Below are 57,671 nucleotides of genomic sequence, written 5' to 3' on the forward strand. Positions count from 1 at the left end.
GGGACCAGACTCGAACTAGTGACCTTCGGGTTATGAGCCCGACGAGCTACCAACTGCTCCACCCCGCAATGTATTTTTAAATAAAATTGCTTTTTTCTGTTGAAAAAACAAGATTATGATCCTTCCGAATTGGAGTACAAAGATATATTTTGTTTCTTTGTAATCCTAATAAAATTTAGAAAAATGTCACATAAAGCAGGATTCGTAAGTATCATCGGAAAGCCAAATGCTGGTAAGTCCACCCTAATGAACGCTTTAGTGGGTGAAAAAATGTCCATCATCACCCCAAAAGCGCAAACGACCAGACACCGCATTATCGGTATTGTAAACGATGAGGATCATCAAATTGTGTTTTCAGACACACCTGGGGTGATCAAACCAAACTATTCTCTCCAAGAATCGATGATGAATTTTGTTCAAGGATCACTAATTGATGCTGACATTATTTTATTTGTGACGGATATCCATGAAAAATACGATGAGAATGACGTTTTAGAGAAATTACGTAAAACCAATTCTCCAGTAGCTGTCCTGATTAACAAAATCGACAAATCTTCCGAAGAAGAAGTAAAAGCCAAAATCGAATTTTGGCAAGAAAAATTAAATCCAGACAGCATTTTTGCAATTTCTGCAAAATTGAGCCATAATGTAGAAGCTGTCATGCAATACATCAAGGACAAGTTACCTATCCATGAGGCTTACTACGAAAAGGATGAACTGACGGACAAATCGATGCGTTTCTTTGTATCAGAAATGATCCGTGAAAAAGTCTTTAAACTTTATGACAAGGAAATCCCCTACAGTACGGAAGTTATTGTCACTTCCTACAAAGAAGAAGCTAATATTACACGCATTGCAGCTGAGATTATTGTCGAACGGGATTCACAGAAAAATATCATCATCGGTAAGGCCGGTGCCATGATCAAGAAAGTAGGCACTTATGCGCGCCAGGATATCGAAGAATTTATCAATGGCAAAGTATTCCTGGAATTATTTGTTAAGGTAATCCCTGATTGGAGAAGCAAAAAGAACTACCTTAAACGTTTTGGATACGACGATTAATTAGTACTGAGTAGATCGTATTGAATATTTAGATTTTGGTTGTACAAACCTTTGGCTTAGTTACTTTAGTTTTTATACCAGGCAGTCTATTTTTCTTTATCCATTTTTAATAGCGCGAAAATGAATAAAGAAGACCGTAATGTCAGAAAAGTCAGCTCTAGCTTGATAAGTTCCTTTCACTAAAATATGCACGAAGTGCTTTGATCTGTTTCAGGTTAAGCACTTTTTTTAGGTCTTCGTCAGAGGCCTCTCTTACTTTTTTGACCGATTTAAATTCAGTCAGCACTCTTTCCACTGTCGTCTTTCCAATACCGGGGATATTCTCCAGTTCAGAAACGAAGGTTTTTCGGCTACGCTGATTACGGTGGAAGGTAATTCCAAACCGGTGGGCTTCATCACGAAGATGCTGGATAACTTTTAATGTCTCCGATTTTTTATCTAAATAGAGTGGATATTGATCACCAGGATAGAAAAGCTCTTCCAGCCTTTTGGCAATACCAATCACTGTCACCTGCCGTTCAATCCCAAGTAGCCGCAAGCTTTTCAAAGCTGCCCCCAACTGCCCTTTGCCGCCATCTATAATGATCAATTGTGGCAAGGACTGATCTTCATCCAGCAAGCGCCTATAGCGTCTGAAAACAGCTTCTTCCATCGTAGCGAAGTCATTGGGCCCTTCCACGGTCTTCACATTAAAATGCCGGTAGTCCTTTTTGGAGGGTTTGGCATCTTTAAATACGACAATGGCCGACACCGGATAATTTCCCTGAATATTGGAGTTGTCGAAACATTCGATATGCTGTGGCAGCACATTCATACGAAGGTCTTTCTGCATCTGTTTTAGGATACGCTCGGTACGGATGTCGGGATTAAGTTTTTCATATTGCAGCAGCCGTTCTTTCCTGAAAAAAGCCACATTTTTCTGGGACAGTTCCAATAGTTTTTTCTTCTCCCCCAATTTGGGGATGGTAAACCGAATCCGTTCGTTTTCTTCGATATCCAGTTCAAATGGAACGATAATTTCCCGTGAGAGACTTTTGAAACGTTCCCTTATTTCTGGAATGGCCAATGACAGTAGTTCTTGTTCAGTTTCATCCAGTCGTCGCTTCATTTCCAGGGTCTGTGTTTGAATGATCACGCCATTCATGACTTTGAGATAATTCACAAAAGCATAGCCATCGTCGGAAGCAATACTGAACACATCCACATTGGTGATCGAAGAATTAACTACCGTTGACTTACTTTGATAGTTATCGAGCTTATCCAGCTTAGCCTTGAGCAATTGCGCTCTTTCAAAGTCCAAAGCAGCAGCTGCCGTCGCAATACTTTCCTTTAACCTGTTGGTTACCACTGAAATCTTTCCATTCAGGATATCCTTAATATCACTCAGGTTCTGATCATAATCTTCCATGGACTGGTAGCCTTCACATGGTCCCTTACAGTTGCCGATCTGGTACTCAAGGCAGATCTTAAACTTTCCTTTTCGAATATTCTCTGCTGTGAGGGCCAAGTTGCATGTCCGTAGTGGAAACAGTTCACGGATCAGGTCCAATACAATGTGCATCATCCCCACCGAAGGATATGGTCCATAATAACGGGAACCATCTTTGATATACTGTCGTGTCCAAAAGACTCTTGGGAAAGGTTCATTTTTGATCACGATCCATGGGTATGTCTTATCATCTTTGAGCAGCACATTATACTTGGGCTTGTGCTTTTTGATCAATGAGTTTTCGAGAAGCCAGGCGTCAATCTCGGTATCCACTATAGTAAAAGAAATACGATTGATCTTTTGCACCAGGACCCGGGTCTTACCATTCAGCTGGTTTTCGTTGACAAAATATGATCCGACGCGGTTACGAAGGTCCTTCGCTTTACCGATATAAATCAAGGTATCACTTTTATCAAAATATTGATAGACTCCAGGCCTGTGGGGTATTTTCTTTAATTCTTCTCTATAGTCAAAAACGTTCATTATATACGATATAAAAATAAGATCAATGATGGCCTTCGCACATCAAAATAGGATGAAAAAAAAACCAGATAACAAATCTCGAAAAAATTTATTATCTGGCCCAATGATGTTATTTAAAAAGCTTAAAAACCCAAACGGTCATCCTTCAGCTTAGGATCTTTGGCACTCGAATCAGTCGACCCGTCCTGCACATCAGATCCGCCACCACCCCAATATTGATTACAGTCAATCACACGGCTGAGACCGCCCTGAGGTTGTTCAAAATCGCCTTTGGTATACTTTAAGTTCGAATCTTTATAAACTTTTTGCATATAAAAGGCAAATACTGGCATTGCCGCGGCTGCACCTTGGCCATATTCCATCCGATCGAAACTGATTTCACGATCTTCCGCTCCGGTCCAAACACCTGTTACCAATTCTGGAGTTATGCCAATAAACCAAGCATCTGCGTTGCCATTTGTTGTACCGGTTTTACCGCCGATAGGATTGGTAAGCTTATATTTCCACTGAATACGTCGGGCTGTACCCTGAGAAACAACCTTTTTCAACATATCCACAATAATATAGGCTGATTCACTGTTCAACGCTTTTACGACCTTAGGAGCCTTATCGTAGATTGGCGTACCATTTTTATCCTCAATCCGCATGATGGCAGTAGGTTCTATCCAAGTTCCATGATTGACAAAAGCCGAATAAGCACCCACCATATCAAATACAGAGGCTTCATAAGCGCCCAGGGAGATAGAAGGATAATTAGGAACATTGCTTGTAATTCCCATACGCTTGGTCAGAGCTGCCACTTCTGCTGCACCTACCTCATGCACCAGGTAGGCCGTAGCAAAGTTTTGAGAGTACGCTAAGGCTTTAGCCAACGTGATGGGGTTTCCACCTTGTGAATTTCCTCTTGGTGTCCACCCATTGTAGGTTTGTTGGTAATTCGGAATACTATAACAGGGTGAATATCCATTGTCTATCGCTACGGCGTAAGTAAATGGTTTTGCCGTGGAGCCCACTTGTCGTGTTCCCATTTTAACCTGATCATATTTAAAATGGTCAAAATCAATTCCACCAACCCATGCTTTGATCTGTCCTGTTTTAGGTTCCATGGACATCATGGCATTGCGCAGCATCAACTTATTGTATTTAATGGAATCCATCGGTGTCATGGTCGTATCAACACTGCCTTTCCAGGTAAAGATGTTCATTGGAACCTTCACATTGAACGCCTTTTTGATTGCATCTTCACTAAGTCCTTCCTCTTTCAAGATACGGTAGCGATCCGAACGTTTCATGCCACTGGTCAACAGCTTCGCCTTCTCCCCTTTAAAAGGATCTCTGCTCTTCCATTGTGCAGCAAATTTGGACTGCAACTGCTTCATCCATTCCCGCTGTGCATCTTCTGCATATTGCTGCATGGACATATTGATCGTGGTATAGATTTTTAATCCATCACGGTCCAAATCATAAGGCGTGCCATCTGGTTTTGTAATGGACAGTTTGGCAAACTCTTTTTTGATCTCGTCTTTTAGGACAGCCCTGAAATAAGGGGCCAACCCTTCGCCATAGTTTGCAATCTTTAACTCCAGTCCCAGCGGTTTTTCTTTTGCCGTCGCAGCTTCTTCCGCTGAAATAAAATTGGAGGCCACCATATTATTCAGCACTGTATTACGGCGTTTGGTGGCATTCTTCGGATAACGTACTGGAGAGTAGATTCCCGGGCCTTTTAACATACCGACTAAGAGTGCGGCCTGTTCTGCTGTTAGCTTATCAGGTGTGGTATTAAAATAAGTACGGGCAGCCGATTTGATTCCAAAGGTGTTATAGGCTCCGAAATCCACGGTATTAAAATACATCGTAATGATTTCGTCCTTCGTGTAATTTCGCTCCAGTCTCACTGCAGTGATCCATTCCTGAAATTTTTGAATGATACGCTTTAAAAAATTCTTCTGACGACCCTCCGAAAACAGGTTTAGTGCCAATTGCTGTGTAATCGTACTTCCACCTTGTTTATTCCCTGTCAAGGTATGAAAAACGACGGTAATCGTACGGGAATAATCTATCCCCGAATGGCTATAAAACCGCTTGTCTTCGGTTGATATTAGCGCTTTGACCAAATACGGCGATAACTCACTGTATTTTACATTTGAGCGATTTTGCACATAATATGTTCCGAGCACCTTATGATCCTCTGTAATCACCTCGGATGCCAGGTTACTTTTTGGATTTTCCAGGTCGTTAAATGAAGGTAACTTACCGAATAACCCAATCCGTATACTTAAGATAAATAGAAAACATACGGCAACAATACCAATGATAATCTTCCAAAAATTGAATGTATATCGCTTTATATCGCCTTCAGTAAGTTGATTTTTTTTTGATACTCGCTTCATCTATTTACTAAATTTCAGATGTAAATATTATTCATTTGTGTATTTAAATTGCGTTCATGAGCTCACTATGACGATTTGCCTTTAGAATGAGCAGATGAAACAGCCCTTATCTTAATTTCCACTCTATCAGATAGTGTGCCAAAGAATAACTTTACAAGAGCAAAGGTATTATAATTAAATCAAAAGTCAACATGTTTGAATGCCATGATTTACCCCAGGCTTCCATGATCTTGATTTGATAAAGATAAGCAGGTCCCTTTTAAACTTTCTCAATCAGACAGACAGCATAAGCCACTACTCCTTCTTTTCGTCCGATAAAGCCCATAGTTTCATTGGTGGTTGCCTTAATGGAAATATCATCGGTATCCAAGCCGGTCACTTCTGCTAATTTGATCTTCATTTGCGGGATATAGGGTTTAATCTTCGGCGCCTCCAGGCAAAGCATCGCATCAATATTACCCAATTGATATCCTTTGGCCTGTATTAGCGCCATGCACTCTTTCAATAGAATCAAGCTGCTCACCCCTTTCCAGCGCATATCCGTGTTCGGAAAATGATAGCCAATATCTTCTAGATTGGCGGCTCCCAAAATCGCATCACAAATAGCATGGACCAACACATCTGCATCTGAATGACCAAAAGCTCCCGCATGATGGTCCAATTGCACACCACCAACAATAAATGGATGTCCTTCTTTTATCTGATGGACATCGAATCCAAATCCTACCTTAATTTTCATGATTGTAATTTAATATTTAATAGCATGCATCTATCACGACGCCGCTATTTATTTTCCTGGCTCAACGACAACACTGTTGGTTTTACCGACACGAAGATAACATTTTCATGTTGACATTCAGAAATCGGATGGGGGAAACAATAAAGGCTATTCCCTTGGAAATAGCCTTTAGTAAATATTTATTGTCTGTTTGTTTTACCTAGTTCATCTTCGCATTAGTTATGCTTCAACTTCCTCTGGGGCAAACTGGTCGTACACTTCCCCAAAGGCATCATAGTCTTGATCACCATTGGGTTCAAACACCTGAATATCTTTGGATTTTGCAAAGTCCACGATCGCAGGATTGACATTTTCATCCGCAACAACGACCATATCGGTAAAATGCAAAGCTCCTTTATAAATAGCTTCATAGCTACCGTCACCATATACCTGTGCATCTTCAGCTTTGAAAGTTCCCTCTACGGCCATTTCGGCATATTTAGGGCCCAAGCTGCCTTTAAACTCTTCATTAAACAAAGAATACATCACCTTTGCATCTTTAAACGTTGGATCATCCTTATAGGTTGTCTTCACGTAAGCCGGTACCAAAGCAGAAAACCAGCCATGGCAATGCACCACATCTGGCGACCAGCCTAATTTTTTCACAGTTTCTAACGCTCCTTTACAGAAGAACACCGAACGCTCATTATTGTCTGCAAAGAATTCGCCATGCTCATCACTAAAAACTTTTTTACGCTGAAAGTAGTCCTCGTTATCCAAGAAGTATACCTGCATCCGAGCTGCAGGCAATGAAGCTACTTTAATAATTAGCGGATTATCATTATTATCCACAACAATGTTCAAGCCTGAAAGACGAATCACCTCATGCAGTCTATTTCTACGCTCATTGATATTCCCAAAACGCGGCATCAGGATCCGGATTTCAAATCCTTTCTCCTGCATCGCTTGAGGCAGTTGACGTGTAATTTCAGAAATTTTGGTTAATTCGAGGAAAGGCGACATCTCGTGGGTAATAAACAATATCTTCGTTTTTGCCATCTCCAGTTATTTTTATTTATTATTTTCGAACAGTAAAATCGGTCTACAAAGGTACAAAAAAAATACTTACTATGCAATTTACTATTAATCATCGTTTTATATTCCCAAAATAATACGCAACTTTGCGGACAAAAAAACTATTTAGTAAAGTGGAAATTTTCAAAACGAAAGCATCGCTTCAAACCCATCTGCAAAAAGCACGATCTGCCGGCAAAAAGATTGCTTTAATACCGACCATGGGCGCTCTTCATGAAGGTCATTTATCGCTGTTGGAATACGCCAAACCCATTAGTGATCTGCGCGTCTGCAGCATCTTTGTCAATCCTACCCAGTTCAATGACCCGAAGGATCTGGAGAAATATCCACGCCCCATTGAAAACGACATCAACCTTCTGGAATCCGTAGGCTGTGATGTTCTTTTCTTGCCCAGCGTGGAAGAAATGTACCCGGATAAAAATGAACATTGGCATATTGATCTCGGGGAACTGGACCAAATCTGGGAAGGTGAAAAACGCCCGGGCCACTTCCAAGGTGTTACACAAGTCGTTTATAAACTGTTTACACTTGTTCAACCTCATATCGCCTGCTTCGGACAAAAAGATTTTCAACAGGTCATGGTCATCAAACGGATGATAGAAATCAAGGATCTTCCGATTGAATTGGCCATCTGCCCAATCATCAGAGATAAAGATGGCCTGGCCTTAAGTTCACGAAACATGCGGCTGAGCGATGATGGTAAAACAAAGGCCTTGGCACTTTCCCGCTCATTGCGCTATGTGAAGGATCATATTCATGACCAGGTGGACCTGAAAGAAATAAAAAATGATGCTTTGAAACTGTTAACAGCTACAGCAGGAATCACGGTCGAGTATTTTGCCATTTGTGAAAGTTCCTCCCTAAAAGAGGTCAACCAAATCGATTTCGACAAACAGCATGTCGTCCTTGTAACCGCATGGGTTGAAGGTGTCCGCCTCATTGACAATATGATTATAACGTAGATCATAAAATCACATCAGTCCGGTACAGACAGCTGTGTAGTCACAAAGTAAAAAAAACAACAAAAACCATCGTTTTACTTCATTAAGGCCGCTACACACCATGATCTGTACCAAATACTAGCTATTAAATACTAAAAAAAGCCCTACCTTTGCGCCATGACAATAGAAGTAATGAAATCCAAAATTCACCGTGTGAAGGTCACCCAAGCGGAATTGAATTATGTGGGCAGTATCACAATAGATGAAGATTTGATGGATGCAGCAAATATCATCGCTAACGAAAAGGTTCAAATCGTAAACAATAACAATGGTGCTCGTCTGGAAACTTATGTCATTCCAGGACAACGTGGCACAGGTATCATCTGCCTCAATGGAGCCGCTGCCCGCCTGGTTCAAGTCGGTGATATTGTCATTATTATCTCCTATGCGACCATGGATTTTGAGGAAGCCAAACAGTTTAAACCATCTGTTATATTCCCAGATGATAATAATCATTTGATTCAATAGTATTGAGATTTTACTTGGATAAGCCTTTGGCTTACACGAGTTCCTCTTTTTTACTTTTGACTTTTAAATTTTTACTTTATATCGTATTTTTGAAGCGTTGCTTAACGAGTAACGCTTTTTTTATGCATTCAAGGACAACTAAAAATTTCCGTCATCTCATCGCATCATTCCAATTGGTATTGATGTCACTGATTATTATTTCGGGGGTTGTCTTTATGCACAAAGAGGTGAAATCAACGGGTGAAATTGTCATGCACACGCACCCCTATGATTTTACAAAAAAAGAAAAACCGCAAGAAACCGATGATCAGATTGACTACCTGAATGTCATCTATCAGAACACTTACGTTCAGACTGAATTTACCGTACTGGAGCTTCCTGCCCCATTAGAAATTCAGCATACAAACTATAATACGATTTGTCCAGAGGTACCTACCGCAACGATAGATCATGCTTACCTTCGAGGTCCCCCCTGCTTAGCATAAACAACAACTCATTTTTCTGAAAGTGTCCGTTTATTGATTGATAAGTATCTTTTTATTAAGCCATCAATGCGATCACTACGCTCGGTTATTGGCCAGAAAGAACCTTCTTTGGCTCTTAGGACTGTTGGTACTTACGAAAATAAGAAGGCTTTCTATTAAAATCTGACACACAGGCTGCGAAATATCGTACGGAAATGCTGTTGGCATTCGTCTGTAAGGCTGTTTCCAGGATCTCAAAAGTCAAAATGAGACCGTTTGTAAACCACAAGTTTGCACAGAGAACAAATCTCAATTCGAAGTACTAAATACTATAAAAATGCTAAAGCAATACACACTCCTGGCCATTTTATTGGCTGGCACATCCACTATATATGCACAATCACCACTCGAAGGTTACCTATTCAACAAAAACCAGGAGGCAATTGCTTCGGGTACATTGACCATCAAGAACAGTAAGGCTGCCACATCATCCGATGCGAATGGCTACTTTATGATTAAGTCCGTTTCGGCTCCAAAAGTCACCCTGAACATATCCGCTGTTGGCTATCGTTCCATGACCAAGGTTATCGCCATGGATACCCTAAAATCACCACTTCACATCCAATTGGAGGAAGATAACCTTAACCTGGATGAAGTGGTCGTCTCGGCTACACGATATGGTGTAAAACGAAAAGACGCACCTGTCGTCGTCAATGTGATCGGTCCAAAACTATTCAATGCGACCCAGTCCGTGGCTATGTCTGAGACTTTAAATTACCAGCCCGGTGTCCGGGTAGAAAATAACTGTCAGAATTGTGGTTTTTCACAGGTCAGGCTCAACGGGCTTGAAGGTCCTTATTCACAAATATTGATTAACAGCAGGGCTGTATTTTCAGCATTAAACAGCGTCTATGGACTGGACCAGATCCCAACCAGTATGATTGACCGTATCGAAGTGGTTCGCAGCGGCGGTTCAGCACTATTTGGTGCCAATGCCATTGCTGGAACGATTAATATCATCACCAAAGATCCGGTTGAAAACGACTGGCAGGTCAAGTCTACCAATTCGCTGATTGGAGGAAAAAGCTGTGACAATACCGTTGACTTCAACACTTCCCTTGTTGCGGAAGATCTAAAAACAGGCGCAACATTTTATGGAATGCACCGCAACAGGCAAGCATACGATGCGAATGGCGATGGTTTCTCCGAAATCACCAAACTGCGCAACACCACTTTTGGCACAAAAGTGTTCTACAAACCAAGTGATCTGGATAAGATTACAGTTGATTTCAGCACGGTCAATGAATTTCGGCGCGGTGGGGACCAATTGGATAAAGCACCGCACTTGACGCAGATCACAGAGCAACTGGAAACCAGTTCCATTGTTGGTGGTATTACTTATGACCATTATTCTGCCGATTATAAGCATAAGGTTTCTGCTTATGGGTCTGTACAGAAAACCGTCCGTGACAGTTATTACGGTGGTCTTGGTGGAGGCACCACATATGCAGATAGCACCCTGGCATCAAATTCCTATGGTAAAACCGACGACATTGCGCTCGTTGTCGGGGGACAGTACACCTACAATTTTGAACGTGATGTATTTACCGCTGGTGCCGAATTTTCCTATAACAATACGCAGGATGAAATACCGGGTTACAAGCGGATCATTGATCAGCAAAACAAAGGGTTCGGAAGTTATGCGCAATACGAATGGAAACCTTTTGCAACCTTCAAAACACTGATTGGTGCACGATACGACTATACCTATGTGGACGGAAAATACAGCCTGGCAGGACTCAACCGCAATTCGGACCAACGATTTGGCACATTCAGTCCTCGTCTGACCATCCTATATGATTTGACCAAGGATCTCCAATTCAGGGGCGGCTATGCACGTGGGTTCCGGGCACCACAGGCCTTCAACGAAGATATGCATGTCACCTCCATTGGCGGCAATCAAGTTTTTGTGCTGATTGGTGAAGACCTAAAGACAGAATACTCCAATGCGTATACTGGCTCGTTCAGCTACAACAAAAATTTTGGTTCAGTACAGACAAGCTTTTTAGTGGAAGGTTTTTATACAGATCTGAACAATCAATTTGTCAATGTCATGGCATCAGAAAAAGATGGGTTGATTATTCAGGAGATGCAGAATGGCGCGGGAGCGCGCGTATATGGGTCCAATATTGAGATTAACGTGGCCCCATCCTCCTGGCTTTCCTTCCAGACCGGCGGAACCATCCAGCGCTCACAGTACAAGAGTCTACAGCTGATCTATGAAGGAAAGGATGAAACACATGATGTCTGGACAAAGAAATATGTACGCACACCGAATATCTACGGTTATCTAAACAGTAATCTGAAGGCAAGCAGGCGCTTTGCCATCGACTTAACCGGTGTCTACACAGGAAAAATGATCGTCCCTCATATCCAGGAAGATATAATGACGCTCAAAAATGCCCGTGATTTTGTGGAACTGAATCTTCGTTTAGGTTATACCATCCCTGTTCACAAAGATTTCAGCATTGAACTTTTTGGTGGTGTGCAGAATATGTTCAACGCTTTTCAAAAGGACTTTGATAAAGGTGCCTTACGTGATTCAGATTATATCTATGGACCAACCCGTCCACGTACATTTACCTTCGGACTCCGTGTGGGGCACTTCCATTAAGATCAAATGCATGATGATTTCATGGACCAAACAACAGACAAATGAAATATCTCAAAAAAATAAGTATGCTTTGGATGTTATTCCTTTATCCGCTTCTCCAGTTTGGGCAGGAGCGGATAAATTGGGTCAGTTTCGAGCAGCTTGATTCTTTACTTGCTGTTGAACCACGGGAGACACTGCTTTTTATCCATACCGATTGGTGTGGTTATTGCCGGAAAATGGAACAGGAAATTTTCACCAACAAAGAGATCGTCAGACGCATCAACACAAAGTATTATGCGGTCAGCTTCGATGCAGAGTCGGTAGAAGATATTGTTTTCGATCAAAGTATCTGGAAATCCAAAGGCAGCAAAAAGAGAACCGGTCAATTTCATCCCCTGGCAAGACTGTTATTAGGCGACAGACAGCTGGTTTTCCCTAGTATCCTTCGTTATGACAATACATTCCATCTCAAGAATATCCAACAAAAATACCTGAATTCAAAAGAGTTAGCTGTATTTTTAAAATAATTTAACATTTTTGTGTAGCGAAACGAATCAATGAAGCGTTTTGAGTTTTATAATTAATACACACTTTAAGAAATTATGAAAAATATCACGAAATTTTTAATGGCATTTTTGTGTCTGGGGATGATCTTTGCATCTTGTAATAAAGATAATACGGATTGGGATGAATTAAATAGACAACAGATCGAAGCCGCTAAAAAGGAAAAAGCGCGTAGAGACTCTCTATTAAGAATACAAGCACCTATATTAGAACAATACGCCAAAACCAAATGGAAAGAAGAGGCTAGATTCTCGGATTCTACAGGTATTTGGTATAAAGTTGAGCTTGCTTCGGGCAGCGAAACTCCTTACACCTATACAGGAAGCATTGGTTATTATGGCCCACAATTAAGTGCCTGGTCCGCAACACTTAATTTCCAGGGTGAATTGATGGATGGAACTGTATTTGACAAAAATACAGATGGGGTTCCTAAAGTTTACAATAATATTAGTAAAGCTATTGAAGTTTATGGCCAAGCTTGGGTACAGGCATTCGCGCCAACGATTGTTAATATAAATGGACAAGACCAGAGATTTGAAGGTTTATTGCCAAAAGGTTTGCAAAAAGGCGATAAGATCAGTTTTATCTCTCCTTCTTACTATACTTTTGACCAAACAGAATATACTGCTGGTAGTGAGAAAGTAACAGTACCTAAAAATACACCTGTAGTATATACCATCGATCTAAAGGCTATCGGTGCTGCCAACTAAGAAAAATAATTTATATTTGTTAAGCCATTTTCAAAACGAAAATGGCTTTTTTTTGAAAAAACACCAACAACACCATGAAAAAACTATTATCGCCGCTATTGATGACAATCGCTCTGGTCAGCCTCTTTTTTGCAAGTTGTATGAAAGACGATGACAGCCCCGTTTTTGATGAATATGCTCAATATAAAGCCGACTCCATTGCCCTGCGTGGTTATGTGGCAAAAAATTTTCCAGAAGCAGTTTATCACAACGAAACAGGCATTTGGTATGAAATTCTTACCGAAGGACAAGGAGATTATGAATATAAAATAGTGGATACCTTGAATGGAAAATTCCTTAAATTTTTCCCTGCGGTAAAATATGTTGGTAAACTGCTGAACGGTACTATCTTTGACCAGACCGATGCTGGAAAAATCGACACCTTTGAAATCAGAACCAATACAGCTTACCAATATCCATTTGCCAGCTCGATTATTCCGGCCTGGACATTCGCCTTTGCTCCTGAAAAAATCGGTGAAGTTAAGTTAGGTGGTTTAACAGAAAAAGGATTACAAAAAGGATCTAAGGTTCATATTATGGCTCCATCAAGATATGGTTACGGAAACCGCGCAGTTGGACCTATTCCAGCCAATTCTCCACTGGATTTTGTCATTGAAGTCGTTGACATCAAATAATATTCTGCACACAGCAGTCTACCTTTATAAAATTCCAGCCCCACCTAAAGTTACTGAACTCCAGGTGGGGCTGTTTATGACTTTACCCCGATCAACCAACAAATCCTAGAAACTTCGGAAAGAAAAGACTAACCACAAAGCACAGGTAAAAGCAGGTTCCAGTATACATACAGTATGGATTAAGTATGCATCAAGTAGCACTATGGTATCTATATGATGATAAGATGACTATCCTATAGCAGTGGTTCTAGCCTCTGATAAACCTCAATGACAAATGAAACGAGCAAATAAGAAAAGCTTTTAAACAATAAAAGCTCGAAGTGGGGAACTCCGAGCTTTACCTAACCAATTATTAACCTAAATTATGAAAAGTTCTTTATATAATATTTTGTATATATCTTTCTGTTTTGATATATCAAAGGTACTATAGATTCGCTTTCGTGTCAAGAAATTTAACAGCATTTAACGTTGTTAAAATTATGTTAAAACAATTTAGCAGTTTACTCCCACCGTGCTTATATTGACCATATCTTGATGCAGCTGTTCGATGAAGCCAGCGTCTTCCAATTGAATGTCCGGCCAATAAAAAAAGAACTTGATCATATCGCCCAGCTTGTTCAAAAAACAAAGAAGAATAGATTAGAAAAAGCTAACACTTTAAATAAAAAGGAATAAATTTGTGAATAGATGCCGCATGGGATTTTGGTATATGATTTTAATTAAGACAGGTAAATAGAACATGAAAATAGCTTTAGCACAACTGAATTACCACATTGGCAATTTTGAAGCAAATACTGAAAAAATAATCAGCGCAATTGATCAGGCCAAAGAAGCTTCTGCAGACCTTATCGTATTTTCCGAGCTGGCCATTGGGGGTTACCCAGCCAAAGATCTGTTGCGGACCAAGGTATTTAAACAACACTGTGACGAGGCTATTCAACAAATTGCCACGCATTGTCAAGATATCGCCTGTATCGTCGGAGCACCGGTCAAAAATAGTGACCCTGAGGGTAAAGAGCTTTACAATACAGCTGTATTTATTGAACATGGCGCCGTCAGGAATATTGTCAAGAAAGGCCTGTTACCGGACTATGATGTATTTGATGAATACCGCTACTTTGAACCGAACAAACGCTTCGATTGCATTGAGCTCAATGGAGTTAAAATTGCGCTGACCATCTGCGAGGACCTCTGGGATGACGATGAGAATGGCAATTCCTATGTTGGCGACCCGATGGAAGAATTGAGGAAAGAAAAACCTGACCTTCTGATCAATATCGCAGCATCTCCATTTTCCTATGCTCATTTTGACAAGCGTGTCAAGATTCTCAGCCAACAAGTCAGAAAGTCCGGCTGTCCTCTAGTTTATGTCAATCAGATCGGGGCTCATATGGACATTATTTTTGATGGCCGGTCGCTAGCTTTCAATAATGAGGGAACAAAGATTGCGGAACTGAAAAGATTTGAAGAAGACTTGGCATTTGTTACCTATCACCAACAAAACATTACTTCAACTACCGCCTCTGTCAAAGAACCTGCCACGGAGATTGCATTGATCCATGATGCCCTGATTTTAGGGCTTCGCGACTATTTTCAAAAATCGGGTTTCAAAAAGGCAGTCTTGGGCCTATCCGGTGGACTGGATTCAGCGCTGGTGGCTGCCCTGGCCTGTGAAGCCCTTGGAGCAGACAATGTGCTTGCTATCCTAATGCCTTCGGTTTATTCCTCCGATCATTCCATTTCCGATGCGATGGATTTGGTAACAAATACAGGATGTAAACATCACATCGTCCCCATTAAGGATATCGCTTCCGCATATGAAAATACACTTGCACCTCTTTTTGAGGGCTTAAAGCCCGACACAACCGAGGAAAATATACAGGCCCGGGCACGTGCTGTGATCTTAATGGCAGTTTCCAACAAATTTGGAAACATCCTCTTAAACACTTCCAATAAAAGTGAGGCTGCTGTCGGTTATGGAACCTTATATGGTGATATGGCCGGATCAATATCCGTCATCGGTGATGTATACAAATCCAAAGCCTATGACCTTGCGCGTTATATCAATCGTGAACGGGAAATCATACCTGTCAATACCATTGAAAAAGCTCCTTCAGCAGAGTTACGCCCTGATCAGAAGGACTCTGATTCTTTGCCCGAATACGATTTATTGGACAGCATATTATTTGAGCTCATTGAAAATGAGAAGACAGGTTCGGAAGTTGTAGCGATGGGTTTTGAAAAAGCGTTAGTAGAAAGAGTAAGTAAACTGGTTAACAATGCTGAATTTAAACGCTTTCAGGCACCACCGATCCTGCGCATCAGTCCCAAAGCTTTTGGCTCTGGGCGACAGATTCCACTGGTAGCAAAATATTGCTATTAATTTTACAATTTGGTTAAACCATATGTTTAGTTTTTTGTCTAATATTAGTAAATTAAAAAAATAAGTTCCATATAGGCCATGAAACCATCATGAGTATGCCGCTAAAAAGCAAGAACAAGCGGCTCATGATAGATTCATCACAGTTAATAAACAAATTACTACGATGAAAAAGATTATATTATTTTTGGTGCTCTGCATCGCACTGGCATCATGCTCGTCTTATCAATACAATACCACTCGGGTAGAAAAGATGGATTTTACCCCTTTTAAGACATATGCCTGGTTACCACCGGTAGACTCCCTTTCGAAATCCTATTTTGACAATGATATCGCCAAAACTAATATTTTGGATGCGGCCAATACGGCATTAGAGGCAAAGGGACTGAGCTATTCAAAAGATAACCCCGATCTGTTGTTCCGATATATCACTATTGTCAATAATAAAAGCCGCTTAGTTTATGGTGGTGGTGGATATTATGGCTGGGGAGGCCCTTGGGGCTGGTACAGACCTTGGTTCTCGCCTTACTATTATGGTGGAGGCTATTACCCGGTGGCCAAAGAACGTTACCGTTATGGTCATTTGATCATCGAAGCCATCGACCGCAAAACAAATGCGGTGATCTGGCAAGCCCGTGGTTCGGGTGATGTGGACAATCCGGAGAAAGCAATCAACAACATCAGTAAGGTTGCTAAAGGTGTCATCGACCTGTTCCCCGTAAAAACATTGAAGAAATAAGACCGAAAACATATACGAGGTGCCGCTTTATGGGCATCTCAGCTTAAAATAAAAGAGACTGATTTAATACAAAATCAGTCTCTTTTATTTTAACTTAAATAGCGGTTGGTTAAATTGATGGCCTTAATTTTAAATAGAACGGCACCTCCACCCGCTCCTTGGATTTATTCATAATTAATTCCGCGGCCATCCTGCCCATCATCTCAAAATCCGTGGATATCGTCGTAATACCATTGAGAATAAACTTCTTTAAAGGGGTTTCATTATAAGAAATGATCCCTACGTCCTTTCCGATGACCAATTTCTTTTGAATAACCTTATTGAGCAACTTGACAAGATCATCTTCAATAATATTGATATAGCAAGTCCCCTTCTCAACCTTCTCTTCATCAATATCGGATACCAGTTCATGCTCAAAAGCATATTGCTGGCAAAACTTATAAAATCCCTTGATGATGGCTTTTGGAAAATCACTATAGTCTGGAAATACCAATTTCAAACTTTTATATTTACTCAGTACCGCATTGGCTTCTTCCAGTGCGGAATAGATATCATGTTCATAGTTTTCGTAAACTGCTGGAAAATCGCCAGGCACATCTTCTATAAACTTCCCTAGCAACATCAATTTCTCCGTAGGAATCTTTCGGATAATATCCGGCGCTTTATCTCTTCCTTCTTTAAAATGTGGAAAGAGGACATAATGATCATAGGTTTTGGTAAGACTCCCAAGAAGTGTATTCAGATACGATAAGTCTGAATTATAGACAAATAAATCTAAGTTGGCATAATCACTGAGTTCCTTTGCAAAGGAATCATATACAATTTTTTTATGTGCGCTCAATTTATTGAGGAAAAGCGCAATCTTAAGTTTTGATTGAACATCAGTTTTATTGACATAATACCCTTTCCCTGGATTGGATGCTATGATCTCATTTTTCTTTAAGTAACGATATGCTTTTTCGACAGTATCACGTGATATTTCTAGGTACGCGCTGAGCTCATTGATGGAAGGCAACATATCATCTCTGACCAATGTTTCATTTTTAACAGCATCAATAATCGTATTCGCCAATTGCAAATACTTGGGCGTGGCAGAAAAATCACTAATTTCTAAAGTTTTTAAAAATTGATTTACGGAACTGGTCATTGTTAGATTTTAAGAACTATAAAATTAACGATTTGTTTATAAATATTTTAAAAAAACCTTAAAAACTAGCTCATTCAAAATCCCGCTTCCAAGCAGCCCATGATAAAAGGCCCGGTTGCCTTTGTATCGTTTTCACGGATCCGTTCGCCTACATAATAATCATAACTACCATCCCGATAAGGATTGCCTCCTAAACCGGCGACTGCATTGCACTGTATCAATGTCCACACCCCATCTTTTTTCTTTAACAGACGGCTTTGAATTCCCTGATATAATCTATGAATCAGACCTCGGTAACTTTCAGCAAGGTATTTTTTATTGATCCCTTTTGAATAAGCGTATAAAAACATGCTATTGACTGAAGCTTCCTGGTAATTTTTTTCTCTTCCCGCCTGGTCTATTACCTGCCACCACAAACCTTCATCATCCTGGTAGTTGCTAAGGTCTTTGGCCAGGGACTGAACCAACTGGATCAATTTGTCTCTTCGAGGATAATCCACAGGTAATTCATCCAAAACATCGATGACCGCCATAAAATACCAACCGATACTCCGTCCCCAAAAATTAGGCGACTGCCCTGTTTGCGGATTCGCCCAAGCCTGCTTTTTACTCTCGTCCCAAGCGTGGTAGTAAAGTCCTGTTTTAGCATCAACTGTATGTTTAGCTGTAATCAAAATTTCGTCGATAGCCTTATCGTAATACCGGTCATCCTTACTTAGTTTAGCATATTTTGCGAGAAAAGGCCCTGTCATGTAAACCCCATCCAACCAGATTTGATGGGGATAAATCAGTTTGTGCCAATATCCTCCTTCAAGTGTTGTAGGTTGATATTTTAATTGATGAACCAACGTTTCAATAGCCAGACGATACTTTTCTTTTTTTGTTTTTTCGTAGAGTTCAAAGAGTATTTTTCCAGCATTGATAAAATCCACATTATAGGTACTAAGCTCATATAGATGAATCTCGCCCTTTTCATTGATTAAAGTATCCGCCCACTTTTCTACGTAGTCGAAGTATTTTTTATCGCCTGTTTTTTCAGCTACTCTTAACATCGCAAGACATCCTAGGCCTTGGGAATACCCAAAATACAGTCGTTTGCCATGATCCAATTGCCATGCTTTTGGAAACCGTTTCATTTCCGAATCCGCAAATTGTTGATACATCGGTTGTGCCGTCAAAGTAAATACACTGATAAAAAGATAGCCTATTAGCATTATTTTTCGAATTGTCATAACTGTAGTTTCAAGGAAAATAAACCCTGTTATCTTTTTAATCTTAAAGATGTCAAAAAAATAACAGGGGAATAATATAATATATTAATAAAGTGGATGTTGCTGTCCTGTGAGTCCTGGATTATTATCTATTGTTGTTGTACTTAATGGAACAATCTCTACTTTGTTTTTTTCTAGCCCCCTATAAATATTGCTCACCCAAGTCGCTGTAGGCGTCAAGGCGTTTGAAAAAAAGATAGATTGATTGCTGTACATATCCAATAGGGTATATCCCTGGTTACTTAATGCTGTCTTTTCCATCGCATCTGGTTCTTCCTTAAACGAAATAAATTCTTGCACGACCAAAGGGTCATTAAATGTATTGGCCGGTGTCATTTTATACGCACGGAATAAATCCACATTTGCGTACTTGCCTTTATGTCCAGCAAGATCCAATAAATCTTGCTTAGTTTGCGTCAGCTTTTCGAACAGTATCCCCCAACGGATCAAATCGGTTCGCCGCCACCCCTCAAATCCCAGTTCCAGTTTACGCTCTTGGATAATAGCATCCCGAAATCCTTGATAAGACGTTGGTGTCACCCCTATTTTAGCTCTATCATTTTTAAATGCGCGCAAACGCACTTGCTCATATAGATCTTTTGCGATTGCAGTGGGTCCCTGGTTAATTTCATTTTCGGCTTCAGCATACATCAATAAGATATCTGCATACCGTAATTCAATCCAATTAATATCTCTTTGATTCACAGCAATTCCTTTCTCCGCTTTCCAATTGACCCTAAATTTGCCTATGGTATTGCTTGCATAGGTATTCATTTGGTGCCTACTATCTGCTGTGATGGAATACGTTGCAATGGCGACATCACGACGGCTATCTCCCTCCTCAAATTCAAAATAGTAGGTTGGAAAGGCTGCCATTGCTGGCTGTGCTTTACCATAGAAGGAATTGGTGTGCGAAAAGAATCCATTGGTATAACCTATCCTTGTATCGTTACGATCAGCCCCTTTCTGTCCATATTCCAGCATGGATTCATTATCATATTTTCCATTGATGAGGTTTCTAAATATTGTTTCATAATCTATCAGACTATTTTCACCTCGATCCACAACGGCTTTGCATGCATCTCTAGCGATTTGATATAATTGTTGAATTCTGGCCTGATCCGGACGTTTACTCAGCTTTACACTACTTGCCGAATAGGAGTTTAAATCCCAACGCAAGGAATATCCTGCCGCATATAAAGCTGTCCTAGCCAATAGTCCGTAAGCCGCATTTTTTGAAATACGTTCTACGGATAATCCCGACTCGCCTTTCCACGGTAATAAACTAATTGCTTTTTGTAAATCTTCAACACAGCCATCCAAGATGGTATCACGACTGACGCGGGATGAAGAGAAACTTCCAGCATCGACTACTGGAATACGCGGAAAGGGGACATCGCCAAAATAGCGTACTACATTTAACATATTCTTGGCACGTATCGCCAGTGACTCTCCGAGTAGCATGTCAAGTCTTTTCTTTTCCGCTTCCGTTCCAGCTTGCATCAACGGAATATTCTTGATCAACACGTTGACCTGCTCAACCCCCGAGTACATGGCTGTATAGGTCGAGGATGGACTTGTTGCCGGCGTATATATATAATTGGAAACTTGATTTTTTGAATTGGTCTCCCCTTCAGTAGAAAAGCATTCGTCTGTTCCCATACCGAATTGATAATATAATTCGGTCTTAAAAACACTTGTATAAGCACCTAATAAAGCCATTTCAACACGATCTGCATTTTCAAAAATATTACTGCTATCATAATCGCTTTGGGAAGGAAGATCCAAAAATTTCTTACATGATCCTGTTATCAATAAACAGGTTATACTTAATATTGTTACCATTCTTTTCATTGGAATATCTTGTTTTTTCCTTTATGACTGCTAGCGCCAATTTGTTGATCAGGCTGTTCTCAGTTACATTCAGGTTATTTTTTATAATATGATTTGTCAAATCGTGATCAATACATGATCGCATGGGCTACATATGTTCTCCATACTGGTAAATCCGCTTAGAAAGTCAGATTAAGCCCAAGAACAAAACTTTTGGTTCTTGGATAAGCGGCGTTATCTACCCCTCTCGTTAATATGGAAGATGTTGATGCCACTTCTGGGTCATATCCTGAAAACTTAGTAAACGTATGGATATTGTTCAACGTTAAGTAAATTCGCATTCTTCGGATAAATGCACGTTTTGACAATTCCTGAGGCATCGTATAACCCAGCGTAATATTATTGATTCTTAAAAACGAAGCGTCTTCTAGATAGTAGTCCAATGCATCACTTATCGCGATATTATTCGTCGAGTTTAGGCTCCATACTTGATCTTCCTGATGTTGGTTTGGGTTCAGTTCAGCCAGCCGCTTGAGGTCTTTGGTCTCACTCCCCGTATTAGGGTCGATAAGTGTAAACCGTTCGGCCATTCTTTCCATGGAGTTCTGATTCGGTAAGTACGGTCCCATGAAGCGCTGTGTGTTCATATTGAATGCTTTATTACCATAGGCAAAATTGAGAAATACATTTAGATCAAAATTTTTATAAGAGAAATAATTTCCTATTCCTCCAAAGAACTTCGGTTCTGGATTTCCGATTACTGTACGGTCATTGGTGGACCATACCGGATTTCCGTCACTATCAGTTTCGCCTACCGTGGGTACATATTTGACATCACCGGGTTTAATAGTTGCTCTATTTTTTCCTTTCAACGATGCTATCCCATCCTTCAAACTGTAGCTACCATCTGAATTTTGCATAAAATCATCTGTCGTATACACTCCGTCATATTTATAACCATAAAATTGGCCCACAGTCTCACCAACTCTTGTAATGAAGTCAATCCTGGAGCTAAGATTATTCAACATAAAGTCGCTAGTTTCACTCGAAGATCCATAGAGACCTAGCGTCTTAGACCTGTTAAATGTGATATTGAAATTGGACTGCCATTGAAAATTCTGTTTTTTGATATTTAACGTGCGCAGCGTAAACTCTACTCCCTGATTGCGCAGGGCTGCCACATTTTGATTTTGATAGCTGTATCCTGTTGACGTAGGTATCGTCTGCTTCAACAAGAGATTACTTGATTTGTTGGAATAGAAATCTGTCGTCAAACTAATACGATTCTTTAAAATGGCAATGTCCAGCGCGATATTAGACGTTTGGGTCTTCTCCCATTGTAATTCAGGATTCCCCAGCAAATCACTTGGTTTCAACCCTATCACCTCTGTATTATTGATCGCAGCGATCGTAGATCCGTACAATGTAGTGTACGTCACATTACCAATATTATCATTCCCAGTAGATCCATAGCCCGCCCGTATTTTTAACTGATCAAAAAAGTCCTGGTCATCCATAAAATTTTCCTTATGGATATTCCATGCTGCTGAAGCGGAAGGAAAATACCCCCATTGATGCCCTTCCCTGAATTTGGAGTTACCATCTGCACGCAGTGTAGCCGTAAAAAGATATCGATCATCATAATTATACATCGCGCGGGCAAATCCAGAGACCAGTCCATATCGGCCCTCCTCAACATCTGCACGGTCTATTCTTGTGGCCAAAGAGACATCATTCAATCCAAAATTACTCTGTGGAAACCCATAATATGTATGTCCCAGACTTTGATCTTTGGAATATAATATCTCATGACCTACCATAAGATTTAAGTGATGCTTTTCCAGCTGTTTCATCCAAGACAGGGTATTGGTCAGCTGCCACTGATACCCTTCTGCATTTTCTCTTGATCCATATGGACCGCCATTATTACGGGCATTCACCGTGCGTCCATCATCCCACATATCATTTCTTGTTTGTTTCCATTGATAGGAACCTGCAGTCCGGAAAGTGAAATCTCTCAGAAATTTGACATTTAATCCTAAGTTGACAACGGCCAAACGACTAGCCTTGGTTTTGGTCAGCGCATCATTCATGATAATCGGATTATAAATATCATATTGCGAATCTATCGCCTGTAGCTCTTCGGCAATATCGGCGCTCAATAATTGATCATTGGTAAATCGGACTCCCCCCGTTACTGGCTGTAAGATCGACATTTTAAGCATTCCTCCCAACGATCCTCCGCCTTGGGTATTCGCATCCTGTAACAAGGTATTAAAATCTAAATCCACGTTTTTAAAAAGGTTGTGACTGATTTTAGCTCTTATGCTATTGCGATTATAACCAGATTTAGCCAATATACCATCTTGACTCATGTTGTTGTAACTCAGCATTAACTTGGTCTTGTCATTTCCCCCGTTTATATTGACATTATGATTCTGCAAGATCGCCGAACCACCAAAAACTTCCTGCTGCCAATCAATCCCTGCACGATTGCCATACTCCTGCTGTATCCGTTCATATGCATTGCTCGCAAAATCCAAAGCTGCCGGGTCACCGCCAAACATATTTGCGAATTGCTGCTGCCTGCCCCCCAGTGTCTGATATTCATATTGATATTTCACATAATCTTCGACGCTCAACAAGTCCAACTTCTTACTTAGCTTTTCAAAACTGAAATAGGTATTGTAATCTATATTTGTCCGGCCAGATTTTGCAGATTTAGTGGTTATCAATATAACGCCATTGGCTCCCCTAGACCCATAAATAGCGGAGGCCGAGGCATCTTTTAATACGTCTATACTTTCGATGTCACTGGCATCCACATTACTCAATCCTCCATCCAAAACAAACCCATCAACGATGATCAATGGATTACTAGATCCTGAGAAACTCGTGCCACCACGAACAGTAAGATTGACTGGTGCCCCTGGGGCGCCACTTTGTGTCACAACGTTGACTCCTGCAATCTTTCCAGTCAATGCCTGAGCCGCTGTTGTCACTGGTATGTCCTTAATTTCGCTACCTTTAATCGACCCTACAGCACCCGTTAAATCCCGTTTTCTTGCTGTTCCATATCCAATGACTACGACTTCATCAAGATCACGATTGGATTTTTTCAATTGTATTCTTATCGGTGTATTTTCTTTGACAACAAACGTTGCCGTTTCATAACCAACGCTGGATAATTGTAAAATGTCACCTTCTTTGGCGACATATTGGAATAGTCCTTTAGAATCAGTTTGTATTGTTCGATCTGTACCCTTGACCCGGATGCTAACTCCCATCAGTGGTGAATTAGCATCATCTACCACCACACCAGAGATTTTATTTGATTGTGCCCACAGATGAACTGGTAAAGCTAAAGCAACCAAAGCCAGTTTAAGCTTTGAACCAAACACCCCAGGTGTGCTCTGTGATATTTTTTTTAACATGAGTATATAATTTAGTATTGAGGTTTTCATTGGTATATTAAATTTCCTGCTTATGGTGTTGAGGAATGAGGTATTTAAAACGGCCGAAGCCCTCAGCTCCCGGAAAAGCAAGCAGATTTAAACGATCTGTTTTATTCCTTTGCCATTCAATCCAATCCAGCTTCGAAATGAGAGCATCCTTGGAATAAGATGAAAGAATGAGTGTCAAAAAACCTAAATTAATTAGATATTTTTTCATAAAAATGAAGTTTTCAAGACAGCTATTGCTAGCTTTTGGTTTATAATTGTACTATTGGTTTACTCAATATTACGCAATGCAACCGGTTTCATCATCCTGCACTGTACTGCTTGAATCGGGGCATTGAAGCTGGCGCAATACGTTGACTAGAAGCATCTCCGCTATAAAAAAGTCGCACTTCAGATTCAAGTGCGACTCAACATATGATATCCCCATTGGGGGTCAGGTTTAAAGGTTTACTTAAGAAATCAGTTTATTTTTCTGCAAGTTTATAAACTTCGGAGCCTGCGAGTAGGAAACAACCGAGCCCATAATCTTCAAAATCCGGAACTTTATCGACAGTAACTGGCTGTCCATCTTTTGGTTCTTTCCCTGTCGATTGCATGTATCCTAAAAAGCCATTTGGCTGCAGGGACTTCTCAGATATTGCATTCCATCCTTTTTTTACTGCTGGCAAAAAATCTTTTTTTGATAAGTGTCCATTATTTATTCCCCAAGTCATCCCATAAACAAACAATGCTGTACCTGAAGTTTCCTGTCCGCCAAAATGATTGGGATCGTGCAAGCTCACATTCCAGAAACCATCTTTTCGCTGCAAAGGAATCAATGCCTTTGCCAGCTTTTGGAAGTCATCCAAATATTCCGCATAATGTATATCTGTTTTTGGTAATTCTTGAAGCACCAGGGCCAGAGCCGCAAGCACCCAACCATTTCCGCGTGCCCAGTAACAGTCTTCACCATTGGGCTCAGCATATGGGGGTACAAAGTCCTTGTCGCGCCACCACAGACTATCAGCGGCATTGAAAAGTCCAGCTCCACCTTCTTTATATTTAATATGGCTGTACATTTTATACATATAGTCAAAATACGTTGTGTCGTTTAAGGTTACACCTAGTTTAACAAAAATTGGCATCGCCATTTGGATAGCATCGATCCATGTCCAATCATCATATCGGCCACTGTTCATGACAGAATCTATATTTGCTTTGATCGCTGCCAGGCGTTCAGGCTTTGGATCAATGCGATATAGATCAATATAAGTCATCCCACAGTTTTGATTATCGGCATGTCGTGTATAAACTTCACCACGAACAGGTTTCCAATGATGTTTTTCACCCCATTCTACCGCGTAATCATAATATCGTTTCTGTTTATCGATCTTATAGAAGGCCATGAGTCCTTCATAGTACACGCCACGGGTCCAGATATTGGCCGGTCTTTCTTTATTTGTAATAATGGTTTTAACCGGATCGGGCCATTTATGCATAAAATAGTCATTGGCAGAACGCAACTTACGCATGATCGTTGACGTAGCGGGCAATTCCTGAGCCATCGTCGCTACCGTTCCACAACCCAAAAGCAATAGTACTATTATTTTCTTCATCATATATTAGGGCATTTTTTTAAATCCTTCTTTTTTTATAACCCATGAACCATCTTTTGGAAACCCAGGTGAATCATTTGTTGAATCATCCCACCCTTCAAGCATCATCGCTACGGTCGTCAATACCCCACCATTACCCGGCAGATAGATCCGTAAGCGTCCGTCTTGATAATTATGTCCGTTTTTGAGATATGTATTGGTTTGAACATTCATAAATAGGGCGTCCAAGGCCTTATGAGGCAGATTCAGACGGGCGGCATTCATGGCTGTCATGGGAAAATCCCAACCCCAGGTTTTTTCCCAATGCCATTTTTTCAAAACGACTTCCAGCGTATTTTTCATCACATCTTTATTCAGCTTCGGTGATTCAGGGACCATCCCCAATGCACCGAGTACCGCAGGATGGTCTGTCATCCAACGATCGTAAGTATAAGAATCTGGAGCAGTTTCAGTGGCCAAGTAGACCTTGTCCTTACTTGGCAAGGGGGCCAATTTTTCAATAACTTCATCCCATTTTGCCACCCTGGGTTCTCCCAGGCGCTCCTTCCATTGTTGAGCTATACGAAGTGCCCAATCCCAATAAGCAACCTCATAAGTCGGGTTCATTGTCTCAGCAGCTTTGAATACTTCTTGTGCCGGAATAACTCCCTTGCCTACATTGTAGCGATCGGTTGTCTGATCATAATGTGCAAAGTCAGCCATAAAATCAGCCGTTGCAAACACCAAATCCTTATATTTTTTTAAAACAGCCAGGTTCTTTTTGTCACGGTACGCCAATTCGGTCATATAAATGATATGTGGCTGTTGCCAAACTAAAAATGCCGCTACAGATGAGGGGCTTTCATTACCTTCATTATCAGACATTTTGATCCATCGAACGCCTTGATAACCTTGCCGCTTCGCAAGTTCCCTCGCTTTTTCAAAAGTCCTAAAGTAATAGTCCAATGTTTTTTCCATGATGTCGGGTCGTCCCCACAATGCAAAATGTACAGCATGCCACCAATGCATTTCCGTGTGCGGCTTCCCATACCAACTATTAAAAGTAAGTCCTGTCTCTTGGGGCGGATTGCTTCCACCACACTGTACCTTTGTCAGGTATTGAGAAAGAACCACTCTCCTTTCCAATTCATTCGCCCTGGGGTCTGTGCTTCCGGCAAAGTCAACAGCAGCACCGCTTTCCCAGAAATCCTTCCAGGATGCTGTACTTTCACCTGCGGCATCCGAATAGACATGCCCCTCCTTACCAAAGTTGTTAGTCTCGGCAAATGCAAATGAAAAGTCAAACTCTTCAAGGGTAGTGGCTGGCTGGTACACAAAATAATGTGACCCTGTATTTTTTATCGTTCCTTTAGAATAATCCAGTTGCGTAAAATAATCTGTTCCTTGCAGCTGATGATTTATCACTGCAACATTTGCCGATTGCGTGACGATGGTTGTTTTATGATTATTTGCCTGGTCATAATTAGTCCCTTCATCCAAAAATTTCCCACTAGGATAAGGATATTGTACAAATATTTTAAGTCTTTGTTGTGCAATCAATGGCGAGGTGACATGTACTGCAACGCGGTCACTGCCTTGGTATGAGGCAGTTTTTACAACAACAGGTTCTCCATCTATATGAAATTCACTTGAAATAACCCCGGTCCAGAGGTCTAATTCTTGCCGAATGCCCTCAATATCTTTTACAGTGGCCCGCTGGCCATTTTTCAGATAAAGCTCCAGGCCAACGTTTCCCAATTGTAAACGATGTTTGTTTTCTCTAAAGTAGTTTACAGCGCCCACATTACGCGCTGGCTCTTTCAGCTGGATACTATATTTGGCATTCCGTCCTTCGCTGTTAAAGTCGTAGGGTTTTAATGTTTCCTCAAATTTATAATTCTTTGTATTGGGGAAAGAGTCCCAGCCCCACTCGGACTGTGTGCCCAAGGAAACGCCATTTTTATAATACATGGGAAAAGACTGCATTCCGGTAGCATCGACAGTATAGGCAAAGGCACCATTGCCTACCGTAAGTGAAGCTAATGTATCCATGGTATGATTGGAAACATTATGTCTCCTGACGACGCTCTCGCGATTAATTTTTGTTTCCTGCTGTGCCATGCTCAACATAGGATATATTATGCTCGCAAGGGCAATGAAAATAATGTTATATTTCTTTTTCATTTATAGTTGGTTTTTATACAAACTTTATTCACGTTCAAGACGCTGGTCCAAAAGCGCTCGACTGCATTCCTGAGATTCCTTATTTTTTCTATTGCATTAAAGTACAACTTATCAAACCGATGACCGCATCGTTTGCCACGGCAATAAGTTCCATCGATTGCAGCGTTTTTTTCACATTTAGGGGCAGATCCAATAATGTGGCGGCGCCCCCGTCAATGGCTCGATTGCTATATCCTTTGATATCGGTATAGTGCTGCCAGGTTCCCCCTTTATACAGCTCTCCCGATTTTAAACTGATTCGATAAGGAATATGATCATCCGGAAGCTCAAAAGCGTGATTGTCATCCAGATAATCCTGTTCGATCGGCCACCAGTTTATGGGATTGATTAGATCAAGTGTATCAGCAGTTCCATCCGTATAATTGACCTTAATCTTGGCGTTGACAAATTGAGATTGCATTGGATTTGTGGAACCGGAAACCAGGAGATACATTTTGCTGGCCCGACCTGCTAAAGGTATGGTTACACTGGTCGGATAGTTATCCCACTGACTAACAAACACAACGTTTTTAGCGTCATGTTTTATCTGAAAAGGAATACTTAAATAGCTTAGGTTATTCTGCTTGCTTCTTTCCATAATTCCTGTATCGTCTATATCTGCCGTCGTCAATGGATAACACCAATTGCCGATCCCCTGCCACGGGAGTTGCAGAGTTGGTCCCGCAGGCCTTGGCGAAAGATATTTCTGCTGAAAGATATCCGTCAGACGCGCATTGTAATAACCTGATAGATTTTCTTCCAAAAAATTTGGGTTATCATTGATCGTCCAATCAATATAATCTACTTTGTGACGATAAGTCTCCCCACTCAGGTAAAGGCGATTTGTTCCTTTCGAAAAGATATGGGAGGGAAGCGCCAGCTCCTTTGTTTCATTAGATTTTAGGTTTATGGTAGTCTGAAAATTATTATGCTCAATTTTCAGGTGCTGTGACTGCACAGAACGGTTTTCTAGCTTCAGGAAATAGTTTGGATCTTTACAAACGATCGTTGATTTTATCGGCGGCAATAACCGAATATCAACGGCTTGCCACCAAACCATAGCGCCCTGCTGAAGCTTCACAAAAAAGGTTCCTACCCGCTCTTGCTGGACAAAAGAAAATTTGTGGTCGATCCGATTTTGGATAATTCCTTGGGGATCGTAGCTTTCCAACAATTGGGTATTGGCAGCTAAGGGAAATGACCATTGATCGATGAATGCTTGCTCCACATGTTGGGTATCCAGCTTTTCGAGTCTACCTTCACCGATTACCGTGACGTCGAAATTCCGCTCGGCTTCAGATTCAATAACAACATATGGCCTATTGATAGCGGAAGATTTCAGTGACCACTTTACCTCCTTTCCATTGACTTTAACAGCCCTCACCTGTGTAAAATCTACGGGGACCTCCAAAGCCAGTTTTACAGGCCTCGCATAATGAGTCTTAATCTGCAATGTAATAGCGGTTTTGTCCTTTTTATAGGCATAACTCCATTCCGGTAATTCGATCTGGGCAAAATTCCATGTCGGCGGAAACCCTGGCTTAATCAACAATTTATTATCCAATAGTCGAGGATGCACACCAAATAACCCTTCAACCAAAGTTCGTGATGCAACACCTATGGGATCTGCAAAATCACGGTATAATTCGCCACGAAATGCATCATAATGGGAGAGCTGCTGAAAGTTGGCTGGACTGATCCCCTGATACATGCTTTCCATGAGATTGCTTTTCCAGAGCTGATAGGCTTCATCTGCCCGACCGGACTGCCAGTATGCAAGTGCGGTTTGCAGGTTCTCGGCCAAAGCAACATTATTGGTCGACCAAGTATAGGGCTGCCATCTCGTCGTGGGCAATGTATACAGGTCATGCTGTTCCTGTCCTTTGACACGAATAGGAATCCGGGGTAAATAATTACTCACATATTGCAGATTTTGGTAACTTTCAAAATCATCCAGCATAGCGGCGTCCGCAGCATGATAAATCGTCCATAGGCCCGGATCTTCGTGTACAAGCTGATTGCCAAGCGCATCCTGAAACTCTGCAAAATATCCTTTTTCTTTCAGCCAAAGTCGGTCTTTAAGTGCTTTTCGAATCTTATCGGCTTCCTGTTGATACGGGGTCGAATCCACTCCTATGACCTTTGCAAGTTTGGCCATCATGTGATTGGCACGGTACATGTACGCAGTTGTATGCGTGACAGCACCACCAGAATATTGTAGTCCGTCACTGGCCCAAATGGCACAATAAGCATCATATAAGCCGTCATTGTCCCGGTCAAAATTTCGTTTTTCCCAATTGAGGTGACGAGTCAGTGTGGGCCACATCTGTTTGATATAAGCAACATCCCCCGTATAATTAAAATGCGACAACAGTTGATCAATAAAGACCAAATTCATATCGTAGTGATGGGGGACCGTGTTGTTATTGGGATTGCGGGAAATATAGCCCTTGGAAAACATCGAAGTCCCCATTCTCTCCTGATGTCTTGCGAGGTGCAGCGCGGTATCCATCACAACAGGGCCTGAACCTGGTTCAACCACCTGCGAATTGGCATAACTCGAAAAGTGCTCTTTCGCTCTGTCGTGCCATCCCAATGCGTCTGCTGTATAGGCTCCCCGCCATGCATTCAAACGCATGCGCCAGGCCACAGCACCATGCAAGAAAGTGGGCGATTCCCAAATACCATCAGCAGCTACCGACAATGCCGCTCCCAAATTATTGATATATCGATCCGGTGTGTTTATTTTAACCCGGCCAGCTAAGGAAACCCTTCGCTGTTCTGCTTGCTCATAGACCTTTGCTAATGAGCCTTCAGCAAATCTCGTAGCTGCAAGCTTACCCTTAGTGATTTGAATATAAGATGGTTTTTTAGTCAGATTATATTCTCCCACAATGATAGGGTTACCCTTGTTTTCCATCGTGGTCAGATTCGAGAGATCATCCAAAACCTGAGCATCTGACACACGCAGTGTTAAGAGGCCAGAAAAACTACCCTGAATAAACTGGGGTTCATTTTTCTTATTTTGATACTTAAGTTCAAAACTATTTTTTTCTATGTGATATCGGTTATGTTCACAATATGTAGGAAGAAGATAAAACCCCGATTCTGGATCCGCGCCTATATCGCCATTTCTACTGAATGTTTTTCCGCTAGCTCCTCCATAGACAGCATAAAGCTGTGCTTCAGGCTTAATATTCGTTCCCTCTATTTTTACGATCATCCCTTCTGCCTCGGCCTGCGCCATGACAACGATATCGATATAACCATTTCCCAGTAAAGCATCTTTGATGCGATAAAGCATAGCTCCAGGTCGATATCTTGTCTCAATATGATCGGCATCGATCATTTTTTTTCGCAGCTGTTTATTGCTCAGGACAAATTGTAGGTTCCCAGCCATTCCCGGCATGTAAAGCGCAAATTCAGGTAGATCGCCTGCTTCAACACGGGATGCCTGGTTATTACCATAAAGCGCGCGATTAAATCGATATCGTCCATTGACCAGCAGGAAATCACCTTGATCTTCCGTATAATGCAGCACACGGTCATTACCTTGCCAATGTTTCGATTGGGCAATGGTTTCCTGTAAGAATACACCTATCAAAAAGCAACAAAAAATCAAATACTTTCCTATCATATCAATAATTATTTCATGCGTAAGCCATGCTTAGATCTTATCTTAATGACCGTCATGCTGCTTCATCGTCACTGTAGTTTATATTTCTGGCGATGGATAAGGTATGTTAATCGAAAGACTTGATTTCTTTTCCATTGACAATGACATTTTTTAGAGAAACATGCTTGAGGTAATCAACTTTATACGCTTCTTTTACACCATCAATCTTACAATTGACCATCGTAAAATCGGTTACAGGTGAAGATTCATAGGCTGTGGATAGCACAGCATACTTTCCACCGCCTTTAACATCCAGGTTTTCAACCCAGATATTGCGGATCGTCGGGATATGTTTTCCGGGTTTTTCATAAAACATATTAAATCGTACAGCAGCTTCTTTATACTGTCCCACCTCGGTGTTATAAAAAAACACATTTTCAATAATACCACCTCTGCTGGAACTGGTCTTTATCCGTAGCGCCCGATCCAAATTTGGACTGTCCATGACATTGTTCAGTGCGTAGATATTTCTGGCTCCGCCTGCAATTTCGCTACCGATAACGACGCCACCATGACCATCTTTCATTTCACAATTTTCGATGATATGATTCTCGGCGGGTCGACCAATATTACGGCCATCTTCATCTCGTCCGGATTTAATAGCAATACAATCATCACCTGTATCAAAATAACAATCTCTGATCCACACATTTTTACTTGCTTCAGGATCACAGCCATCATTATTAGGTCCATGACTCACCACTTTCACGCCCTCGATCAACACGTTTTCGCATAAGACAGGATTAAGATTCCACATGGGAGAATTAATCAGCTTGACGTCAGCAATCCAGACATTTTTGCAGAGATAAGGCTGCACAAAATTGGGGCGGAGAAAATGTCCATCGCCAAAGACCCTTTTATGCGGATCCATCTCTTGGGCCATCTGCTGATGCAAAATTGCGCGGGCAGGCTTTTGTTCGCCGGGACGACCTTCGTGCCAACCGTACTTTCGGGCACCGCACCAATACCACCAATGATCATTATCGGCATTTCCATCCAACAATCCTTTTCCTGTAATCGCAATGTTCTCTTCTTTATAGGCATAGATGAACGGAGAAAAATTGATACATTCCATACCTTCCCAACGCGTGAATACCATCGGATAATCAGCACTATCTCGACTAAAGAGTACTGTTGCCCCTTCGCTGATATGTAGATTGACGTTGCTTTTCAAATAAATGGCACCGGTCAGGTATACACCCTTGGGAACAACCACCCGTCCTCCCCCCTGCTTATTGCAAGTTTCAATTGCCTTTTTAAAGGCTGCTGTATTTTTTGTCCTGCCATCTCCAACAGCACCGAAATCAGCGATGGAATAATCTTTCTTTTTAAATGTAGGGGCAACAATGATCTTTTTAAGCTGTTCAATTTCCTTTAAGGGTTGCCGTGCACTGGTCCAGGTTGTTTGTTGTGCATGACCTGTTAGGTAGGCAAAAATTGCAAGGAGAATACTAAAAATCTTTTTCATTGGCTTATTATTTTTTCTGGTTATACTTGTTATATCTAGTACTTCATTGGCATCGGTCCAGCGCATACAGAAGCAGAAATTTGCGGCACCTTTGTTATACTAATCTTGACTATCTGGCATATTCTTCACATGATCTCAAAAACAAAAGTTGTTGAAGTCCCGGCCGCCCCACCCTGCGTGGCTCCAAAAAGGAAGCGCGGTTCGTCTGTTATTTTATCCATCAGGATCATGGGTCTTTCAAGTCGACCAAAACGTTTCAAATTAGTTGGCGGCGGCGGTTCCTGAATATAGGTGGATAAATTTAAATACGCCACTTGTGGTTCTGACCATTTCATGCCATTGGCTGATTTTAAGATCAATCCGTATTCGTGATTGTAAAATCCCATATCCCTTGCGATTAAACAATATTGTCCGTTTTGTTTCCAAACGAAAGCGTCTTCAAGCTGTGCATTGTTGGGGCGATCAGAAAAATCAATTACCGGATGTTCTGATACTTTAACATAGGGTCCCAATGGATGATCTGCCTTAGCCAGCCCATATTTCCGATTTCCCCGCACAGGGCCTTTTTCACGTAAGTATTCAGCGGTATTCCAAGATTTATAATACAGCCAAAATTTACCATCATCGCCTTGTAAGAATGCTGGATTTGTGGTGCAATGATCATCCCATGCACCTTCCGCACCAGGCAGCAAAATGGGACTATCGCTCCGTTTCCATGGCCCATCCAAGTTTTTCGCGGTCGCCACCCCGATTCTCTTCGTATCGGTCTTTCCATTGGAGTTTCCCATATAAAAGAGATAATACGTATCCGCTATCTTTTTTATCAGTGGATTGTGGCAAGTCGTACTATCCCAAAAACCGTCCCGAGGTTGTAGAACGATATCTTTATGCTGGAATGTTCCATAAGGAGAATCAGCAACTGCGTGCCCTATTTCAGAACCTTTGATCCAACCCCCCATGCCTTTTTCTTTTTGCCACCGCGAATAAAAAAGATGCACTTTCCCGTCCTCGCCCCAAATGGGTGATGAACACCAAATAAAATAATCCTGTAATTGCAAAGAGCGACCAATCGGTTTCAATTTGAAATAGGGCGACTCCTTCCTATCTTTTTGGCCCCAGGTACTTGAGGGGAACAACGTTGTCATCCATAAAAATGCATTTGATTTTAAGAAGAACCTTCTATCCATTTGAATATGTTCCTTTCGCTGATTTACAATTTGGTTTAATAAGTATGCGCAATGTATGCGAATCAAGCCGTAAGATAATAAACCTAGTCAAGCCACCTATCCTGCGCTATCCTGCAACCGATTGCATTTCACATAAAAAAACCCACCCTTTTAGAACGGGTAGGTCAGATTGAGGTTTAATTATAAACAAAAATTAATAGCCTGGATTTTGCATGGCCTGTTTTTCAGCCGGTGTCAATGCAGCACCACTTTCATTGGTGGTTGCATCCAAGAAAGATTGCGGAATCGGTCGATAGTAATGTATCTCTGGACTAAATACTGTATTTCCCCGTACATAACCATCGTTGAACGCTTTCCATCTAGCTTCCAATGTTTTAGTGCGGGCTAGATCTTCCCAGCGATACAGTTCACCACACAATTCACGTGTACGTTCGTTTAGCAAGAAGGCCATCATTTTCTGCGCATTGCTTGTGGCGCCCAGTTTCTCATAAATTGGGGCATCAACTGCTGAGTTATAAATATCAGCGACAGAATTGATCAACATCTGTGTTTCCGAAGATGCCGTGGTCTTATCCATGTCATTATTGGATTCGTAATAGGAGTTTCCTTCCCAGTAGATTGCACCATCAGCCGAAAAGCCACCGCCTTTGCCGGCGGCGTATGAATTATTTTTATAGGCTTGTCCTCCATCGACATTTTTTGCGCGGTCTTCACCGTTTTTGTAGCCTGCCCGGCTCCGCAATTTATTAATCCACTGTATTGCATTCGCGTACTGCCCCTCCCCCTTACGGATATATGCTTCAGCCACCATCAACACGTCTTCGGCCGAACGGGCCATAATAACATCCCGGGTGCCATTGGCAGAGGCTATACTAACCCGGTAGCCATCTCTGAACTTGGAGAGCGCCACATAGCGTGATTGTACGCCATAGTAACCATTATTTCCATGTTGCCCCACCCAAGCTTGTGGTTCTCCCTGAAAGTAACGCACAAAAGTATGTGTATTTTGCATCACGCCATTCTTCAATACGCCTGTTGCATCACTTGCGACAGCTTTATAGCGTGTATCGCCAGCGTTGTTGACAATATATTTAATACCCAGCTCACCACCTTTGAACCGCTTCGCCCCAGCAACAGTGCCCTCAGGACCAAGTGCTGCATTAGCTGCAGTCCATACAGGTGCATTAGCGGTATTATTGGCGCCATACATCGTAATAAAGGATTTCCAGAAGCGCGAATCATTGACACGATCAAAGACATCTAAGGTATAGTTTGTAGTACGTGCATACGAGAATTCCCGATCGCCAGAGATATCACGGCTTGTTCCTGCTAAATCTTGATAAACTGCCGGGTAATAGAGATGGATTTGATTCCCATAACGCCCCCAGGTCGCCTGATCATCGGAGAACTGTGCCGATAGAACAACCTCAGATACTTTTTCGTTAGCACTATTGGCTTTTTGATAATCCCAAAGTTTTACGTAGTCATCCACCAAGGGGTGTGCTGCAACAACTTCTGTTCCGTATTTGATAACCGCATCCAGGTCTTCTGCGGTATATTTTGAATTCCAGGCGGCATATAATTCACTTGCGCGGGTCAATCTGGCTTTAGCCACGTAATGTGCCGCGGCTGATTTGGTTACACGTCCAAATTCGGTGGCCGAAGCAGGCAACAATGTATAGGCCTGTTCAAGATCCGAAATGGCCTGCGCAAAACAAGCATCTTCCGACGCTCTGGTGAAATAGGATTCAACTTTTGTCGTTGGGGTCAGTTTTAAGGGTACACCGCCAAACTGTACAATCAGCTGTAAGTAGAAATATCCCCGCATAAAGTATCCCTCGCCAAGACGTGTGTTATAATTGGCATTGGATTTATCATAATACAGCGGTACATTTTGAATCAGGGTATTGGCAGATTCGATACCACTATACATATTGTCAAATACAGGTTGGATATTTCCGCCACCATAAGTTGATTCAGCGGGATTAAGATCCATGCTATAACTATTAAAGCTTGGCGAAGGATTGTTTGCATCCGTAAACTCATCTACCCCAAGATTAAATAGGGCCATCCCCCAGGTATAATTATACTTAAATTTCAACTTAGAGTAAACACCGGTGGCTAGATCATCCAGTCCTGCCTGTGTTTTAAAATATTCCGTATCCGGGATGGTAATCTGCTCCTCTTTTAAAAAGTCTTTGCTACATCCATTCAATACCAGCAATCCAGCAGCACCAAAGATGGAAGCAATTAATATTTTATAATTTTTCATGAGAGTCAATTTTCTTAAATCTTTTTGCTTCTTAAAATCCTATGTTTACACCGATCACTACTCCTCTTGTCGTAATTGACGAACCGGGTTGTGTCCTATTATTATCATAGCTTGCCAAATCCGGATCCAAGAAATCTACTTTTGAATACAACATTGCCGGGTTCATGATCTGTGCATAGACTTTAAAATTACTGATGCCAAGTTTTTCTACTTTTGCTTTGGGAAAATTGTACCCCAAACTTACATTCCGTAATTTAATAAATGACCCATCGCGGTAGTTCATGGAAGAATTCCAGGGATCCGCAGCTTCGCCATTTGATCCCGGTTGATAATATTCTGCATCTTCGTTGACGCCAGGGACAAAATAATCCAATTTACGCATCATAAAGCGTCCCCCCAAAGTTTCTGCACCAGTATTGATGGTATGTCCCCAACGTGAGAAAATAAAGAAAGACAAGTCAAAATTCTTATAGGTGAATGTATTCATTATCCCACCGGACCATTTTGGGCGATAAGAGCCCAAAATCTGCCGATCATAATTTCGGTCTACTTTACCATCGGGCACACCGCCGGGACCACTGATATCCTTCACACGGATCTGTCCGGGTTTAGCACCGTATTTTGCAGCTTCTTCTGCTTCGGAGGTCTTCCAGATGCCGTCGTAGACCATGTCATAAGGGACATTTATCTCTTGACCTACGATCCAGTTATTGGTTAAGTCTTCTTGCAGTCCATTATTTAGTTCTAGAATCTTATTTTTATCTTTTGACCAAGTTAACGTTGTATTCCACTGGAAATTGTCATTTTTAATGTTGACGGTGTTCAATTGAAAATCAATCCCCCATCCGGATGTTTTCCCCACATTTGCCAAAGTCGAACGAAATCCCAGCACAGGATTTAACGTCATGTCAAGCAAGAGGTCATTCGTTTTCGTTTTGTACATATCCAAACTACCGTTGATGCGATTATTCAGAAATCCAAAATCAATTCCTGCATTATATTGCGTGGTACGCTCCCAACCTAACTCTGGATTTGCCATTTTTTTGGGGCTCGCAGCAGAAGGATCCGAAGCGACATACCCCGGTGTTGAATTTGTTGCGCTCCAATTATAAAAATTTTGCGTCAATCCTCCTTTTGTTTCATAAGGGCTAATTGCAGCATTACCTACTATACCTGCTCCCAAGCGTAATTTTAAGGTGTTGATAAATCGGGCATCTTTCATAAACTCTTCTTGGTCAATGCGCCAGGAAGCTGCTACAGATGGGAATGAACTCCATTGGTGACCTGGTGCCAATACCGACGAGCCATCCCATCGCACAAAAGCAGTCAACATATAACGGTCTTTATAGCTATAGTTTGCACGGGCCATATAGGACTCTCTTTGCTCCTCTAATAGACCTGTTCCCCAACTGCCGATAAAGCCTCCAGAGTTAATATTATACCATAACTCCCGTGCACTATAGACATCTGTCGCACGCATATCGCTCGTTTCAACATTTCTTTTCGATGAACTCTGCAATAAGGTAATGCCTAAATGATGATCTGTTCCAAAGTCGCGATCGTAGTAAATCAAATGATCCAAGGTCCAAGAAAGATCTCGACGCGTGGAATATCTTACCGCATTATTTCCATCCCCATTAATCCCTTCCGCGGCATTTGCCAAGCCCGAACGGTTATATCTAAACTCCGGTCCAAATTGCACGCGATATTTCAACCCTTTCAAAGGCTCATAAATCTGTCCAAAATCCAATTGGCTAAAGAAACTACCATTCGCACCAAAAGTCTGCCGTTGATTGGTATTGTGTTCCAATTCATTCACCGGATTGATGATATTGATATCACCTGCGGCAGGGTTTCTCAGGTAGTTCCCATTCTCATCATAGGGTACTGTCCAAGGCAACATTCCTCGTAAAGCACTGTAATAATCACCTGCTCCGGTAACCGATTTGGAAAAGTTGTACCCGTAATCTTGATCTGAGAAAAACGCATTTAGGGAGGTTCCCATGGTAAACCATTTGGTCGGAGTCGCCTCAAAACTTACTTTTGAGGTGTAACGATTAAACTTTTGACCAGGTTGTGTTGCATCTTGCTTCAGATAGCCAAATGAACCATAGCCTTTCGAATGCTCACCACCTCCAGAGACACTTAAGGTATGTTCTGTCGATAAGGCATTTTTACGCCCAGCATCAGCCCAATCGTAGTTCCCTACCAATCGCGGATCCCAAACCGTATTATTATTGGTCCAACCTTTGGCAATATTGGCCCAGGAGGCTGCAACAGACCCCCACTTTGAAAAGTCATTTGTATAATTAGGTGTTGTGGTTCCAAATTTTGCCAAACGTGCATAATCCAACCATTCGGCAGCATTCATATACGCTGTGACGTCATACATCTTTTCGAGTGTTGCTGTACCGGCATAATTTAATACCAAACGACCTTTTTTCCCTTGTTTGGTTGTCACCAAGACCACGCCATTCGCTCCGCGCGAGCCATATACAGCTGTTGCAGAAGCATCTTTTAAGACATCTATAGTCTCTATATCACTGGGATTAATATTGTCAATGCCACTGGCCTGCAATACCATCCCATCGACTACATAAAGTGGCCCCTGATTTGCAGTGATCGACCTGACACCTCTTATCGTGATATTACCCGTTGTACCTGGCCGTTGTGTCGATGTAATATCAACACCCGCAACCTTGCCCTGCATCGCCTGTAATGCATCTTTTACGGGCATTGCTTTCAGTTCTTTTTCGCCCACACTCGCTATCGAACCCGTCACATCTTTCTTTTTCATGGTGCCGTATCCAACCACAACGACTTCGTCCATGACATCGACCTTTTGTGTTAGAACTACATGGAAGCTATTTTGACTACCCACAGAAATTTCTTGGGATTCAAAACCAAGGCTTCTAAACGCCAATACATCAGACGGGAGTGCATTGATGGTAAATAAACCGTCGGCATTGGTCTTTGCCGTCATCGCTTTTCCTTTTACCTGTACCGTCACACCCTGGATAGGTGAACCTTTTTCATCATTTACCTTTCCAGTCCTAGTGGTTTGAGCAAATAAATTTAATGTACACAGCATCGCCACAAATAGCAAAAAAGTGTACTTCTTTACCTGATGATCAAACCTAATTGTTAAATAGTTTATCATTAAAGTATTATTTAGGTATTATATTATTCTTTCCCTTGTTGATCTACGGTAGTGAAAATCGATTTCGTTATACGAGACAATAAAAAGCTATATGATCTTTATGTATTGTTTTATTAGGATAATTGGCTAAAAAAGATAATCAGAATTCCGCTAAGGCTTATAATCTTGGCTAAAAATAACAGGATGATTTGTAATAACCATCCTGTTCAATCCTGTCATTAGCTGGCGCCAAAAACAGAAAAAGTATGATCAATATCCGGGGTTCTGTGTATATAGTCCGGGGCTATTGTCGAGTTCGGATTGTGGCACAGGGTAAAGCACATAATTGACTTGAAAATCTGACATTTGCTTTGCGACGTCCTCTTTCGTGATCCAAGCTTTCATGACAGATTCGACCGTCCCACTACGGATAAGATCAAACCAACGCAACCCCTCCCCAATAAACTCCCGTCTTCTTTCGTCCATTAACTGCGTTTTAGTTACATGAGCTAGCTCTGTTGTCAATCCAGCTCGTTTTCGGATTTGATTGACAACTGCATCCACATCCGATGTTGTTGAACCAGAAGCACCATTCAATACACATTCCGCTTTTAATAGCAACAGGTCAGTATAGCGAAACACGATGTAATTAATGGGCCAATCCATTCGATTTGCCGGCACTTTGGTCACATCAACAAATTTCTTAACAAAAGATCTTGTTTCAACAACATTACCATAGGTATATCCTTGCTGAATACTGAATGTTTTCCTGCTATCACTTGCATCGTACAATTTAAGCAAGTCATCAGATACAGGTCTAATCGTTAGGCCTCCTTGTGTGGCCAGTCCAAGTGAATTGAACCAATTGTCTGGCACGAGTACCCAAGGAAATGTTGCCCCAACAACAGGGTTAGCGCCACTGGAATACTCTATGTTGAAGATCACTTCCTTGTTGCGTTCATTACCATAATCAAACACGCTATTATAGCTGGTCAATAGACTAAATTCATTGCTATTGATCACATCGTTGAACTGCTCCACAGCTTTCGCCCATTCATTGCTGTTCAAGCCCGCTCCTTGAACACCCAATGTAGGTCCTGATCGCGTCATATAAACCAATCCCAGCAACATTTTTGCTGCATATTTATTGGCCCGGCCTTTATCTACGGCTGCATAGGCACTGGGGGCTGGAAGCGCATTAATAGCCTTGTTCAGATCTTCAATAATCAGGGCATACAGCTCCTCCACGTTGCTACGTCCAATATTTTTGGCTTGACTGGCAGATACCACCTTGTCGATCAATGGCACCTTTCCGAAGTATCTTATCAAATCAAAATAAAAAAATGCACGCAAAAATTGGGCTTCGCCTTCCATTCTATTGCGAAGATTCGCATCCGCGATGGCTGTTGCGCCATTTGCCGTAAGTTGTTCCAAATAGTTGTTTACACGAAATATACCGTTGAAATTTGTTTGCCACGCTTCTATTACATAGGGATTACTGGCAATTGTTTTATGAAAACTATTGATCCCTTCCCAATCACGTACCCCGCCATCCGACACGGCGTACAAATTGTCAGATCGTGTCTCCGACAGATTCATCAAGCGGTCTGGATATTCCCGTGTACTATTATATATGGCGTTCAGTCCTTGAACAAAATCATTCGTAGTCTTAAAGTATGTATCTGAAGTTGCACTCGAAATCGGCTGCTGGTCCAAATCCATTTTGCAAGATCCCAATAGACCTGCTATCAACAAAAATATACTCAATTTTTTCATTGTCTTAAAAATTTACGTTTAAACCAAATGTTACTGTCTTGGGAATTGCCAAGCCTCCATAATCGCCCGCTTCGGGATAATCAGCGCTTCCGCTGAGATTTGTATTTGAAGATTCTGGATTTACACCACCATCATATTTGTCCTTTCCCCAAAAATTCTCCAATGTCACGAATAAACGGACTAAGCTAAGTTTGGATTGATTCCCCAATTTTAGGTCTTTTATATTATAGCCTAAAGTCACATTCCGTAGGCGCCAATAATCAGAAGAATACAACCAATCTGTATTTTTAATCCGTCCGAATGTTGAATACGCCTTTCCCACACGGCCTTCTCCCGGATCCTCTTCTGAACGCCATCTATCCCGATAAAACCCAAGTGCATTGTCCGATGACCCCTGACCGGTGCGTCCCAATGCCCGTCCCAATAGGGAATAGATATGACCTCCATTTTGGCCTTGGAACATGAAACTCAGGTCAAAATTTTTATACTTAAAGTTGTTGGTTATTCCCCATACATAACTTGGGTTTGGATGTCCCACTATTACGCGGTCATTGGCATCGATCACACCATCAGCATTTGCATCTACATACTTTGGATCACCTGCATTTTGGCTACCATACAATGCAGCCCCGGCATCAATGTCTGCTTGGCTCAATATACCATCTTGTTTAACCACATAAATACTATACATCGGTTCACCAACCCGTAAAAGGCTATGTTGGATATCAAACGAAGACGGAATTAAGATTTCTCTTTGCTCACCATCAAGTTTTGTTACCTTATTGGAATTATGACTGATGTTAAAAGAGGTGGACCACGAAAAATCCGATTTTCTGATCTGATGGGAAGTGATCTCGAAATCCCAACCTTTACTTTTTACTTCGCCGGCATTATCTAAATAGGAAGGAAAACCTGTTGCCAACATGGAAGGCACATTCAACAATAGATCACTGCTCTTACGCGTATACCAGTCAAACGATCCCGTAATACGGGATCCCAACAGGCCAAAATCCAATCCAACATCATAAGTTCGGGATTTTTCCCATTTTAGGTCCGGATTAATGATATTGCTTGGCGCCTGTCCGGATGCCGAAAGGCCATTTGACGAATAATTATAAAAGCCCAATAAGGCAACGCTGCTGTAATCTCCAATATTATTATTTCCAGATTCACCATAACTTCCGCGCAATTTCAGCTCATTGATAAAATTGATTGGTTTCATAAAATTCTCCTCTGACAAACGCCAACCCATGGACAGTGATGGGAACCAACCCCATTTTGTATTGGATCCAAAACGCGATGAGCCGTCCCGCCGAATACTACCAGACAGCAAATATTTACCATCATAGGCGTATTGAACCCGTCCAAAATAAGACAGTAAGACGCTCTGTGTGGCCCCTGTTGAAGCCACCGTAGCGACTGCGCCATTCAAAGTTGTTATGGAACTATTGGTATAACCTCCCTGTGAGGTGATGGAAGAGGTTTCCAATTTATCAAAATTATAGGCTTGTCCCAATAAAGCAGTAATATCATGTTTGTCAATATTGAAATGATAGTTTAAGGTGTTTTCATTGACAAAAGTTTGCTTTCGATACACACTATTGGATCCATAGGTCGCTTGATTCGGGTTGTTGGTTCGATTGGCCAAAGTTCCGCCTACGGTATAGGGCTGAAATCTATTGCTTCGACTATCGGTTTGATCCAAATTGACCGTAGTCTTAAAATTTAAGTTCTCCAGGATATTGTACTGTCCATAAACTGTCCCCAATAAACGTGAAATTTTGTTTTCCCCGACATAATAGTTCAATTTTGCAATCGGATCATTTGTTGATGTGCTCCAAGGATATTTTTCGTTGTCAAAAACGTTCACCGTTCCTGCAGGATGATCCTGAACCGGTGACATCGAATAAATCTGATGCATAATATTATCCTTTCCTTCCACACCGGGGTCATTTCCTATTGAATAAGTAGGCGCTAGGTTTAAACCGAATGCGAATTTTTTATTCGGTTTCACTTCGACGTTAGCGCGGGCTGTATAATTTTTATAGTCCAATCCTTTCACAATACCCTGTTGATTGAGATAATTCCCCGAGACATAATAATTGACAAATTCTGTCGCTCCCGAGGCGGCAACCTGGTAATTTTGGATCAGTCCTTTTCGATACGCTTCATCCTGCCAATTTATGAGATAAAGTCCGGGATGTCCAGGTTCCAACCAACGGTCGTCATACATATAAGACGTATTATAAGTTCCATCGGCGAGCCCCAATATCTTCCTTCGTTCGGCATTGCTTTGGCTTGCCAACCGTCCTGTACCTGAGGCTTCCCATTGCGCATTGATCATCTCCACCGCTCTATCAATCCATTCCTCACCATTCAACATATCCAATTTCTTATAAGCCTCAGAAATGCCAACGTATGAATTGAGGCTTACTTTGGCCTGGCCACTCTTTCCGCGTTTTGTGGTGATCAGAACAACACCATTTGCCGCCCGGGACCCATAAATTGCAGCTGCAGATGCATCTTTTAAGACCTCCACCGATTCAATATCGTTGGGGTTCATATTGTCCAAAGGATTTCCCGAGGCATAGTTTCCCGAACCATTCTGTGCTGCCGTTGATAAGGGGAAACCATCAATAACGTACAAGGGTTCACTACCAGCAGTAATAGAACCCGATCCCCTGACCTGAACACTTAACCCTTTTCCGGGAACACCTGTGGATTGCTTGACCCTTACCCCAGACATCTGTCCGATCAAGGCCTGATCAACACGCGCAATAGGCCGCTCGTCGAGGTTTTCTGCATTAAATTTTGAAACTGGAGCAATAAGATTAGTTCGTTTTTGGGACCCATAGCCAATGACAACGACTTCATCAAGCGATTCTTGCTTGGGCGTCATATTCACCTGCAAAAAAGAGAGGTTGGATACGTTTAAGGTGTTAGTGAGGTATTCTATCGAAGTGAAGGTAATTTTATCTCCTGGCTTGGCAACGATACCAAATTCACCATTTTGATTGGTTGTTCCACTACCTTTGCCGTTCACATGGATTGTCACTCCGCTGATAGGCTGACTTTTATCGTCAACAACTTTCCCCTTCAGTAGTTCTTGAGCGTATAACACCTGAGTCAAAGCCAACTGGGTCATTACTACGGTACCATATCGTAAGATATTTTTCATGGATTGAAGTTTAAATTGTTATTTGTGATTTATATTGGTTACTGGAAGTTATAGTATCCCTTTAAACTAACTATCCTGAACTTACAGGCTCACATGTATCCAGTATGTTACAGAAATCAAAAGGCCCCATAAATGGGGCCTTTTGATAGTTATTATTTTTCAATAATGTAACAAGTTTATCTTCTTTTCAATCCAATCGAAGCTCCATATAAGCTTCTTGTCCTGGTGAAAAGTTGACCAGCCAGTTATAATCTACAACGACAGATCCAATCGTTTTCACTTAATAACTCCACAAAGTCACAGGTCCAATCAGACCGCTTTCCATTGGCTTCCATTCACTGGCATCAAAATCTTCATAATTGATATTCACAAAGTTGATTTCGTGATAATTACGCCAGGGAACTTGTTTCCGGTCCAGATAGCTGATACGGTTTGCCATTAAGTTGGCGACCTCAATACGAATCTTGTTTTCGCCATTGACCAGCAATCTGGTAATATCCTGTTGAAACGGAATTGACCATAACACCCCCGCATCCTTTCCATTGATATACAGCCTGGCGCTTTCCGCAACACGCCCAAGCTTCAGCAGATAGGATTTTGATTGATCCTTATGGATGGAAAATGTTGTCTCATAGGCCGCTGTACCCGAAAAATTAAGGGCGTCTTTATCGCCCCATTCCGTCCAGGAAGAGAGGTGATCAAGCTTTTGGGGCTTTGGTAAAACCGGTCCCCCAGTAGTAAAACTCACTTTCCAAGCACGGTCTAATTGAGCCACTTGCGTGGATTCGTCCTGATAGTGGAAAGGTTCTTTGGCCTGTTGCTCCGAGGCCAAGACTATCCAGGAATAACCCGATGGAATCTGCACCCGAATTTTCCCATCGATCGATGGCAATTGAAAAGTCCGTCCAGTCTGCGGATCCATTAAAGAATAATATTTAGCTTGCGCATGAAGTGCGATCTTCTGGTCCACGGTCTGTCCACTGTGATTGACCAAATAATAATAAGTGTCCTTACCCGCAACTCTGCGTAAAAACTTCAGCCCCGTCTGGTTAATCCGTTCGGGTACTATCTGTTCAGTTTCAAGTGCTGAATTGACATCCGTCGTCAAATAGATTTTGCCTTGTCCAAAAGCTGTGTACTGATTTGCCTTGTCCTTCTCAAAACCTAAGGATGCGATTAATGTATTGAACAGTGCACGACGTTCCTCTAATTGGCCGTATCCAGGAACCGCCTGAGGTAATTGTTGGAAGATGACAGTTGCCCCTTGGTTGGCCATTTCCAGGATTTTCTGCAGTGTCACTTCCGAAAAATAATGACAGGCAGGAATATATATTGCCCGATAGGGGGTTGCTTCCTTCGAAGTTTGTAATTTCCCGTCATTTACTGTAGTTCCCGCCAGAATTTTATCGGTGGCAAAATCAAAGCTATACCCTCGTTTCTGTAGCTGCACACTCTGTTTATAAAATTGTGTAGGATGTAACCACTCGTCAACATCATGGACCTTCAGCGCCTTATCCATCCCTTTGGCATTGTTCCAAATATCATAAATAGGCCAATATACCAGCAGTTCATTGTCGGCACGGCTGGACTGTAGGACGGATTGAACGCGGGTAATATATTGATTCAACCCTGTAAGATGATCCCAAAAAGAATTTTGCGGCACAAAATTAACGGAAGCATAAAACAGCCATCCCGGAAAAGGCACATTTTTGGGAGAATAGGTTGTTCCATGGTAGAATACATGATTCACGCCAGCGAGGAATAGCTGCTCGACTTCGGGTTTCGTCTGTGATAAGGAGGTTTTAAAATGTTCCGTCAGCCAAGTGAAAGTCTCTGAAGAAGTATATTTTTTACCGTATACATTTGTCGCCGATGTCGCAAATTTGGCCATCATGGGATCCGGATCCACATTACGGATATCAGCAGTATCGCGTCTTAAACCAGGAATATCAAAACTGCTGGATCCAAAGGTTTCACACTCCGCAATATCTGTATCGGCATATAAATCGATCAGGTTCCCTGGAGATCCATGGGCTTGATTTTTCGAAATCGCCTTATAGCGATGGGCAAAACCCGTAAATAGAATCAAAAAATTTCGGGCAAGCAGTGCATTCACAACCTCCCGATAATCAGATTTTAGGCCTGCTGTTTTAGCTTCATCCTTACCCTTGCCTGCAAAATCTAGTAGATTATCTTGTAGTTTGTATCCTTTTATCCGTTCGAATGAATGCAAAAAATCATCCGTCCAATTTGCCCCGTATACTTCGTAGCTATCGTTAAAAAAAGCACGCACATGCAATGGTTGGTCCCTAAAGGCGTCGGCAAATCTCTTGAAATAAGATCCTACGGATTGCTGCCCAAGGTGATCCAGCGTATAGCCCTCGCCACCCGGTGCTGCACGTTTGACTTTTTGGCCTGTCCTGCCTGAAAATACAGCCAATAAACGGATATCAGTAGGTGCTTCCCAGGTTCCAGTAGTCTTTGCAATATAATCATCCAGCTTAATCTCGCTATTGTCAGATCTAAATGCCCGTAAAGCCTGCAGCAAGAAATAATGTTGTTTAGGATCCTTAGGTTTTAGGGGAAACGTGATTTTTTCACCTTTTTTCAATTCAAATTCATCCAGGATTAATTTGGTAGCAGCCTCCTTTTGTTTGATTTGAGGTCCCCCGAATGGCCAGCCCGTACCCAAATTCATGTCTACTCCCATGCCCAGCGCACTGGCTTTGTCCGTTGTTAAAGCTAACATATTCATCCATTGTGGTGAAAGAAAGTTCAGGTATTTGGATTCAAAGCCTTTAGCCCCATAAATCGGTGTTATCTCGACACCACCAAATCCACTTTTTTCAAATAAGGTCAATTCACGTTCGACATTAGGTCGGTCTACAGCTGAACCAAGCCACCACCAACGTGTCCAAGGCTTCATTTCTTTGGTTACTGCTGGCCATAGATCTTGTGCTATACTTCCACCGGTAACCAACAGATTACAGGCAAGCAATAGTGATGTATAAATTTTTTTCATGTTAAAATTCGTCTAATCCATGTGAAAAACCTTCTTTAAATTTACCGATACTGGAGAATGATCAGCATGTACTTCCATAATATCATGCATATAATCCCACCATTGCTGTACAATAGCTTCCCTGCCCAATTCTTGTGAAGAATGCCCCGCTAAATATTGAACAGCAAATAACGTATCTGTTTCTTCATCCAAAAAAATACTATAATCAGACACGCCGTTTTCGCGCAATAAGGTGATTAATTCTGGCCAGATCGTGTCATGCCTGCGCTTGTATTCCCCGGACATACCTGGTTTCAGTTTCATCTTAAATGCTATTTTCTCCATCTCATTTATGTATTGAACTGTTTTATTATTACCATATTCTTAATTGGCTAATACCTGATGAATATCGGCTTCAATAATACTCAAGGTACCTTTGGCATTGTCATCATTACGAGCCACCCCATCATCAAGTTTCTTACCACCCATTTCCACCTGATTGTTTTCCTTCGCTGTAAACGGTGCGTTTTTAAGTTTTATGGTTACCTTTCCGCCCTTAGTACGCGGAAATGAAAGTGTACAGTAGCCTAATGTAACAGCTGTATTTCCATCAAAAACTAGCTTGTCGTCTACGAAAACCTCTAATGGATAGGATCTTGATCTAAAATTATTCAGTTTCAGATCGATTTCATCAATATTGGATTTTTCCTGTAAGGTGTATGTAATCCAAGCAGTACCTAACTGACCATCATTGACCCAATCGGATAGCTCATTGTCATCGAAGGACTGTCCCACCTTGTCTTGGTTAGCTCCAGCGGTAGCTGTACGGATTTTAAGACTTTTTTTCAGCTGCACCAACGTAGGTTTCGTTGGACTTGGTCCCCGCTCTAAAAATGAAGGTAAATTTTCATTAGATTCTTTTATAAAATAATTCTCTATCGTTCTGATGGGTTGCACCATCCAGGTAACCGAATCGGATAAAAGGCCTTCAGACACTGCTTTCAATACAACCCTACCCGGTTTATCGTACTGAGTACGAAGTAATACACGGTTTATACCAGCCTCAACGGGAAGTGATCTGGCCAAAATATAATTGTCGGGTCCCTGTGCAATTCCACCCCGCCAATCCATTGGTCCATCTACGTTGAAATCAATCATATTTGAAGCCAATGGGCAGCGTAAACCATTTTTATCAAGCACTTCAACTTCGGCCAATACCATATCGTTTCCATCCGCAAAAAGACCATTTTTACCATGTTGTGCCGTCAAACGGATTTTATACGGTTCGCCTGCGGTTTTAAGCTCCTTTGTATTCAATAATTCCCCTTCTTTGTTGAACGATTTCGCAGTCAATACGCCGGCCTCAAAATCAACAGCTGGAAAACGGTACAGAAAATCATATCGCTTTTCTGCCGCTCGCTGTACCTTACCGTTCACAGCTAATTCTACCCGGTCAGCAGTCGAAACGACCAATACATCTTTTTTCGTTCCGGCAGCATAGTTCCAATGTCCCACCAGATACAAACCTGTTGGGTCGGGGGTAATCCAGCCATCCCACATAACCTGATGGGCAAAATAAGCATCTTTAGGAATACGCATGGCATCTACTTCGCCACTTCTTCTGTACTTCTCTTTTCCCCGAAAATGGGTATTGGAATCCGAAAAAATAATATTGACGCCGCCAGAATTCACTCTATCACCAGTTCCTGGACGCATTTTCCAATATTCCCACCAGCGATGGACAGCTTCAACAACATAACTATCTTGGTTTCTGTTATAATCACTGGCATCTACACCTTTATAAAGCGGTCCTTCACCATCCTTATGAAAAGGATAACTCAATTCATCCCAATATTTACGTAAGGCCTCATCCCGCATATATTCGGTTGCGATCATGGGGTGCCGTGCACTTTTATTGATATACAGCATTTCACCACCATATTCAGCTAGCTTACTATCCAGCATTTCACGTGAGCCAATTGCCCGTCCACCAGCTGGGTCATATTGATCACGAATGGCCTTCATCTCCGCCATATGTTCCTCCGAAATCGACTCGTTTCCACATTCATAAAACAAGACACTTGGATTATTCCGATAATAAATAATCGCATCACGCATAAGTTCTGTTCGCTGTTCCCAAGGTCTACCTTGCGTATCTTTTTCGGCATCTCCAGCAGGTAGCATCTGCATCAATCCCACACGATCACAGGATTCAACATCCTGTTTCCAAGGTGTTACGTGCATCCAGCGAACCAGATTGGCATTGCTCTTGACCATCAGTCCATTGCTAAAATCACTTAACCAAGGTGCTATAGATAGGCCAACGGCAGGCCATTCATTACTGGTACGCTGCGCATAGCCCTTCATCATCAAAACTTGGTCATTGAGGTAAACCATTCCATTCTTGAAAGCCGTTTTTCGAAATCCTGTTTTCGTCTGCACAGCATCTATAATTTTATTATCCTGTACGATTTTTGTCGTAACCGTATAGAGATAACCATAACCCCAGCTCCAAAAATTAACCTGATCCAAAGCTGCACTCATAGTCAATTGTTGTGTTTGATTGGCAGGAAGATTGAGCTCTTTTGAAAAAGTTTTCACCAACTTTCCATCGGCATTACGTACTTCGGCAACAAAGTTGACCAGGTTCGACTGCTGGGTTTCATTTTTCACCTCGGAAGAAACAAAAAGATCCATTGTCTTTTTAGGGATGTTCATGTTCTTCGCATACACGTAAACACCCGTAGTCTTTAAACTGGAATATAAGGGTAGGGTCTGATAAATTTTGGAAGTAAAGTGGATCCATACATTTTTTGGAATTCCACCATAGTTCGCATTAAAGTTTTTATCGTTCCATTGATACGTGCTGTTTGTTGTTTTTTCACGATAGCTCCAGCTGTTGTCTATCCGTATAGCTAAGGTATTTTCGCTGTCGCGATCAATCAGATCCGAGATATCAAACCCTGCAGCCATGACACCATTTTCATGGCGACCAATAAATTTTCCGTTGAGATAAAAGTCTCCGCCAAAGCGAATTCCTTCAAATTCCAAAAAGACCTTATCAGAAGTTACTCCCTTGAGGACGTTAAACTTTTTTCGATACCAAACAATATTTGCCGAATGGTCATGGATAGCTTTAGCGAAAGCTTCATCTTCATTCCATGCCTGAGGCAAGACAACTTGTTTCCATGCACGATCATCGAATTCTGCGGCAGAAGCATTGCTGACATCGCCGATGTGGTAACGCCAGTCGGCGTTAAAACTAAGAGTCTTCCGGCCTGCTTGCGCATGCGTGCCGAATGAAAGCAGAAGGCAACAAAAAATAAAGAATAACTTTTTCATCATATGCTTTTTTAGGGCTAATAAGGATGCGGTTTTTTTTTGTTCATTGGGTAAATGGCTCCATTCCCATAATGAATCCTGATTGGCCAGGTTGTTGCCAGCAACCTGAATGAGATCGCTTATTTTGACAACATTTTATAAACCTCTGTGCCCCCTAATAAGAAACAGCCCAAACCATAATCTTCAAAATCCGGCTGGCTTGAAAAACTGACGGGCTGACCATCCTTAGGTTCTTTTCCCGTTCCTTGTAGATAGCCCAAAAAGCCCGAAGGGTGTACCGCTTCTGCGATCATTGCTTTCCATGCTTTTTCGACAACAGGTCGATATATTTTAGCGTCTAGAAATCCATGATTAATCCCCCAGGCCATGCCATAGACAAACAATGACGTCCCTGAGGTCTCGCGCCCGCCAAAATTACCAGGATCATGCAGACTGACGTTCCAAAATCCGTCCGGTCTTTGAATAGGGACAAGTGCTTCCATCAGCGCTTTATAATCGGCCATATATTCCGCCCGATGGGCTTCATTTTCCGGAATTAAAGAAAGTACCCTGACCAAAGCAGCTACGACCCACCCATTTCCACGTGACCAATAGCAATCCTCACCATTTGGTTCTTTGTAAGGCGGAACAAAATCCTTATCGCGCCACCAAAGTTTATCGGCCTTATTATATAGACCTCCACCTTCTTGTGTTTTTGAATGATGATACATTTTATACATGTAATCAAAGTAAGTTTGATCCTTGGTCATTACCCCCAATTTAGCGTAAATTGGCATGGCCATTTGTATTGCATCGATCCAAGTCCAATCGTCTACTTTTCCCGATTTGATTATGTAATCAATATTTGCTTTAATCTTTTGGATACGCTCAGGCTTCTGTTCAATCTCATAGAGATCCAAATAGGTTTGTCCACAAGCCTGGTCATCGGCATTTCGGGTTTCCAAACCATTCCGCATCCCCCAATCATGTTTATTTCCCCAATCTACAGCATAATCGTAGTAAGCTTTGTTTTTATCAATCTGATAAAGTGCCATGAGTCCTTCGTAATAAACGGCCCGGGTCCAGATATTACTCGGCCGCCAGCGATTGGTATAGATAGGCTTCCCTGTATCCGTCCATTTATTCATGAAATAACGATTGGTTAGCTGCAACGATTGAAGGACATCCTCAGCAGTTAGTTCCTTTTTCTGTTCGACGACTTTCTTTGTCGATGAACATGCTGAAAGACCAACAGCAATCAGTAAAATGACCGTATACATATTAAATAGTTTCATGCGCTGTCTGCTTTTTAATTTATTCATCACGGTTGCTCTCCTTTTTTTGTACAAGTTGTTCGTAGGATATCACACCAACTCTTTTAGCCCAATTTTCATAGATCTGAACCATTTCACTGTATATTTTTGGAGAAGAGGCTGACAAGTCTACGGTTTCACTTCTATCTTTTTCTATATCATACAGATACCATCTATTTTCAGGGTAGGAAGAGACAAGTTTCCATTTTCCCTTGCGCACAGCTTTGTTACCCTCATGCTCAAAACAAATTTCCCTGTCATTATCCTGCTGTTGTGCTGTCCATAGCGGAAGCAAGGACATTCCTTCCATCGGCTTAATCGTATGACCTGCATAGTTGTTAGGATAGCTTGCTCCTGACCATTGTGCTAAAGTTGGCATGATATCGATCAAATGGGCGGGCATATCAAATTGTCTCCCCCCTTGTAGGAACTTCGGGCCATAAGCGATAAATCCGGTCGCATTTCCCCCCTCAAACTCCCAATGCTTAAACTTTTTGAAAGGTGTATTACTGACTGCAGCGCCTTCGATTCCATAAGCGGTGAAAGAACGTGGGTGACTGGCAGGCAATTCATTTGCAGCCCTGATTTCTGCCGTAAATCCTGCGTTGCTTATCGTCTCATTGCTCGCTCCATTATCAGAAAGAAAGATAAAAACTGTATTTTCCAATTGCCCTACGGATTGAAGATAATCAACCAATCTGCCTACATTTTGATCCAATTCGTCTACCATTGCTGCATAGACAGCTATTTTTTCGTCCCATTTCACTTTTTCTTCCCAGCTGCAATCATTCCATTTACGCAATGCGGTATCCACAGGGGACAATTTGGTCGTTGGTGGCAATAATCCTAACTGCTGCTGCTTTTGAAAACGTTTTTTACGGATAACCTCCCAGCCTTCCATATACTTACCCCGATACTTTGCAATATCCTGCGGTTTGGCATGTAAAGGCCAATGGGGTGCCTGAAAAGCGAGGTATAGAAAAAAAGGATCCTCCTTTTTAGCTTCCAAATGCTCGCCAATGAAAGTCATGGCGTAATCTGTATAGGCATCCGAACTATAGTAATCTTTTGGCGGAACTATCGCTTCATTGTCCAAAGCGATCGTCAATGTTTGATTCGGTCGATAAGGTCGGTTTTCAAAGTAGCTATTTGCTCCATCAATCAGTCCATAATAGCGTTGAAATCCACGCTGTAGTGGCCAATTTTCTTTCTCCTGTCCGACATGCCATTTGCCAGCCATATAGGTACCATAACCAGCACTTTTCAAGAGTTCGGCCAAAGTCACTGAATGTCTGTTTAGAAATCCCTGATAAGTAGGAAAAGGGCGTTTATTCATCATATCACCAACCCCTGCCTGATGTGGATACAAACCTGTCAATAAAGAAGCCCGGGATGGACAACAACGTGAAGCGTTATAAAAATTAGTCATCTTGATGCCTTCTTTTGCCATCTTATCCAGATTTGGAGTTTGGATTTCAGCGCCAAAGCAACCCAAATCGGAATAGCCCATATCATCTGCCAGGATCAGCACAATATTCGGCCTTTGCTGCGCATGCAGTGTACATAGTGACAACAGAAAAAAGATACACAGTGGAAATAGTGGTTTCATCATGCTACATAAATTTCTTTAGCCCGATGTTGGGCTGTGCTTTCAATTGGTCAGCGACTAGTTTGGCGTTCAACAGTGCTCCCTCTTTGATCGTATGCGTCGCGTCCTTCGGATCAAAAAACGCAGTCTCAACTTTCTTTTTCCCCATGGTTTCATACTGGTCGATAACCAAGTCCTGTAACGGGATAAAGAATGCATTAGCCTGCTCGGCTGCTGCCTTAGCCCATAGGGCATAATCCGATCTGCGCACCTGGTTTCCTTCCCAGGCGTTGCGCGGAATGGGTGAACAGATAATTGCAGTGGCGCCTTTGTCTTGAATATTTTTTACAAACCGTCGTAAGTAGAAACCATAACTGTACACTACTTCATGTTGCTTCAATAGTGGATTATATACCTCCTGATAATCGTCACCATTCCCCCTTATCGTTCCACGAGCCCGCAAGGTATCCACAATGGGACTTGAATCATTATGTCCGAATTGCATAAGCACAAAATCACCCGGCTGTATACTATCCAGTACTTTCTGCCAGAGTTTTGGGTTGTTATAAAATGTTCGTGAACTTGTTCCACCAAGTGCACGATTCTTAACATTAATCTTATCGGATTTAAAATATTGACCAATAAAACTCCCCCATCCCCATTGTCCGTTTGAACCATTTCCCTGTCCATTTTTTACGGTGGAATCACCAATAATAAACAAGGTAGGTTTACGTTGCTGTTCCAAAAAAGACATGCTTATTAAAGCAAAAAGGACCGCAGCCCATGGCAACAATTTCAATTTCATCTTTGCTATTATTTAATATATTGAACTAACCGACTTTTAATCCTACGGAATCCTTCGACAACAGACAAGGCATTTTCTCGCGCCCCAGCTTTATTCGTATGGGTATGGTCACCCGGAAAATAGCTGGATTTTACGATGTCAGCGCCAAGCTGATCATATTTATCGGCAGTAATACTGTTCAGATCCAAAAAAGCGACTCCCTGCTCCACTGCAATCTGCTTTGCCCACAAGCCAAAGTCCCTGTCGGCCCGTTTCACCTTACCTTTATCATCCCATTGGTTACGCGGAATCATGGATACCAAAATGGGTGTTACCCCCTTTTTCTTTGCTACGATCACAAAACGACGAAGGTTTTCACCATAAGTACGCACAGTTTCTTTTTTCCCATTGCCCCAATCCAAAACAACAGAATCTTTACCAATACCGCGCAGTACACCTCGATATCCTTGTCTGCTGGTATCGGGCTTACTTCCTTCATTATGACCAAACTGAATCAGCAAAAAATCGCCAGGTTTGAATAAAGAGTCAACTTTTGCCCACCTTCCTTCTTTGACGAATGTGCGTGTACTACGCCCCGCCATGGCATGATTGTCCACACGGACGCGTGTCGTATCCAATAGTTCAGGGAGCAAGGTACCCCAGCCCCAATATCCCTTATTGCTGTTCTTAACTGTCGAATCACCGATAAGATAAATCGTCGGTCTATCTTGTTGCGTTGCAAAGGATAGTAAAAGAATCGCTACCCATGCCATTCCTATCCATTTTATTGTATGCTTCATTTGCTTACTTAGCTATCTTCTTCATCAAACAATCCAAATCGTATACTTCCAAATTTCTATTTTTTATGGGCAGGCACTACCAGCTGGATCTTCGGTTTGACCGGAGAATCCATTCCTACACCAAGATAATAGCTCGTATGTGGCGGTTGATTATAGGCCACATTCTGCCATGCTATACTCAAGCGATACTGTGGATCATGCATCAAGGTATATACACGTTGCTCCGTTGGGATCGTTGTTGTATAGATACGTAGATGCTGGTTATCATCCGAACGCAGGATCAATTCCTCACGCCAGTCGCCAAAGATGTCTGCACTTAGATTGGGGGTACTTTTAGTGCCATTGATGGATGATGCGCCCATCGCCGTAAAGATCCGTTCCGTTTTCCCATTTTTATATTTTTCAATATAATTGCTATTTAAAAGTTCCCGGCTCAAATCAGCATCCCACCAAATCAAAAAATTGGTCGATCTCGGAGCCGGTCCTACCCTATTTCCTTTAGCATCATACATATCGCTAGATCCCTTCCACCACAGGTATGCCCCTTTATGATCGGGGTCAATATTTGCAGCAACACCTCGAGGGACATCTTGATCTACCGCATTTTTAAATAATATGGTTCCTGTTTTGGCATCCAACAAAGCCACTCCTGTCCCTTTTCGGCCGCCTTTCAGTTCATGAATTCCAAAAATCTCCAGCCCGTGTCTTTCAGGATCCAAATCACCGACATGCAAAGCATCACCATGCCCTAGCCCCGTACTGTATAGCCCTTTTCCACTATCATCAATAACCATCGAACCAAAGACAATTTCATCTTTGCCATCCTGATCGACATCCGCAACCGTGAGATTGTGATATCCCTGACCAGAATAAGGGTCTTTACGAACTTTACTATCGAATACCCAACGGCTTACTAATTTTTTATCGTTGAAATCCCATGCTGCCAGGGCTGTGCGTTCATAATATCCTCTAGTCATGACAACACTGGGGTGTACGCCATCCAAATAGGCCACACAAGCTAGAAATCGATCGCTGCGATTGGCCTTTGTATCCCCCCATGAACGTAAATCCCCACGTTCAGGCAGATAATCTACCGTACTCAGGGCTTTACCCGTCAGTCCATCAAATACGGTTAAATATTCAGGTCCTTGCAATATACGGCCAACAGTCCGAGAATTTAATACGGTATCACGCCAATCGGCCTGAGCATCACCAATAACATTTCCCAGCCCATCTTTCGTACCGTCGGCGGTTTTACAGACCAGCTCTGCACGGCCATCACTGTCGAGGTCATACACCATAAATTGGGTATAATGTGCGCCTTCCCGGATATTTTTTCCCAGATTGATTTCCCATAGAAAAGTTCCATCAAGTTTATACGCTTGAAATATAGGTTCTGAAGTAATCCCATTGTGGGCATTGTCGTGTCCAACACCAGTCTGATGAACAATAAGTTCATACGTTCCGTCACCATCCAAATCGCCCACAGAAACATCCCCAGGTGTGTATCCTTTGGGAGTTCGCAATGGAATATTCAAGTATTGTTGTACTTTTTGATCTTTGAACAAGGTCAGTTTAGCGACTTCTTTCTCTTTTCCTCCGGCTACAATATCCAAAATGTAAGTTACATCTTGATTCAAATCGACCTGATCGTCCAAAAAATTAGTTCCTTTAACCAAAGGCGAAGCATTCAGTTTTTCTGGTTTACCATTCCCCTCCTTTCTATAAATGGCAAAGGCAGCATCAAAATCGTCAGTACCAAGCAA

The 57,671-nt window shown here is 41.8% G+C and carries 36 protein-coding genes and 1 tRNA gene (1 of these 37 running past the window's edge); 10 read left to right on the plus strand and 27 right to left on the minus strand.

The genetic code is table 11. The features are described 5' to 3' along the window. A tRNA-Met gene (locus HX021_RS04440) sits at positions 1–65 on the minus strand. 118 nt (positions 66–183) lie between these two features. Between HX021_RS04440 and era the strand changes: the two genes are divergently transcribed. After that, positions 184–1,062, plus strand: coding sequence for a GTPase Era (gene era / locus HX021_RS04445; RefSeq protein WP_286588726.1), 879 nt, complete (start codon positions 184–186; stop codon positions 1,060–1,062). A 157-nt stretch (positions 1,063–1,219) separates the two neighbouring features. Here era and uvrC read toward each other — a convergent pair whose 3' ends face one another. The 4 genes from uvrC to HX021_RS04465 form a co-directional block, all read right to left on the minus strand. Then, on the minus strand, positions 1,220–3,034 hold the full coding sequence (gene uvrC / locus HX021_RS04450; protein ID WP_286588728.1) for an excinuclease ABC subunit UvrC: 1,815 nt from the start codon (positions 3,032–3,034) through the stop codon (positions 1,220–1,222). 122 nt (positions 3,035–3,156) lie between these two features. Further along, the gene (locus HX021_RS04455; protein WP_286588730.1) at positions 3,157–5,424 is read right to left on the minus strand and encodes a transglycosylase domain-containing protein; all 2,268 of its coding nucleotides are present in this window, start codon (positions 5,422–5,424) and stop codon (positions 3,157–3,159) included. 259 nt (positions 5,425–5,683) lie between these two features. Next, on the minus strand, positions 5,684–6,163 hold the full coding sequence (gene ispF / locus HX021_RS04460) for a 2-C-methyl-D-erythritol 2,4-cyclodiphosphate synthase (RefSeq protein WP_286588731.1): 480 nt from the start codon (positions 6,161–6,163) through the stop codon (positions 5,684–5,686). Positions 6,164–6,382: 219 nt separating this feature from the next. Further along, positions 6,383–7,201, minus strand: coding sequence for a glycogen/starch synthase (locus HX021_RS04465; protein ID WP_286588732.1), 819 nt, complete (start codon positions 7,199–7,201; stop codon positions 6,383–6,385). A 149-nt stretch (positions 7,202–7,350) separates the two neighbouring features. Here HX021_RS04465 and panC point away from each other — a divergent pair, with 149 nt between their 5' ends. The 9 genes from panC to HX021_RS04510 all read left to right on the plus strand — a co-directional run bounded on the left by panC (position 7,351) and on the right by HX021_RS04510 (position 16,893). Next, positions 7,351–8,199 (plus strand): pantoate--beta-alanine ligase, encoded by an 849-nt coding sequence (gene panC / locus HX021_RS04470; RefSeq protein ID WP_286588733.1) that lies wholly within the window; start codon positions 7,351–7,353, stop codon positions 8,197–8,199. Positions 8,200–8,355: 156 nt separating this feature from the next. Next, positions 8,356–8,706 carry an aspartate 1-decarboxylase gene (panD, locus tag HX021_RS04475; protein ID WP_286588735.1) on the plus strand — a complete coding sequence of 117 codons (351 nt, stop codon included), beginning with the start codon at positions 8,356–8,358 and terminating at the stop codon, positions 8,704–8,706. Positions 8,707–8,828: 122 nt separating this feature from the next. Next, positions 8,829–9,191: a DUF8478 family putative metalloprotein gene (locus HX021_RS04480; protein WP_286588737.1), complete on the plus strand. Its 363-nt coding sequence runs from the start codon at positions 8,829–8,831 to the stop codon at positions 9,189–9,191. Positions 9,192–9,507: 316 nt separating this feature from the next. Next, entirely contained in the window at positions 9,508–11,844 is a 2,337-nt protein-coding gene (locus tag HX021_RS04485; RefSeq protein WP_286588739.1) for a TonB-dependent receptor, read from the plus strand. 41 nt (positions 11,845–11,885) lie between these two features. Continuing rightward, positions 11,886–12,353, plus strand: coding sequence for a thioredoxin family protein (locus tag HX021_RS04490; RefSeq protein ID WP_286588741.1), 468 nt, complete (start codon positions 11,886–11,888; stop codon positions 12,351–12,353). A gap of 75 nt (positions 12,354–12,428) precedes the next feature. Then, positions 12,429–13,100, plus strand: a complete 672-nt coding sequence (locus tag HX021_RS04495; protein ID WP_286588743.1) for an FKBP-type peptidyl-prolyl cis-trans isomerase — start codon at positions 12,429–12,431, stop codon at positions 13,098–13,100. Positions 13,101–13,174: 74 nt separating this feature from the next. Beyond that, positions 13,175–13,774 (plus strand): FKBP-type peptidyl-prolyl cis-trans isomerase, encoded by a 600-nt coding sequence (locus HX021_RS04500; protein ID WP_286588744.1) that lies wholly within the window; start codon positions 13,175–13,177, stop codon positions 13,772–13,774. Between the two features lie 739 nt (positions 13,775–14,513). Beyond that, positions 14,514–16,157: an NAD+ synthase gene (locus HX021_RS04505; RefSeq protein ID WP_286588745.1), complete on the plus strand. Its 1,644-nt coding sequence runs from the start codon at positions 14,514–14,516 to the stop codon at positions 16,155–16,157. A 163-nt stretch (positions 16,158–16,320) separates the two neighbouring features. Next, positions 16,321–16,893 carry a DUF4136 domain-containing protein gene (locus tag HX021_RS04510; protein ID WP_286588746.1) on the plus strand — a complete coding sequence of 191 codons (573 nt, stop codon included), beginning with the start codon at positions 16,321–16,323 and terminating at the stop codon, positions 16,891–16,893. Between the two features lie 109 nt (positions 16,894–17,002). Here the strand turns inward: HX021_RS04510 and HX021_RS04515 are convergent, their stop codons facing one another. From HX021_RS04515 to HX021_RS04620, 22 genes are all read right to left on the minus strand, one after another. Next, complete coding sequence (locus HX021_RS04515; RefSeq protein ID WP_286588747.1) at positions 17,003–18,040, minus strand: GntR family transcriptional regulator; 1,038 nt, start codon at positions 18,038–18,040, stop codon at positions 17,003–17,005. 74 nt (positions 18,041–18,114) lie between these two features. Then, complete coding sequence (locus HX021_RS04520; protein ID WP_286588748.1) at positions 18,115–19,254, minus strand: glycoside hydrolase family 88/105 protein; 1,140 nt, start codon at positions 19,252–19,254, stop codon at positions 18,115–18,117. Positions 19,255–19,356: 102 nt separating this feature from the next. Then, the gene (locus tag HX021_RS04525) at positions 19,357–21,165 is read right to left on the minus strand and encodes a RagB/SusD family nutrient uptake outer membrane protein (protein ID WP_286588750.1); all 1,809 of its coding nucleotides are present in this window, start codon (positions 21,163–21,165) and stop codon (positions 19,357–19,359) included. A gap of 158 nt (positions 21,166–21,323) precedes the next feature. Further along, the gene (locus tag HX021_RS04530) at positions 21,324–24,578 is read right to left on the minus strand and encodes a SusC/RagA family TonB-linked outer membrane protein (protein ID WP_286588752.1); all 3,255 of its coding nucleotides are present in this window, start codon (positions 24,576–24,578) and stop codon (positions 21,324–21,326) included. Positions 24,579–24,615: 37 nt separating this feature from the next. Beyond that, the gene (locus HX021_RS04535; RefSeq protein ID WP_286588754.1) at positions 24,616–24,816 is read right to left on the minus strand and encodes a hypothetical protein; all 201 of its coding nucleotides are present in this window, start codon (positions 24,814–24,816) and stop codon (positions 24,616–24,618) included. Between the two features lie 253 nt (positions 24,817–25,069). Continuing rightward, on the minus strand, positions 25,070–26,203 hold the full coding sequence (locus HX021_RS04540; RefSeq protein WP_286588756.1) for a glycoside hydrolase family 88/105 protein: 1,134 nt from the start codon (positions 26,201–26,203) through the stop codon (positions 25,070–25,072). 3 nt (positions 26,204–26,206) lie between these two features. Beyond that, positions 26,207–28,363: a glycoside hydrolase family 65 protein gene (locus tag HX021_RS04545; protein ID WP_286588758.1), complete on the minus strand. Its 2,157-nt coding sequence runs from the start codon at positions 28,361–28,363 to the stop codon at positions 26,207–26,209. An 88-nt stretch (positions 28,364–28,451) separates the two neighbouring features. Then, complete coding sequence (locus HX021_RS04550) at positions 28,452–32,039, minus strand: DUF4450 domain-containing protein (protein WP_286588759.1); 3,588 nt, start codon at positions 32,037–32,039, stop codon at positions 28,452–28,454. 106 nt (positions 32,040–32,145) lie between these two features. Next, positions 32,146–33,546: a glycoside hydrolase family 28 protein gene (locus tag HX021_RS04555; protein WP_286588760.1), complete on the minus strand. Its 1,401-nt coding sequence runs from the start codon at positions 33,544–33,546 to the stop codon at positions 32,146–32,148. 125 nt (positions 33,547–33,671) lie between these two features. After that, a complete protein-coding gene (locus HX021_RS04560) occupies positions 33,672–34,733 on the minus strand; it encodes a glycoside hydrolase family protein (RefSeq protein WP_286588762.1) in 1,062 nt (353 codons plus the stop codon). Positions 34,734–34,926: 193 nt separating this feature from the next. Then, complete coding sequence (locus HX021_RS04565) at positions 34,927–37,005, minus strand: RagB/SusD family nutrient uptake outer membrane protein (RefSeq protein ID WP_286588764.1); 2,079 nt, start codon at positions 37,003–37,005, stop codon at positions 34,927–34,929. Positions 37,006–37,036: 31 nt separating this feature from the next. Continuing rightward, positions 37,037–40,165, minus strand: coding sequence for a SusC/RagA family TonB-linked outer membrane protein (locus HX021_RS04570; protein ID WP_286588766.1), 3,129 nt, complete (start codon positions 40,163–40,165; stop codon positions 37,037–37,039). Between the two features lie 249 nt (positions 40,166–40,414). After that, entirely contained in the window at positions 40,415–41,920 is a 1,506-nt protein-coding gene (locus tag HX021_RS04575) for a RagB/SusD family nutrient uptake outer membrane protein (RefSeq protein ID WP_286588768.1), read from the minus strand. Between the two features lie 4 nt (positions 41,921–41,924). Beyond that, positions 41,925–45,098: a SusC/RagA family TonB-linked outer membrane protein gene (locus HX021_RS04580; protein ID WP_286588769.1), complete on the minus strand. Its 3,174-nt coding sequence runs from the start codon at positions 45,096–45,098 to the stop codon at positions 41,925–41,927. Positions 45,099–45,378: 280 nt separating this feature from the next. Further along, the gene (locus HX021_RS04585) at positions 45,379–48,120 is read right to left on the minus strand and encodes a glycosyl hydrolase (protein WP_286588770.1); all 2,742 of its coding nucleotides are present in this window, start codon (positions 48,118–48,120) and stop codon (positions 45,379–45,381) included. 12 nt (positions 48,121–48,132) lie between these two features. Next, complete coding sequence (gene rhaM, locus HX021_RS04590; RefSeq protein ID WP_286588771.1) at positions 48,133–48,444, minus strand: L-rhamnose mutarotase; 312 nt, start codon at positions 48,442–48,444, stop codon at positions 48,133–48,135. A gap of 39 nt (positions 48,445–48,483) precedes the next feature. Continuing rightward, the gene (locus HX021_RS04595; protein ID WP_286588773.1) at positions 48,484–51,444 is read right to left on the minus strand and encodes a glycoside hydrolase family 2 protein; all 2,961 of its coding nucleotides are present in this window, start codon (positions 51,442–51,444) and stop codon (positions 48,484–48,486) included. A 116-nt stretch (positions 51,445–51,560) separates the two neighbouring features. Then, a complete protein-coding gene (locus HX021_RS04600) occupies positions 51,561–52,715 on the minus strand; it encodes a glycoside hydrolase family 88/105 protein (protein WP_286588774.1) in 1,155 nt (384 codons plus the stop codon). A 19-nt stretch (positions 52,716–52,734) separates the two neighbouring features. Further along, the gene (locus tag HX021_RS04605; protein WP_286588775.1) at positions 52,735–54,345 is read right to left on the minus strand and encodes an arylsulfatase; all 1,611 of its coding nucleotides are present in this window, start codon (positions 54,343–54,345) and stop codon (positions 52,735–52,737) included. Position 54,346: 1 nt separating this feature from the next. Beyond that, the gene (locus HX021_RS04610; protein ID WP_286588776.1) at positions 54,347–55,126 is read right to left on the minus strand and encodes a rhamnogalacturonan acetylesterase; all 780 of its coding nucleotides are present in this window, start codon (positions 55,124–55,126) and stop codon (positions 54,347–54,349) included. Positions 55,127–55,134: 8 nt separating this feature from the next. Next, positions 55,135–55,878: a rhamnogalacturonan acetylesterase gene (locus HX021_RS04615; RefSeq protein WP_286588778.1), complete on the minus strand. Its 744-nt coding sequence runs from the start codon at positions 55,876–55,878 to the stop codon at positions 55,135–55,137. Between the two features lie 83 nt (positions 55,879–55,961). After that, a protein-coding gene (locus tag HX021_RS04620; RefSeq protein ID WP_286588779.1) for a rhamnogalacturonan lyase crosses the window boundary here: on the minus strand, positions 55,962–57,671 show its 3' portion. Its footprint extends 141 nt past the window's final position; only the last 1,710 of its 1,851 coding nucleotides appear in the window; its start codon lies off the right edge, out of view — the gene reads right to left on this strand; its stop codon occupies positions 55,962–55,964.

This window comes from Sphingobacterium sp. N143 (genome assembly GCF_030325625.1).
Lineage (GTDB): Bacteria > Bacteroidota > Bacteroidia > Sphingobacteriales > Sphingobacteriaceae > Sphingobacterium.

What these genes read in the sequence shown, in the direction of transcription:
- era (WP_286588726.1), top strand. Translation starts at nt 184, where the DNA reads ATGTCACATAAAGCAGGATTCGTAAGTATCATCGGAAAGCCAAATGCT.
- uvrC (WP_286588728.1), bottom strand. Translation starts at nt 3,034, where the DNA reads ATGAACGTTTTTGACTATAGAGAAGAATTAAAGAAAATACCCCACAGG.
- HX021_RS04455 (WP_286588730.1), bottom strand. Translation starts at nt 5,424, where the DNA reads ATGAAGCGAGTATCAAAAAAAAATCAACTTACTGAAGGCGATATAAAG.
- ispF (WP_286588731.1), bottom strand. Translation starts at nt 6,163, where the DNA reads ATGAAAATTAAGGTAGGATTTGGATTCGATGTCCATCAGATAAAAGAA.
- HX021_RS04465 (WP_286588732.1), bottom strand. Translation starts at nt 7,201, where the DNA reads ATGGCAAAAACGAAGATATTGTTTATTACCCACGAGATGTCGCCTTTC.
- panD (WP_286588735.1), top strand. Translation starts at nt 8,356, where the DNA reads ATGACAATAGAAGTAATGAAATCCAAAATTCACCGTGTGAAGGTCACC.
- HX021_RS04480 (WP_286588737.1), top strand. Translation starts at nt 8,829, where the DNA reads ATGCATTCAAGGACAACTAAAAATTTCCGTCATCTCATCGCATCATTC.
- HX021_RS04485 (WP_286588739.1), top strand. Translation starts at nt 9,508, where the DNA reads ATGCTAAAGCAATACACACTCCTGGCCATTTTATTGGCTGGCACATCC.
- HX021_RS04490 (WP_286588741.1), top strand. Translation starts at nt 11,886, where the DNA reads ATGAAATATCTCAAAAAAATAAGTATGCTTTGGATGTTATTCCTTTAT.
- HX021_RS04495 (WP_286588743.1), top strand. Translation starts at nt 12,429, where the DNA reads ATGAAAAATATCACGAAATTTTTAATGGCATTTTTGTGTCTGGGGATG.
- HX021_RS04500 (WP_286588744.1), top strand. Translation starts at nt 13,175, where the DNA reads ATGAAAAAACTATTATCGCCGCTATTGATGACAATCGCTCTGGTCAGC.
- HX021_RS04505 (WP_286588745.1), top strand. Translation starts at nt 14,514, where the DNA reads ATGAAAATAGCTTTAGCACAACTGAATTACCACATTGGCAATTTTGAA.
- HX021_RS04510 (WP_286588746.1), top strand. Translation starts at nt 16,321, where the DNA reads ATGAAAAAGATTATATTATTTTTGGTGCTCTGCATCGCACTGGCATCA.
- HX021_RS04515 (WP_286588747.1), bottom strand. Translation starts at nt 18,040, where the DNA reads ATGACCAGTTCCGTAAATCAATTTTTAAAAACTTTAGAAATTAGTGAT.
- HX021_RS04520 (WP_286588748.1), bottom strand. Translation starts at nt 19,254, where the DNA reads ATGCTAATAGGCTATCTTTTTATCAGTGTATTTACTTTGACGGCACAA.
- HX021_RS04525 (WP_286588750.1), bottom strand. Translation starts at nt 21,165, where the DNA reads ATGAAAAGAATGGTAACAATATTAAGTATAACCTGTTTATTGATAACA.
- HX021_RS04530 (WP_286588752.1), bottom strand. Translation starts at nt 24,578, where the DNA reads ATGTTAAAAAAAATATCACAGAGCACACCTGGGGTGTTTGGTTCAAAG.
- HX021_RS04535 (WP_286588754.1), bottom strand. Translation starts at nt 24,816, where the DNA reads ATGAAAAAATATCTAATTAATTTAGGTTTTTTGACACTCATTCTTTCA.
- HX021_RS04540 (WP_286588756.1), bottom strand. Translation starts at nt 26,203, where the DNA reads ATGATGAAGAAAATAATAGTACTATTGCTTTTGGGTTGTGGAACGGTA.
- HX021_RS04545 (WP_286588758.1), bottom strand. Translation starts at nt 28,363, where the DNA reads ATGAAAAAGAAATATAACATTATTTTCATTGCCCTTGCGAGCATAATA.
- HX021_RS04550 (WP_286588759.1), bottom strand. Translation starts at nt 32,039, where the DNA reads ATGATAGGAAAGTATTTGATTTTTTGTTGCTTTTTGATAGGTGTATTC.
- HX021_RS04555 (WP_286588760.1), bottom strand. Translation starts at nt 33,546, where the DNA reads ATGAAAAAGATTTTTAGTATTCTCCTTGCAATTTTTGCCTACCTAACA.
- HX021_RS04560 (WP_286588762.1), bottom strand. Translation starts at nt 34,733, where the DNA reads ATGGATAGAAGGTTCTTCTTAAAATCAAATGCATTTTTATGGATGACA.
- HX021_RS04565 (WP_286588764.1), bottom strand. Translation starts at nt 37,005, where the DNA reads ATGAAAAATTATAAAATATTAATTGCTTCCATCTTTGGTGCTGCTGGA.
- HX021_RS04570 (WP_286588766.1), bottom strand. Translation starts at nt 40,165, where the DNA reads ATGATAAACTATTTAACAATTAGGTTTGATCATCAGGTAAAGAAGTAC.
- HX021_RS04575 (WP_286588768.1), bottom strand. Translation starts at nt 41,920, where the DNA reads ATGAAAAAATTGAGTATATTTTTGTTGATAGCAGGTCTATTGGGATCT.
- HX021_RS04580 (WP_286588769.1), bottom strand. Translation starts at nt 45,098, where the DNA reads ATGAAAAATATCTTACGATATGGTACCGTAGTAATGACCCAGTTGGCT.
- HX021_RS04585 (WP_286588770.1), bottom strand. Translation starts at nt 48,120, where the DNA reads ATGAAAAAAATTTATACATCACTATTGCTTGCCTGTAATCTGTTGGTT.
- rhaM (WP_286588771.1), bottom strand. Translation starts at nt 48,444, where the DNA reads ATGGAGAAAATAGCATTTAAGATGAAACTGAAACCAGGTATGTCCGGG.
- HX021_RS04595 (WP_286588773.1), bottom strand. Translation starts at nt 51,444, where the DNA reads ATGATGAAAAAGTTATTCTTTATTTTTTGTTGCCTTCTGCTTTCATTC.
- HX021_RS04600 (WP_286588774.1), bottom strand. Translation starts at nt 52,715, where the DNA reads ATGAAACTATTTAATATGTATACGGTCATTTTACTGATTGCTGTTGGT.
- HX021_RS04605 (WP_286588775.1), bottom strand. Translation starts at nt 54,345, where the DNA reads ATGATGAAACCACTATTTCCACTGTGTATCTTTTTTCTGTTGTCACTA.
- HX021_RS04610 (WP_286588776.1), bottom strand. Translation starts at nt 55,126, where the DNA reads ATGAAATTGAAATTGTTGCCATGGGCTGCGGTCCTTTTTGCTTTAATA.
- HX021_RS04615 (WP_286588778.1), bottom strand. Translation starts at nt 55,878, where the DNA reads ATGGCATGGGTAGCGATTCTTTTACTATCCTTTGCAACGCAACAAGAT.